Origin of the sequence: Acinetobacter sp. ACIN00229 (assembly GCF_016106645.1) — a bacterium.
In the GTDB taxonomy this organism is placed as follows: Bacteria; Pseudomonadota; Gammaproteobacteria; order Pseudomonadales; family Moraxellaceae; genus Acinetobacter; species Acinetobacter oleivorans.
In genome coordinates this window covers 1-57,671 of the sequence record NZ_JADWOM010000003.1, presented here as the reverse complement: position 1 = coordinate 57,671, position 57,671 = coordinate 1, and the positions used below count along the sequence as shown (strand labels likewise).

49 protein-coding genes and 1 pseudogene (1 of these 50 running past the window's edge) are annotated in these 57,671 nt (G+C 36.9%); 23 read left to right on the top strand and 27 right to left on the bottom strand.

What is annotated here, in order from left to right; translation table 11 throughout:
- On the top strand, positions 1-112 hold the final stretch of the coding sequence (locus I7H67_RS03150; protein WP_192455221.1) for a hypothetical protein. It extends 356 nt beyond the left edge of the window; the window shows 112 of its 468 coding nt (coding positions 357-468); the start codon falls outside the window, past its left edge; it ends in the stop codon at positions 110-112.
- 23 nt (positions 113-135) lie between these two features.
- Entirely contained in the window at positions 136-2,010 is a 1,875-nt protein-coding gene (gene mnmC, locus I7H67_RS03145) for an FAD-dependent 5-carboxymethylaminomethyl-2-thiouridine(34) oxidoreductase MnmC (protein WP_198307053.1), read from the top strand.
- Positions 2,011-2,047: 37 nt separating this feature from the next.
- Here the strand turns inward: mnmC and I7H67_RS03140 are convergent, their stop codons facing one another.
- Entirely contained in the window at positions 2,048-2,362 is a 315-nt protein-coding gene (locus I7H67_RS03140; protein WP_002116171.1) for a rhodanese-like domain-containing protein, read from the bottom strand.
- Positions 2,363-2,453: 91 nt separating this feature from the next.
- On the opposite strand from I7H67_RS03140, the gene I7H67_RS03135 reads away from it, so the two are divergent.
- The 3 genes from I7H67_RS03135 (at position 2,454) to I7H67_RS03125 (ending at position 4,948) form a co-directional block, all read left to right on the top strand.
- Entirely contained in the window at positions 2,454-2,942 is a 489-nt protein-coding gene (locus tag I7H67_RS03135) for a YajQ family cyclic di-GMP-binding protein (protein WP_004789065.1), read from the top strand.
- A 160-nt stretch (positions 2,943-3,102) separates the two neighbouring features.
- Complete coding sequence (locus I7H67_RS03130; RefSeq protein ID WP_198307052.1) at positions 3,103-4,380, top strand: tyrosine-type recombinase/integrase; 1,278 nt, start codon at positions 3,103-3,105, stop codon at positions 4,378-4,380.
- A gap of 88 nt (positions 4,381-4,468) precedes the next feature.
- Entirely contained in the window at positions 4,469-4,948 is a 480-nt protein-coding gene (locus I7H67_RS03125; RefSeq protein WP_198307051.1) for a GNAT family N-acetyltransferase, read from the top strand.
- A 248-nt stretch (positions 4,949-5,196) separates the two neighbouring features.
- On the opposite strand, the gene I7H67_RS03120 is transcribed toward I7H67_RS03125, so the two are convergent.
- Positions 5,197-5,526 carry a hypothetical protein gene (locus tag I7H67_RS03120; RefSeq protein ID WP_198307050.1) on the bottom strand — a complete coding sequence of 110 codons (330 nt, stop codon included), beginning with the start codon at positions 5,524-5,526 and terminating at the stop codon, positions 5,197-5,199.
- Between the two features lie 163 nt (positions 5,527-5,689).
- Here I7H67_RS03120 and I7H67_RS03115 point away from each other — a divergent pair, with 163 nt between their 5' ends.
- The gene (locus tag I7H67_RS03115; RefSeq protein ID WP_198307049.1) at positions 5,690-6,772 is read left to right on the top strand and encodes an SH3 domain-containing protein; all 1,083 of its coding nucleotides are present in this window, start codon (positions 5,690-5,692) and stop codon (positions 6,770-6,772) included.
- A 76-nt stretch (positions 6,773-6,848) separates the two neighbouring features.
- On the opposite strand, the gene I7H67_RS03110 is transcribed toward I7H67_RS03115, so the two are convergent.
- From I7H67_RS03110 to I7H67_RS03095, 4 genes and pseudogenes are all read right to left on the bottom strand, one after another.
- Positions 6,849-7,619 (bottom strand): retron system putative HNH endonuclease, encoded by a 771-nt coding sequence (locus tag I7H67_RS03110; protein WP_198307048.1) that lies wholly within the window; start codon positions 7,617-7,619, stop codon positions 6,849-6,851.
- The gene (locus I7H67_RS03105; protein WP_198307047.1) at positions 7,603-8,982 is read right to left on the bottom strand and encodes an AAA family ATPase; all 1,380 of its coding nucleotides are present in this window, start codon (positions 8,980-8,982) and stop codon (positions 7,603-7,605) included. Before I7H67_RS03105 ends, I7H67_RS03110 begins: the two co-directional genes overlap by 17 nt.
- 136 nt (positions 8,983-9,118) lie before the next feature.
- A complete protein-coding gene (locus I7H67_RS03100) occupies positions 9,119-10,099 on the bottom strand; it encodes a hypothetical protein (RefSeq protein WP_320158867.1) in 981 nt (326 codons plus the stop codon).
- A gap of 1 nt (position 10,100) precedes the next feature.
- Positions 10,101-10,571: pseudogene (locus I7H67_RS03095) on the bottom strand (exodeoxyribonuclease VII large subunit); the annotation flags it as partial.
- 419 nt (positions 10,572-10,990) lie between these two features.
- Between I7H67_RS03095 and I7H67_RS03090 the strand changes: the two are divergent.
- Positions 10,991-13,678 carry a restriction endonuclease gene (locus tag I7H67_RS03090; protein ID WP_198307046.1) on the top strand — a complete coding sequence of 896 codons (2,688 nt, stop codon included), beginning with the start codon at positions 10,991-10,993 and terminating at the stop codon, positions 13,676-13,678.
- Positions 13,679-14,475: 797 nt separating this feature from the next.
- On the opposite strand, the gene I7H67_RS03085 is transcribed toward I7H67_RS03090, so the two are convergent.
- The 3 genes from I7H67_RS03085 to I7H67_RS03075 form a co-directional block, all read right to left on the bottom strand.
- Positions 14,476-14,742, bottom strand: coding sequence for a hypothetical protein (locus I7H67_RS03085; RefSeq protein WP_198307045.1), 267 nt, complete (start codon positions 14,740-14,742; stop codon positions 14,476-14,478).
- A gap of 1 nt (position 14,743) precedes the next feature.
- Complete coding sequence (locus I7H67_RS03080) at positions 14,744-29,599, bottom strand: hemagglutinin repeat-containing protein (protein WP_413784432.1); 14,856 nt, start codon at positions 29,597-29,599, stop codon at positions 14,744-14,746.
- Positions 29,600-29,662: 63 nt separating this feature from the next.
- Positions 29,663-31,420: a ShlB/FhaC/HecB family hemolysin secretion/activation protein gene (locus tag I7H67_RS03075; protein WP_198307044.1), complete on the bottom strand. Its 1,758-nt coding sequence runs from the start codon at positions 31,418-31,420 to the stop codon at positions 29,663-29,665.
- A 503-nt stretch (positions 31,421-31,923) separates the two neighbouring features.
- Between I7H67_RS03075 and I7H67_RS19835 the strand changes: the two genes are divergently transcribed.
- The 3 genes from I7H67_RS19835 (at position 31,924) to I7H67_RS03060 (ending at position 33,381) form a co-directional block, all read left to right on the top strand.
- On the top strand, positions 31,924-32,100 hold the full coding sequence (locus I7H67_RS19835) for a TetR/AcrR family transcriptional regulator (protein WP_198307043.1): 177 nt from the start codon (positions 31,924-31,926) through the stop codon (positions 32,098-32,100).
- Between the two features lie 15 nt (positions 32,101-32,115).
- Complete coding sequence (locus tag I7H67_RS03065) at positions 32,116-32,496, top strand: hypothetical protein (RefSeq protein WP_198307042.1); 381 nt, start codon at positions 32,116-32,118, stop codon at positions 32,494-32,496.
- A gap of 183 nt (positions 32,497-32,679) precedes the next feature.
- Positions 32,680-33,381 carry a hypothetical protein gene (locus I7H67_RS03060; RefSeq protein WP_198307041.1) on the top strand — a complete coding sequence of 234 codons (702 nt, stop codon included), beginning with the start codon at positions 32,680-32,682 and terminating at the stop codon, positions 33,379-33,381.
- Between the two features lie 63 nt (positions 33,382-33,444).
- Here I7H67_RS03060 and I7H67_RS03055 read toward each other — a convergent pair whose 3' ends face one another.
- From I7H67_RS03055 to I7H67_RS03010, 10 genes are all read right to left on the bottom strand, one after another.
- Positions 33,445-33,792, bottom strand: coding sequence for a DUF2513 domain-containing protein (locus tag I7H67_RS03055; protein WP_174731916.1), 348 nt, complete (start codon positions 33,790-33,792; stop codon positions 33,445-33,447).
- A 436-nt stretch (positions 33,793-34,228) separates the two neighbouring features.
- Complete coding sequence (locus I7H67_RS03050) at positions 34,229-34,459, bottom strand: hypothetical protein (RefSeq protein WP_198307040.1); 231 nt, start codon at positions 34,457-34,459, stop codon at positions 34,229-34,231.
- A 214-nt stretch (positions 34,460-34,673) separates the two neighbouring features.
- Positions 34,674-35,711, bottom strand: a complete 1,038-nt coding sequence (locus tag I7H67_RS03045) for a DUF932 domain-containing protein (protein ID WP_198307039.1) — start codon at positions 35,709-35,711, stop codon at positions 34,674-34,676.
- A gap of 56 nt (positions 35,712-35,767) precedes the next feature.
- Positions 35,768-36,061, bottom strand: a complete 294-nt coding sequence (locus tag I7H67_RS03040) for a hypothetical protein (protein ID WP_198307038.1) — start codon at positions 36,059-36,061, stop codon at positions 35,768-35,770.
- 80 nt (positions 36,062-36,141) lie between these two features.
- Positions 36,142-36,555 carry a hypothetical protein gene (locus I7H67_RS03035; RefSeq protein ID WP_198307037.1) on the bottom strand — a complete coding sequence of 138 codons (414 nt, stop codon included), beginning with the start codon at positions 36,553-36,555 and terminating at the stop codon, positions 36,142-36,144.
- Between the two features lie 26 nt (positions 36,556-36,581).
- Positions 36,582-37,193, bottom strand: coding sequence for a hypothetical protein (locus I7H67_RS03030; RefSeq protein WP_198307155.1), 612 nt, complete (start codon positions 37,191-37,193; stop codon positions 36,582-36,584).
- 92 nt (positions 37,194-37,285) lie between these two features.
- Positions 37,286-37,534: a hypothetical protein gene (locus I7H67_RS03025; RefSeq protein WP_198307036.1), complete on the bottom strand. Its 249-nt coding sequence runs from the start codon at positions 37,532-37,534 to the stop codon at positions 37,286-37,288.
- Between the two features lie 3 nt (positions 37,535-37,537).
- Positions 37,538-38,608, bottom strand: a complete 1,071-nt coding sequence (locus I7H67_RS03020; protein WP_198307035.1) for a J domain-containing protein — start codon at positions 38,606-38,608, stop codon at positions 37,538-37,540.
- Between the two features lie 11 nt (positions 38,609-38,619).
- Positions 38,620-38,766 (bottom strand): hypothetical protein, encoded by a 147-nt coding sequence (locus I7H67_RS03015; protein ID WP_000682270.1) that lies wholly within the window; start codon positions 38,764-38,766, stop codon positions 38,620-38,622.
- A 104-nt stretch (positions 38,767-38,870) separates the two neighbouring features.
- Entirely contained in the window at positions 38,871-39,131 is a 261-nt protein-coding gene (locus I7H67_RS03010) for a hypothetical protein (RefSeq protein WP_133237955.1), read from the bottom strand.
- A 550-nt stretch (positions 39,132-39,681) separates the two neighbouring features.
- On the opposite strand from I7H67_RS03010, the gene I7H67_RS03005 reads away from it, so the two are divergent.
- The gene (locus I7H67_RS03005) at positions 39,682-39,891 is read left to right on the top strand and encodes a hypothetical protein (protein ID WP_198307034.1); all 210 of its coding nucleotides are present in this window, start codon (positions 39,682-39,684) and stop codon (positions 39,889-39,891) included.
- Positions 39,892-40,782: 891 nt separating this feature from the next.
- A complete protein-coding gene (locus tag I7H67_RS03000; protein ID WP_198307033.1) occupies positions 40,783-41,997 on the top strand; it encodes an inovirus-type Gp2 protein in 1,215 nt (404 codons plus the stop codon).
- 245 nt (positions 41,998-42,242) lie between these two features.
- On the opposite strand, the gene I7H67_RS02995 is transcribed toward I7H67_RS03000, so the two are convergent.
- From I7H67_RS02995 to I7H67_RS02980, 4 genes are all read right to left on the bottom strand, one after another.
- A complete protein-coding gene (locus I7H67_RS02995) occupies positions 42,243-42,629 on the bottom strand; it encodes a hypothetical protein (RefSeq protein WP_198307032.1) in 387 nt (128 codons plus the stop codon).
- A 53-nt stretch (positions 42,630-42,682) separates the two neighbouring features.
- A complete protein-coding gene (locus tag I7H67_RS02990; protein ID WP_198307031.1) occupies positions 42,683-43,078 on the bottom strand; it encodes a hypothetical protein in 396 nt (131 codons plus the stop codon).
- A 380-nt stretch (positions 43,079-43,458) separates the two neighbouring features.
- On the bottom strand, positions 43,459-44,031 hold the full coding sequence (locus I7H67_RS02985; protein WP_198307030.1) for a hypothetical protein: 573 nt from the start codon (positions 44,029-44,031) through the stop codon (positions 43,459-43,461).
- 117 nt (positions 44,032-44,148) lie between these two features.
- Positions 44,149-45,246, bottom strand: coding sequence for a PD-(D/E)XK nuclease family protein (locus tag I7H67_RS02980; RefSeq protein WP_198307029.1), 1,098 nt, complete (start codon positions 45,244-45,246; stop codon positions 44,149-44,151).
- 269 nt (positions 45,247-45,515) lie between these two features.
- On the opposite strand from I7H67_RS02980, the gene I7H67_RS02975 reads away from it, so the two are divergent.
- Positions 45,516-46,007, top strand: a complete 492-nt coding sequence (locus tag I7H67_RS02975) for a YfbU family protein (RefSeq protein WP_198307028.1) — start codon at positions 45,516-45,518, stop codon at positions 46,005-46,007.
- Positions 46,008-46,087: 80 nt separating this feature from the next.
- Here I7H67_RS02975 and I7H67_RS02970 read toward each other — a convergent pair whose 3' ends face one another.
- On the bottom strand, positions 46,088-46,534 hold the full coding sequence (locus I7H67_RS02970) for a hypothetical protein (RefSeq protein ID WP_198307027.1): 447 nt from the start codon (positions 46,532-46,534) through the stop codon (positions 46,088-46,090).
- 382 nt (positions 46,535-46,916) lie between these two features.
- Here I7H67_RS02970 and I7H67_RS02965 point away from each other — a divergent pair, with 382 nt between their 5' ends.
- The 6 genes from I7H67_RS02965 to I7H67_RS02940 all read left to right on the top strand — a co-directional run bounded on the left by I7H67_RS02965 (position 46,917) and on the right by I7H67_RS02940 (position 52,246).
- The gene (locus tag I7H67_RS02965) at positions 46,917-48,029 is read left to right on the top strand and encodes a hypothetical protein (RefSeq protein WP_227602517.1); all 1,113 of its coding nucleotides are present in this window, start codon (positions 46,917-46,919) and stop codon (positions 48,027-48,029) included.
- A 572-nt stretch (positions 48,030-48,601) separates the two neighbouring features.
- Positions 48,602-49,747 (top strand): hypothetical protein, encoded by a 1,146-nt coding sequence (locus tag I7H67_RS02960; RefSeq protein WP_198307026.1) that lies wholly within the window; start codon positions 48,602-48,604, stop codon positions 49,745-49,747.
- A 1-nt stretch (position 49,748) separates the two neighbouring features.
- Positions 49,749-50,735: a hypothetical protein gene (locus tag I7H67_RS02955; protein WP_198307025.1), complete on the top strand. Its 987-nt coding sequence runs from the start codon at positions 49,749-49,751 to the stop codon at positions 50,733-50,735.
- Between the two features lie 14 nt (positions 50,736-50,749).
- Positions 50,750-50,950, top strand: a complete 201-nt coding sequence (locus tag I7H67_RS02950) for a helix-turn-helix transcriptional regulator (RefSeq protein ID WP_000538650.1) — start codon at positions 50,750-50,752, stop codon at positions 50,948-50,950.
- A gap of 219 nt (positions 50,951-51,169) precedes the next feature.
- The gene (locus I7H67_RS02945; protein ID WP_004789063.1) at positions 51,170-51,664 is read left to right on the top strand and encodes a DUF4442 domain-containing protein; all 495 of its coding nucleotides are present in this window, start codon (positions 51,170-51,172) and stop codon (positions 51,662-51,664) included.
- A 75-nt stretch (positions 51,665-51,739) separates the two neighbouring features.
- On the top strand, positions 51,740-52,246 hold the full coding sequence (locus I7H67_RS02940) for an ester cyclase (protein WP_198307024.1): 507 nt from the start codon (positions 51,740-51,742) through the stop codon (positions 52,244-52,246).
- Between the two features lie 70 nt (positions 52,247-52,316).
- On the opposite strand, the gene I7H67_RS02935 is transcribed toward I7H67_RS02940, so the two are convergent.
- Genes I7H67_RS02935 through I7H67_RS02925 form a run of 3 tightly spaced genes read right to left on the bottom strand, consistent with a single transcriptional unit; the run spans position 52,317 to position 54,069 of the window.
- The gene (locus I7H67_RS02935) at positions 52,317-52,733 is read right to left on the bottom strand and encodes an acyl-CoA thioesterase (protein ID WP_004789061.1); all 417 of its coding nucleotides are present in this window, start codon (positions 52,731-52,733) and stop codon (positions 52,317-52,319) included.
- 1 nt (position 52,734) lies between these two features.
- On the bottom strand, positions 52,735-53,172 hold the full coding sequence (gene trxC / locus I7H67_RS02930) for a thioredoxin TrxC (RefSeq protein WP_003655112.1): 438 nt from the start codon (positions 53,170-53,172) through the stop codon (positions 52,735-52,737).
- Complete coding sequence (locus tag I7H67_RS02925; protein WP_174746548.1) at positions 53,173-54,069, bottom strand: alpha/beta hydrolase; 897 nt, start codon at positions 54,067-54,069, stop codon at positions 53,173-53,175.
- 189 nt (positions 54,070-54,258) lie between these two features.
- Here I7H67_RS02925 and I7H67_RS02920 point away from each other — a divergent pair, with 189 nt between their 5' ends.
- From I7H67_RS02920 to I7H67_RS02910, 4 genes are all read left to right on the top strand, one after another.
- The gene (locus I7H67_RS02920; protein ID WP_198307023.1) at positions 54,259-54,594 is read left to right on the top strand and encodes a TIGR01244 family sulfur transferase; all 336 of its coding nucleotides are present in this window, start codon (positions 54,259-54,261) and stop codon (positions 54,592-54,594) included.
- Positions 54,595-54,748: 154 nt separating this feature from the next.
- A complete protein-coding gene (locus I7H67_RS19830; protein WP_371864353.1) occupies positions 54,749-54,853 on the top strand; it encodes a lipoprotein in 105 nt (34 codons plus the stop codon).
- A 106-nt stretch (positions 54,854-54,959) separates the two neighbouring features.
- Positions 54,960-56,156 (top strand): hypothetical protein, encoded by a 1,197-nt coding sequence (locus I7H67_RS02915; protein ID WP_151988937.1) that lies wholly within the window; start codon positions 54,960-54,962, stop codon positions 56,154-56,156.
- Positions 56,157-56,238: 82 nt separating this feature from the next.
- Positions 56,239-57,612 (top strand): dihydrolipoyl dehydrogenase, encoded by a 1,374-nt coding sequence (locus I7H67_RS02910; protein WP_198307022.1) that lies wholly within the window; start codon positions 56,239-56,241, stop codon positions 57,610-57,612.
- The last annotated feature ends 59 nt before the right edge of the window (positions 57,613-57,671 follow it).

The following is a 57,671-nucleotide window of genomic DNA, read 5'->3' as shown; positions in this document are numbered from 1 at the left end:
CGAACGTAGTGCACAAATGTTTTTATATGGCGCGGTTACCTTAGCGGGTGGCGTATTGCTAGGATTCTTTATTGCTAGTTATATCCATACAAAACGTCGACGCCAGTGGTAAATCGAAACAATCTATTAAACCAAATGAACGTATCAAACCGTATCCAAACAGCAGAACTGGACTGGGAATTAATCGATGGTATCGAGGTTCCCATTTCCAAACAATTTGGTGATGTCTATTTCTCTAAAGATAATGGCTTACTTGAAACACGACATGTTTTTCTAAATGGTAATGACTTATCAGAACGCTTAGCCAATCTAAAAGATTTTGAATATTTCAGTGTAGGAGAAACTGGTTTTGGTACAGGTTTAAACATTCTTGCACTCTGGCAACTTTGGCAACAAGTTCGTCCAGACAATCAAAGTCATTTACATGCAATTAGTGTTGAAAAATTTCCCTTAAGTAAAGCTGACCTTATTCGGGCTTTAAATGTCTGGGATGAGCTTAAACCACTTGCAGAGCAGTTAATTGAACAATATCCGCTCCCTATTGCTGGATGTCATCGCTTAACTTTTCCAAACGAGCGTTTTAGCATCGACCTATGGCTAGGAGATGCACAAGACATTTTCCCAAGCATAGCGAAAACTAAAGCAGTAAATGCTTGGTTTTTAGATGGCTTTGCGCCCTCTTGCAATCCAGAGCTGTGGGAACAAAATGTTTTAAACCATATTGTTCGTCTTTCAGAATATGGCAGCACATTTTCCTCTTTTAGTGTCGCGGGTGTTTTAAAACGTGGGCTAAAGGCGCACGATATTACTATTTCTCGTCCACGTGGTTTTCGGCATAAACGGGAAATGCTCAAAGCAATCTGGAATCCACCTCAATCTGATGATGAATCCTCACAATTAGACCAAGTTCAGTCATTGGGTAAAGAACAGCAGCATATTGCGATAATTGGGGCCGGTGTAGCAGGTTTAACTACGGCGTGGGCATTTGCAGCACGCGGGCATCAAGTCACCTTATACGAGCAAACAGAAGCATTATCTGGTGCTTCTGGAAATCCTTTGGCATTGCTTAATCCTAAACTATGTCCGATTGAACAAAGCCATGAACATCTCATGACTTTAAGTTGGCAACATGCTTTAAATTTTTATAAAAATTTTCAAGCATTCCGCCCACTTCAAATACAACAAATCGCATTGAAAAATGCAGATGAACTTCTCGATCTTGTAAACCAATATCCAGCAGAAGTTGTTACCCATTCAACAAACTCACTTGAAACTGCATATTCTAGTGTTTCACTGACCGAAGCGGGTTCTGTTTCACCACATCAACTACGTGATGAAATTTTACAACACCCTTTAATTGCTCTAAAAATTGCCCATGTCACAGCACTGGTTCCTTTTGAAAATAAAGTTCAATTGCAGGCTGATAATGAAGTTATTGCTGAAGCAGACCATGCTGTTGTGTGCTGTGCTCGGGGAAGTGCTGCTTTATTTGAAAGCTATCCACAGTTAAAACCAATACGCGGACAAGTGAGCTGGGTTAATAATTCTTTTGCTCCCCTACCTTTAAATGAAGCTTATAGCTATGGTGGGTATTGTATGCAACTTGATGCTTCACAGATAATTTTAGGTGCATCTTTTTACCCAAATCGTGAAGATCAAGATGTGCTTCCCGAAGATCATGTGCATAACTTTGAATTAATCCACAGCGTATTCCCTGCATATGCAGAAAAGTTACCATCAACTTCGACGTGGCAAGGCCGTGCATCTATCCGTGCACAAAGCTTAGATTATTTTCCTCTGGTCGGAAAAATGCTTGAGAATAGTCGAATTGCTACTTTTGCGGGTCTTGGTTCTAAGGGCTTTCTATTTGCTCCTCTATGTAGCGAGATCTTGGTTGCCCAGATATTAGGAGAGGCTTGCCCAGTACCGGACAGTTTATTACAAAAACTGAATCCGCAAAGATTTCAAAAAAAAGTAAAACCTAAAAAGCCGTATTTCAAACCGCAATAGTTCTCTTCAATAAAAAAGCACCCTAAGGTGCTTTTTTTTATGCGCCCTGCTCTAGAGGCAAGCCAGCATCACGAGCTGCACGTGTCCCCCCCATCAGCACGACATATTCACGCGAGGCATCCAATCCTTCTAGTTTCTCAGCTGCACGAGGAGCTTTGCTACCACCACCACATAAAATATAAATCGGCTGACCCGCAGAGACCTGGTTCAAAATATCAGCATTCAAATCATTAATCGGGCGATTCACCGCACCTTTAACATGCCCTTCTGCATAAGCATTAGTATCACGGACATCCCAGATAACAGCATTTTCTGGGAATTCAAATGTTGTAATTTCTTGTTTACGGATCATTGTGCACTCCTTTGATGTAAACAACACTTGGCAAATGAAGAAAACCCTCTTAGCATCTCAAATATTCTTTCACTTTGTAAAGGTCTAAACTATGCCTTCTTTCGATATTGTCTCTGAATTAGAGTTATTTGAGGTTAATCATGCTGTACAAAACACACAAAAAGAGATTGCAACACGCTTTGACTTCCGTGGTCATGATGTTTCAGTCGAAATAAACGAAAAAAATAAAGAAATTAAAATCAGTACAGAAAGCGATTTTCAGTGTGAACAAGTTTACAACATGTTAGAAAATCACTTTTATAAACGTAAAATTGATGTACAAGCACTTGATCCACAAAAAGCTGCTGCTTCAGGCAAAAATTTTGTACAAGTGATTAAACTTAAAGACGGTCTTGACTCAGATACTGCAAAAAAAATTAATAAAGCCATTAAAGAAAGTGGCGTTAAAGTGCAATCTTCTATCCAAGGCGACAAAATTCGTGTAACAGATAAAAAGCGTGACACTTTACAACAAGTCATGAATTTTTTACGTGAACAGCAATTTGGTGTGCCATTACAGTTTAATAACTTTAAAGACTAAGTTACTTCGCTTGAGTTCATATAAATTCACAAGGTATTGATTTTTATACAAAACAAATATGAACTAATTGCTTATTACTTCTTATTACTTCGCTTGAAAACACTATAGAAACGGGTAAGATGACGGGTATATCCCAGTCCTCTTACCCGTTTTTTTCATCATGTTAAAAGATACTCAAGTCAAAAACTTAAAACCACAAGACAAACCCTATCGTAAACTTGATGCAGATAGACTTTATATAGAAGTCAGACCAAGTGGGAAAAAAGTTTGGATTCACAAATTCTCTTTAAATAAAAAAGAAGGTTCTATTACTTATGGAGAATACCCAGCAATATCTCTTGCTGAAGCACGTGAATATCATGCTAGAGATAGGGCCTTACTGGCTAAAGGAATAAACCCTGTCGCTCATCGTAATGAAACCGCTCGCCTTGCTTTAGAGACAGAACAAGAGACTTTTAAAAAATATGGAGATGAATGGAAAGAAAAACATAAAATTGATAAATCAGATGATTATAAAAAGCTTATTGAGTATGGATTAAAAACAGATATTTACCCAGTAATCGGGCATTTACATCCAAAAGATGTAACCAGCAAACATGTTTTACTCATTATCAATAACACCATGGAACGTATCAGAACATCAACTCGGTCACAAAAGCTGAAACCAAGTACTGGTGAAACAACGGCAATTGTAAATAAAACTTTTATTGGGATGATCATGCGGTCTTGTATTATGAAAGGATTAGCAGAGGTTGATCCTACATATGCAGTTAAAGGTATTATAAAACGCAAAAAAATTAATCATGCCAGACCGTTATCGATGAAGGAAATACGTGAACTGAAAGAAAGAATACCTTTATATAATGGAGCACAAACAACAAGAAATGCTCTTAATTTTCTATTTTATACAATGTTACGTACTATTGAAGTAAGAAGATTAGAATGGGCTTGGGTTGATTGGGAAAATAAAACCATTACATTTCCAGAGCGCACCTTTCAAGAAATCATTGAAGGTAAGCGTGCCATGAAAAATAATAAAATTCATCTACTGCCCTTATCTGATCAGGCTTTTAGCATACTGAAAGAGCAATACACAATCACTGCAAAATGTCAGTTTGTATTCTCTTCGCCAATGCAACTTGCCCTTGGCAAACCTGAAAAAATGTTAGGCCGCTCTACTCTAAATTTTGCTCTTGATGCTTTGAAAATGAATGATGTCTCCCCCCATGATGCTAGGGCTACTGCATCAACATATTTAAATGAATTAGGTAGTGATGATAGATGGATTGAAAAACAGTTATCACATACTGATAATGATAAAACAAGAGCAACTTATAACCATGCTAAATGGCTGAGAAACAGACGCTCTATGCTTCAATGGTATGCAGACTTTTTAGATGGAAAAGCTGAAATGCCTGTGCATGAGGAGGTCACTTAAATAGCACAATTTTAGGTCGAGGATAGCAAAAGTCTTTAATACTTTGACCTGCTTAGCTAATTATTGATATTATAGTTTTGGAGTAAAAATGAATACAAAATCATTCCAATCATCAGAAGAAGATGAGTTCATCGGACTAGATGAACAAAATGAAATCTCGGGTTTAGTTCGAAGGTTTGCTATAGAAAAATTAGGATATTCGCGTCCATGGGTTTCATCCATGCAACTAAGTCAAAAGAAACCTCAAACGAATGTGAATATTGCATTTAGTAAAAGTTTTGATGATCTCTATCTCAGATTCGGAAAATATGCATTCGCCGACCATAAAGATAAGAAATATATTGTAGTCGCTCGTATCGGGTTTAAAAAACAGAATAAAGGTTATGGAACTGCTTTATTGAAAGAACTCTGCAATTTCGGAGAAAAATTTGGATATGAATTTTTACAAATAGAATGCCCAAATAAGGATTGCCAAGCTTTTATGAAGAAATTGGGCTTTAAGGATGAGTTCTATCTTCCAATTGATCAGTTGAAAAAGTCTATTCAAACATATGAGCTTTCGAAATAAGCAAAATTCAGTCTCGTATAAGCTCGCACTGATTGCATTATAATCACTGTTATTTTTAACAACACTAAACATTAAACTATTGATTAATATTACAGGAGTCTTTCAACGATTTGCTACTACCAAAGATTACCTGATGCTTGTAAGCGACCTTTGGACCTAATGGCAAAAACAAAAATTTTAATAGTGTAGTTGTAGCAGATATATCAACACTGATTTAACGATTGTTGATATATCTTAAGTTACACAAACTACGCATTAAATTCCAAATATTCACCTAACCCATCAACCAACATAGCTATAGTAAAAGTAACATCACTATATACTTCTATTTCAAACATCATCTCTTCGAATACAGTTCTTACAATCTGCTTAGCTTCTTCCCTTTTTTCAGAAATACTACAAGTGTGAAGTACTAACTCACCTATAAAAGTATTTTCTACTTTATCTAGTTTAGTCCATTTTTCTATTTGCCTATTGCCAATCTTATTTTCTAATTTTTTTATTGATTCACATTTCTTGTCACTATGGTACCCACTCTGGGACATGGCATACGTAAAGATAAAATTATAAGCTTTCATATCTCACTCAAAATATATTTTCTTTTCTAAATAGTTAACGAATAAATTAATACTTTAAAACTAATACAATTCTTTTGATAAGGCATCAAACCAACCTTATTGACATGATAGTCTGAAGTTGTAGGATACAAGAATATTCTTAAATAAATATAGTTGTAACACTATGTCTAAAGACAATAAAATAGATAACTTCTGGTTTAATAACCCTCAAATACAAGCTTTTATAGAAGAAAATCAAAGAACACAAAAGCTCATTGATGCTGCAACAGGAGGATCTGCGTTAAGAAAATTCTATAATAATCGATCAGCAATTTTTAAAACTATGAATGATCTTAATCCAACTATAAAAATAATGAAGGATTTAGAAGAATCTCCTACCTTAAAATTAATTAGAGCATTTGAAAAATCCACTACTTCAAAACTTTTTCAGACACTTGAAGAACCTACAATAGTAAAGGTGAGTAAGGCATTCGAAAATTCTTTTTTTATGAAAAGTAATCAAATCGCTGAGCAGTTCCCCTTTATGTCAATGAACGGGAAGTACTATTTTAATGATAATTATTTTAAGTCTATTTCTTCTGCACTTGCCAATTCAGATATGATGTCAATTGCAAGAACAATGCAAGAAATCTATCCACCTAATTTTAATAATATTTCTAATGATACTGATCTAGATATTCACACTGATCTTGCCTTAGATATTTCACCAGAACTTCAAATAGAAGAAGAAGTAAGCCATTATTTTCATGATAGTGAGGAAGATTTATCTGTAGATGAGAGACAGAATCGTTTTTATAAATTATCAAATGAAGCAAAAGCCCGAGTTTATTATCTAATTTATATTTCGAGTTTATTTCTTGCCTGTGTAATGACTGCTGCATCTTCTGCCAGTACATTAAATTCGCTTGTTATCAATTTATTAAGTAGTATTTTTCACGACAGAATTCAAAGTATTTTAAAACCAAATCAAACAAAAGAAGAAATTAAAGCATTAATAAAAACAGAATTATCAACTTTTGATTCAGATATATTCAAAGGAAAACGAGTAGTTTTGCAAGAAACTTACTTATACACTATCCCATCCTCTTCGGCAGAAATAATTGAAGCTCTCAGTATTGGGCAAATCCTTACAATTCATGACGAACCTGAACTTGCTATAAGATGGTTAAAAGTTGAAATTATTCGCGAGAACAAACCAATTACTGGATATGTATTAAGAAAATTCTCCACCACCATTAAACAATAATGTCTTGAAGTAACCAATAAATTTATTCTACTGAATCCCCCTAGCGCTTTGCAACTTCATCATAATTTTGAAGAAATTAATCCAGACTAGAGTACCCATTTTCTGATAAATACTGTTCAGCTATTTCTCCTAATAAACACCGTCTCACAGTAAAAAAAGAAGGCCATTTTTTTTGAAACCAACGTTGAGCTACTTGTTCATGAATCTGAATATTATTCATTTCTCTTGCATGTTGTATAATACGATTATATTGAAACAAAATCTTCCTACGTTTTTGCGCTAGGCGATCACAATTCAGATTCAAGACTTTAATAGTCTCAACTACCAACTCTCTAAAATTACTATAATTATTTGGCTTATAGTCATCTAGTAATTTACATATTTCATCATTTGGAACCAAAAAACCAGTAGCTCTATCGAAGCTAAAAATAGCTAAATGCGGAATTTCCAAAGGATTAAGATATACGCCCTCAGTAATAGGAGAATTTAAGTAATGATTTTTATGTGCATCACAACTTAAATTTTGTGGCGTAGGAAACTTTGCTTTTTGATCCGACCCACCCTTACATACTCCAAAAACATTATTCCAATCTAATGCCCAGTTATTTATAGAATAATCTTTATCTGACTTATCATGGAAATGTTCGATTTGTCGTTTGGTTATATCTAAATCACTAATATCATCTTCACAGTAACCACAAAGTCCTCCCTGATCTAAAAAAATTAGCTCCTTAAGTCGATCATAGCTGTTTGAATGTTCTCTAAAATCATTCCAACTCCCCTTTTCATAAGAATCATAAAATTCTGTTAAAGGATTAGGGGGAGGTGACTTATTGATTTTTTTCAAGTTCTAATTCCCATTCCCTATTTTCGATATATAGATCAAGTTCATCTAATAATGGCTCCTCATCACCAAACGACTCATCCAATTGTATCCTTAATTCTAAAGCTTCCTTTTCGCCCCACTTATCCTTATATACCAACTGTTCATAGGCCCTTAATTTTTTCGTTATTTCTAAATCTTCAGGTCTAGTTTCTACACCAAAAATACGCTTCAATAATCGTGCCGACTCTGCCCCTTGACTTCCTTCTGGCGCATCATGCATTTGTCCATTTTCCAGTATACAAATACTTGTTGAATTAACTGTCGTTAAAACCTGAGGGCTATGAGTAGTAACAATAAACTGTATATTTTCAAATGCTTTTTCTAACGAAGAAATTACGTCTTGTTGCCATTGAGGATGAAGATGCATATCAATTTCATCAATCATTACTAGGCCAGTTGAAAGTCTGGCAGCGTCTTTTCCTAAATGCCCGTTAAGCAACACACAACGATAAGCTATATCAGCAATCATACCAATCATATTTTTAATCCCATCACTGAGCTGGGACATTTTCATGACTCCATAATCCTCATGCTCTAGAATTAAGGATTCATACTGTTGGCTGTACGTCAGATTTTTCCAGCCTACAGTTTCTAGAATTATATCTACCGCTCCTTTCACTGCTAATATTGTATCGTTAGCTGCTGGCAAAGTAGTGACTCCTTTTTCCAAAGCTATTATTTTTTTCGCAAAGTCATGTTTATATTCAGCAATAAACCAATCTTCAAATTGCTTAAAACTTGAAGCTGGGTCTAAACAATCTTGATAGGCAAAGGTTCTAATTTTGGCATTGACCTCATCACGAGTATTCTTTTTACTCTCAGTTAAACGCTTTTCTTTCCATAAACGTCCCGTACCGTAATAGCCAAAAACAGGTAAATCCAAAGTGCTTTGGTCTAAATTCCTAATTCTTTCTTGTATTTTTTTAGCATAATCTTTTAGCTTTTTAGTACCACTATCATCTTTCGTTCGTGACAATTTTGCTTCACTATCACGAATACGTGCCCAACAGAATACTCTATCATCAAAATTACATGTAGCAGATACTGAAGAAGGTAGCTGTCTAGCCATTTCTAATTGATCACCATCAACTTTTTTAATAATACGAATATCATCAATAGTAATCGTATTTGCAGGATCGGCAAAAGCTGTTTTTGCAAGATCAAACTGACTTACATAAGGCCACAATGCTATACGGATGCTATCTAAAATTGTAGTTTTACCTTGACCGTTGATAGCGACCAATACTGTTGTTCGTTCTTTAAAACTAATTTCTAATCTTTCATAACAACGAAAGTTTAAAAGAGTTACTTTTTGCAAAAGCATCTTAAAGCCTATATTTAAAAATTTTGCTTCACGACATTATTGTCGCATAGAAAAGAGAGAGTTTTAATTTTTTTAATTAATTCAAATAATAGTTACTAATTTATACAACAACTCTAATGGTACAGTAATATTTCTATTAAATATCATGCTTGTGAACTTCCTTATCATGTAAAAGAACTTTTTCAGGACTATGTGACTGTACCATTAGTTTGAGATATTCATTCGATTCAAGTGATATGTCATCAGCACTCAATTTAAATCTGGGATCAATACAATAAGTTTCATACAAGTAAAGTTCTGACATTAAGTCCAGAGTCAGAAAAAGTCTGACACAATTTTCTCTAATAGCAAACTGTGAATCACTAAGCAAATGAGCTGCTAGATGCCTATTAAAGTTTGAATATGCATCACCCTCTTGTGAGTCTTTAAATAAGTGTTCAGTTAGTAGCTTGTCACATGCTTTTGTGAAAACATCATAAAACAAAACATTACCCGGGCATGGTTGTCTCTGATAAGAATTACGAAAGAACATCTTTAGATCACCAAACTTAGGCTTTTTACCTTTTCCGAAATAATCAAGCCACCTTAAGAGAACCCCCTCAACAACAGGAATCAAGGTCAAATAAGAACCAATGAAATTACCTCGATAATAAGAAATCACAGCAGATTCAATTATGTTGACAAAGCTTTTAAAAGGAGCAAAGTGCTCAAATCGCCCTTTTTTCTGTCGCGCTCTCATTACTGGATTCATGATAATACTTGCAAAGGCATCTATAATTTTATGTTCATTTGCTGGCATATCAGAAATTAACTTTTGAACATTCGATACATCAGCCCCCGTTACAGTTGATGGCAAACTTAGGGCATATTGTACAAGATTGTTATTCAACTGAATGAGATCATCGATTTCTTCCAGCGGAGTAACAATTACATGCCGAATTTTTTCATCTACTTTGCGCCGTTGACGTGCTTCTTCAAAATACAAATCATAGGCTTCTTTACTGACACAATTCCAGTCATCATTGTCATCATTACAAATTTGCTTTTTGACTTCCTGCACCGATGACTTATCTTTCAAAGCATCTATCATCAACCTAGCTCTATCTACTGTACTCACATCATTTTCCCCAATACTGCTCAATAACAGCAGCAACGGTAATAATAAGCATCACAACGGAGCCTCTTTTGTTAGTTTCGTCGTCCTTCCGTCTACTGCTTACTTGTTGTCTGAGTTCATGATTAAGTTCAACCAATCTCTTATTTTCGTTCATTAATGTCTGTATATCAGTTCGATCGAATAGTTGTTTTAAATTAGCAGACAATGCAATCACATTATCACTTTTTGTTTTAAGGTCACTCTCTAGCTTAAAAATTTTAATTTTCTGTTGCTCTAAGGTGTCATTTCTAGAAAACAATTCATCAAACTGCACTTTAAAATGTATTCCTGCATCTGATGGAGTGATTGCAGAATGATCTGCCAAGTAGTCTAAAAGTATTACATCGGAATTATAACCCAAGCCTACAATTCGATGCCCTTTCAAATTAGAAAAGGCCTTTAATACTTTTTCATCATTATAGATATCAAATGCATCACTACTTCCCCTACCTCAAATATCTAACATCAATTTTAACGCTGTCAGCCTTTCCAGCTTTTAACTTATTTGCTATCTACCGTTACACTACCATTCAACATTTCTGTGGTTTGGTCGCGTGTAATCTCTTGGCTATTTGTTAACATCACGATTGGTATTCACTGTAACATTACTTAACGTACCTTGACCCATGGTGGCTTTGGCTAACTGCTCGGTTTCTTGTCCACTGCTTTGTACTACCATTCAGGTATTTAGACTAAAGAATTGCTTTTAGAAAGTATTAAAATATATTTTCTATTGAGGTAGCTGTTCAATATAACTACATAAGAAATTTATTAATTTTAAAGTATTTAAGAGTAGTAAAAGTTTTGATATGGTTATGGCAGTAGAAAATAATTAAATCTTGAGTATTTCGAATGAATATTGAAATTTGTACTCCTAACTCCGCTACAACAAAAGATAAGGGTGATTTATTAGAAAAACTGTGTAAAAAAATGCTTGAAGCACAAAATTATCAAGTGACAGAAGAAGTACGAAAGACTGGCAGTGAATTAGATTTATTGTGTGAACATAAGGTTTCTGGGAAGAAAATTTATGTTGAGTGTAAAGCATATAGAGATAAAAAAATTGATGCTCCAATCATAAGACAATTATTTGGTACAGTGGTATTTGAGAACTATAGTGAGGGTTGGTTAATAGGTACTTCAGAATTTAGTAAAGATGCAAAAGGATTCTGTGAGGAACTACCTAGTCGCCCTCTTGGTGACCGTATAGTAGTCTACTCATCAACAGATATTATTGAATCACTACAAGCATCTAAAATTATTAGCTCAATACCTCGTGAACATTTAGAACAACACATTGATATAAACAGCATTGGTGAATGGTTTTTATTAATTACAAGTTTTGGAAATTTTTGGGTAAGTACCATATTAAGTGCTGGTATTCCCACAAATGCTGTATGTTATTATGCAAAAACAGGAATATTAGTTGAAGATCAAGAACTACTAGATAACATTGCCTCTACAGATAGTAGTCTTTCTAAATTAGATTTTTCTAAAATTATAAATACAAAAAAAGAGATGAAGCCTCTATTTGACTCGCAAATTGAAGTTGTAGAAGTTCAAAGAGGCGAAGATTGGAATGACTATCGACCTGCACGTCCTCAGGATTTCGTGGGAAGGACTAAGGATATTCAAGAAATTTTTGACTTTTTTAAGAAGATTAGAGCAAATGAAATAAATACTAGAATTTTTGCTATTACTGGCAACTCTGGATTAGGAAAGAGTTCTTTGATTATTACTCTTTCTGAAAAAGCTAAAAATCGCCATCAAAAACAAAAGTTATTTCTTTACGCTATTGATGTTCGTGCAGCTAAATCACCTGAATATATTTACTCAGCCTTGTTAAAAACTTTACAAGAAGCCCAAACAAAAGGTTTTGGTGATCCAACTATTAAGTTACAAATAACTAATGTAAACCATCCTTTAGAGTCTGAATCAATATCTAAATACTTAAATAGTCTTGAAAGTTCAAAGCAATTAGTAGTATTAGTTTTTGACCAATTTGAAGAACTATTTAGTAAACCAGAGTTATTCGAACTATTTAATAATGCAACGAACATTCTATTAGATGCGGCTAGTTTAAAAACAAATTTATGCATAGGTTTCGCATGGAAAACTGATAGTACAACCCACTCAGAACATCCTGCTTATTTCTTCTGGCACCGTTTATCAGATTATCGAATCGTAAGAAAATTGAATCCATTTTCTGTTAGAGAATCTAATGCTGTTATAAATAAGTTTGAGGAGGCAATTGGAGAGAAAGTTCATAGTGATTTAAGACATAACTTAATTGTAAGTAGTCAGGGTTATCCATGGTTGTTAAAGAAACTATGCATTCATTTACATGAAAAAATATTGTCAGGCCAAAAGCAAGAGGAGCTTTTAGAAAATAAACTTGATATTTCAAGTCTTTTTGCTAGTGATTTAGAAGAGTTAAATCCTAATGAAGTTAGAGCTTTAAAATTTATTGCTCAAAGAGCGCCTGTCGATCTTGTTGATACGATTGATACTTGTGGAGAAGATGTAGTCACGAACCTACTTCATAAACGTTTAATCATTAAAAGTGGTATTAGATTAAATATTTATTGGGATATTTTTAGAGAATATATATTAACAGAGAGTATTCCTATTATTGCTCTTCGCTATTTACCATCAAATGACTTTCTTGCTATCTGGAATGTTGCACAACACTTAACAGGTACCCCAATTTCCATTCCAGAATTGGAAATTAAAACAAATTTATCTGATGGTACCATTCAAAATATTGGTACAGACTTACTAACATTTGGCATTGCAATAAGGGAAAATAGTCAATATTCATTGTCAGATGAAATACTAACTATGGAGAATTCCATGGAAAGTATTCTCTCATTAATGAGAGAAAAATTTAAAAAGCACATTATTACGTTAAGTTTAAAAGACTTACCTAATGGTACAAATATTACTTTGGCTTTCTTTATAGACTTAATGAAAAGTATTTACTCTAACAATGATTACGCAGATAAAACATGGAGATACTATGCAATCAGAATGTGCAAATGGCTAGAAATTACAGGTTTTTTGTCTCGAACAATTGAAACGTACACATGGTTTTATAAAGATATAGGGTTTGTAAAAACATCTGTAAGTAACGTTAGACGCCAGCAATCTTCTTTTTTCATACCAAGAAATAGTCCTCAATTAACTATAAATATTTATAATGAACTGAGAGGTAAGAAAATTTCCGATTACAAAAATGGTAGTAGTAATGCCAAAGCTGTGGAGATTTTTAAAAGATATAATTTAGTTGATGATGATAATAAAATTAAAAACGTTGAAAATATTGAATCTTATCTTTACGATGCCATTACAAATGAACTTAGTATTCAAGAAACCATATTAATAAAGAAATTGTATTCAGGAACTAAAAAATTAACTGCATCATTCGTTGGGCAGCTATTGAGAGATAAGCATGATATAAAATGGGCTGAAGGCACTGCAGAATATGCGGGTAAAAAACTAAACAGTTGGGCTAGCTGGTATGAAAATTTCGATCTATAGATTTTGGATTTCAGTTTCAAATTCTTCAGGTCAAACGCTCTGTGCCCCCCTTGTTCCGCAGTACTTTGCCCAAACAGATATAAAAAAGAGCTATTGCTAGGCAATAGCTCTTTTTTTATGTTTTTAATCATTTATCAAGTAAATTTAAAAAATCATCAGAAATATCTGCCACTTAAAAAAATCATATTTTTATGATTAAAATATCGAGTATGATATATATATGAATATTGATAGAGTCAATATTATGAATATGACTCTCATACTAATATCAAAATCATTAGAACCTATATTTACTGCAGGAAATCCAACCGGCGACCCATTATATATTGCAACAATGAATGCCAAATAAGATAAAACTAAAGCAAAAAACTTCTCACCAAATATAAAATTATCTAATATAATTAAGCGACTAATAATTAAAAGACCAATACATGTACAAATTATAAAAATTATCCTTCTATATTTCCCCATCACATAATCTAACAATATACTTTTTATCATTTCGCTCATCCTATTTGTGATGTAGTTTTTCTTATATATAAATCACATACCGCAGAACCAGCTGATGCACATGCTGAATTATATAGCTGGTTGGTATCAGCTTTGGCATCTCTGCGATCAGCCGGTGAGTCAATATATTCTCTACCGTATTCTGCCCAATCACACCTGCTAACTGTGCATTTAATGCCGAATCTCCAACTGTGCCAATCACATTTGCCACATAAGGTGCAAATATATTAGAGCAATTTAATATCTGTTTGACAGCCGAGCGCATTAGCAATATCTACTATAACTAATCACCCCCTGTCCTTTTTACTATTCCAACCTAATTTATCTCCAAAATAATTTAGATTATGTTTTATAAACCCAATAAATGCTCCAACCATTAAATACTTTATAAAATCAAAACCATATTCAATTAACAAATCAATAAAAATATAACCCTTTTGATATATTACTCCATATATATATATATATATAGAAACAAATAAAACTAACAACAAATAAAAAGCTAAAGAATAAACCAGTGTTAATAAAAGTCCATCTTTTAAATATCTAAACATATCATTTTTTCTCCTTCATTTTTTCATCTAACTTATCAGATGCAACCCCTACAGCAGTTGAACTGAAAGCTGGTGTTAGAACTTCTTTTACAACAGAATTATTCGTAGGGAATTTTTTATTAATCACCTTTTCCATTGCCGTACTTACTATAGTGGTTGCTGTCGCTTTGACCCCTGCACTCTCCATACTTTCATTATTCAAATATGCTTTAGCTCCTTCTGAATAAACATTAGCACCGATATTAAACCCTAGACCTTTACCTTGTGTTATAGCTCCAACACCAAAAGCAATAGCTGTATTTCTCCAATCATAAGGATTATTATTGGCAGATTGTACTATGACATCGGAACCAGCCCCAATTACCCCGCCTCCTAATGATGCAATTCCAATAGATTCAGGAGCAAATGCTACAGCAGGCATCCCCATTGAAAGGTAAATATAGTATTTTACAGGATCATATCCTGCAGGTACTTTCCCCTTTGTATATTCAGATAATAATTTCTGAGTTTCTTTCTGGCTTAAATTCTTATCTTTAGCGAATTTTGCGAGAGATTCTGCTCCACTAGCCCAATCGGAATTGACAATTGCTGGAAAACCCATTTCATTATTCTCAATCGCATTCTGCCCAATCACACCAGCCAACTGTGCATTCGATGCCGAATCTCCTACCGTACCACCAACAACAGCTCCAATCGCTGCGGTTAAGTCTCGAATACTTGATTTCACATTTTCAGGCAGTAAATTCGGTTCAAATTCTCCTTTTCCATTCTTATAAGCTGGGTCATCTTTATATTGATTCACCAAATAATCTGCTGCTGCTTCACTCGCAACCGCTGCACTACCGCCTGCTGCTGGATTGCCTCCATTTAAATAAGCTAAAGTTGCACCCAATATCGCATGAGAAGCCAATTGTGCAGCCTTATTCTTATCTTCTCCATGTCCAAACTTCTCACCAATTACATTAGCTGCATAAGGGGCAAGTGTATTAGCTACGACTTGAACGTCTGTTTGACCACCAAGTGCGCCTGTGACTGCCATCGTAACTGCATTCAAGGCTCGACTCTTGTCTCCGCCCATACCCCAAGCTTGATTCATATCACTCGCTTTTGCATAGTCAGGTGAATATTGACGTAGATATTCCTCTTGCTTCGCTGAATCAAGGCTTTGGTAATACTTCAGCGCATCACTATCTAGCCCTAGTTGATTAAGTACATTTTGCTTTTCAGTATCTTTTGCTTTTTCCGCTTGTTGTTGCTGATTCTGACTATACGTTCTTGTCGCTGCCGCAATTGTTGACGTTGCATCTGCTACCGTTTTTTGCTTATCTAAAATAGTTTGTAAGTTTGGTAAAGTCTCAACCGCTCTGTTGGCTGTCGAGGCATCACTATGAATACCGAGTTGCTCAACCGTAGTCGACTTGCCACCAACTTTAATATTCCCTTCACTTAAAGTAGCATAAGTCGTACTGCTGTCTTTGTCAGACTCATGTTGCGGTAAGCTTGGACTAAAGCTGGTTGCATTACGCCAGTTGTCATTATTGGTTGGTGTAGGTGCTTTGCTATCTCCAGTTTTACCTTTGCCTAAACTTGTACCACCAGATAGGCTAACTGTAGTCGCATCGTATTGGCTTTGGTTCTCGATATTGCTAAAAGTTAAACGGTTCGTAGTCAGGTCATTTTTATCTTTAGTTGCAGTCGAAACAATTGCACCACCTTTTAGGTCAACACTATCTGCTTTCACATGGTAACCACTGTCTCCAGCAAATAAGCCAGATTGCTGATTAACGCTATTGGAATCACCCGAAGCTTTGCTACTACTAAAGTTACCAGATGCCTGCCAAGCTGTACCAAACGAAGCTTGCAAGCGACCACCCGCTCCAGTTTGTTTGGTATTTTGCTCAACAGTGTCTTGTAAACTTTCAACTTTGAGCTGACCGCCTACATTTGCATCAATACGATCTGCTTTTGCCTGTGCTCCACGTAGTGTGGTGTCACCTTTACTGGTTAAGCTAATATTTTTTGCATCCAAAGTCGTTTGGCTATGTGTATTACTGTCTAAATGATTGCTGCCTTTACCAAAACCAGCCTCACCATAAATGTAAGCACCTGTTTGCGCACCGACAGAAACACCAACACCAACACTTAAGCCTGCATTACTGTTTTTACCATCGGCTTTATCTTGGCTTTGACCAGATTCCAGAATAATATTTTTTGAAGAATCTAGATTAATTTTATCTTCTGCTTTGACCTGCGTATTTTGAAGATGAATATCACCATTAGTACTGGTTAAGTTGACATTGCCGCCAGCTTTTAAGTTGTTTTGTTGCGAAGTGGCATAGCTGCTATTTTGCTGATTTTTGCTGGTGCTAAAGCCAATACCAGATTCAGCTTTAAATAGTGCACCACCTTTTATATCACTATAGGTTTGGTAACCCTGAGCACCTGCTGCAACAGCTTGTAATGCTTGGGTACGGTCATCTGCTTTACTGTTTTTCGCTTTATCTGCTGCATTTAATAAATCAATCAGTGGTGAACTCACACGACTGAATTGTCCAATTTTTAGGTCTTTGCTATTTTCAGATGAGCTACCTGTGTCATGGCCTTCTAAAACCTGAATGTCTTGCGCCTTAATATTTAAATCTTTCGCAGCAACAACATCAGCGACTTGTTGAGTATATTGACGGCCTGCCTGAATATTGACATTGCCTTCTAAACTGCCCACTTGACTGCGTTGCTGTTCAATGCCATGACTATTGCTTTGGCTCTGACCATTCATATAGCCATAGAACTGCTCAGTATCCGAAATCTGCGCACTACCAATACCTTTGTTTGAACTCTGCTCACTTTGGCTTTGGCTGTTCTGGCTTGATTTGATATTGATATCACGAGCAGCATTAAGGTTCACATCACCTTTTGAGGCAACTGAACTACCGATAATATTAATATCGCCTTGCCCAGTTTGTAGCGTTGTTTTTCCACCCACCGAGAGCTGAGTTCCTGTAGTTTGTGTACTACGACCATCACCTTGGTTTTTGTTTTTGAATGTTCCAGCAGGTGCAGCCCAATCACGGTTATCAATACTAAAACCACTTTGTTTAAGGTCAGCAGTTTGCTCTGAATGACTCTCGGCAATACCCAGATTAATATTTTCCTTAGCATGCAATAATGCATCGCCTTCGGCAGAAAGCTCTGCACCTTGGCTATTAATACTTCCTTCTGTTGCAATAATATTTAAATTGCCTTTAGCGGTAGCTTGAGTGACTACAGCTTGAGTGCTGGATGTATTACTGACCTGATTTGTTTTATTGCTACCTGCTTGAATGGTTACTGGTGTCATCGCGGCCATAGAAGCCTTGCGAGCTGCTTCACCTTGCGCCATCACCTGACCAACAGCACTATCAGAGAATTGACCATTGTTCATACTGTTTTTGTAAGCAGATGCGGCAGCCATCGCTGGAGAATAGGTCACACCAAACGAAACGCCAGATTGTTTGCTATGAACTTCTGAATGTTGCTCATCGGTTGCATATGCTGCATTTAAATTAACATTTGCACCTTTTAGATTGAGGTCTTTTCCTGCATCTAAAATAGCTGCTTCAGTGGTCAGATCTTTACCAGCAATAATGGTTATATCACCCGAATGACTTCGAATCACACTTTGGGTGAGCGTTGTAGATTTTCCGTCCTCTTTTGTATTTAAGCTCGATTTTCCATAACCTACACTTGCCACGCCATCAGAAAGACTCGCTTTAAATCCAGATTTCTTAACCGTCTGCTCTTGTTGATTGGAATACTGATTTTGTGCAGCAGTAATGTTGATATTTTCTTTGGCTTGAATCTGGGTTAACTCATTCGACACCACCTGGCTACCACGGATATTGATATTATTCGCATCGAGTAGAACTTTTTTACCACTAATCGTACTTGCTATTGCTTCACTAGCTTGATCATGAGTAAGACCAGTATCGGTCTTACTGCCTAAAGTTCCTTTATGCTTCTCATACCACTGTCGATCAAACTGGCTGGTCTTACGACCTTCTTCAATATCTAACTGATTAACTGCAGAAAGTTGAGTGGTACCCTGTACGCTATTTAAACCCGAACCTTGTACTTTAATATTTTGCCCATTTAACAATAATGAGCCATTGCTATTCAGCTGACTACCAACATCTTGGGCTTTCTGACTGGTCGTTTGATTCTGCACATCACGGTAAGTACTCAGTTTATACCCCGTTTGTACTGTGCCAATGTCAACATTACCTACCGTATTGATCACCGTGGCGCCATTGCTATTATTCAGCTCAGCAGCTTTAAGAACCGTATTTCCGGCAACATCAACCAGTAAGCTTGCTTTTGTTGGTTGAACTGTATTGCCCTGACCAACATAAAGCCCTGCAATTCGGTCTACAGCGGTTGTGCTTGCACTAAAATCACCTACCTGACTGGTTGATGTTCTGGTTGTCGTCTCAATCTTGAGGTTGCCACCAACTTTAACAGCCATTGCATCTTTGGCACTGATTTGACCACCAATATTATTAAGGTCTTTTTGAGCAGTGATATCAACCGTATTCCCCTGAATGCGCCCCTTCAGGTTATTAATATTATCTGCGGTAATTTGAACAGCTTCTCGTCCAGCAATGGTTGAACCATTGAGTAAATCACCATTTAACTTGAAGTTAACGCTATTACCTGTCAGTAAAGTACCATCACCCTTTAAATCACCCACACGAGCTTTAACATAGACTTGCGGAACCAGTGCTTTAGTTTTCGTTCCATCCTGTAATGTCACATCTTTTTCAACCAACCAGACAATATCACTGGTCAATTGCGCAATTTGTGCAGCAGTTAAAGCAATGCCTGGGCGTAAATCATATTGCTTGGCAAAAGTCACCCCATTATTCATCAAGGCTTTATATTGTTCATCATCGGAAGCATAGCCTTCCAAGAAACGATAACCCGTTAAATGAGCAATCTGGTCTTGCACCATACGCTGCTCATAAAAACCATCGCCTAGACGTTTTTGTTGTAGTGCAGGGTCAAGTCCTAAAGCACTGAGCATATAGTCTGAAGACAACCATTGGTTGTAATTGGTAAAGCTCGGATCAGTTTCAACTAAATAACCGGCCTTGCTATCTACTCCTGTTCGATATAACGCATTGTTGGCAACTTTAACGTTATTCGTATTTACCGTGCGGATTTCAAATTGCTCGCCTGTACCTGCCTGATCTGGTACAGTCGTTTGATCAGTCGTTGTTACACCTGATACTTGAGATGCTGTTTGACCTTGTAGCTGATCCAGAACAGAGACCTGTGTCGTGTTGTCTTTGCCACCAATAATATTTGTATTTTGGTTTACATCACCAACCTGAACATCGGACTGAATCGTATCCGGCTGAATAGAAGCTAAGTTTTGTCCACTGGCTTGCCCTGCTTGTGATACATCTAATCCGGATCCATCAACATCAACATTGAGCTCTTTCATCTCTTGTGTTGATAGGTTTTGTTGACCATGCTCAATACTGATTTGCTGAGAGGTAGTACCCGTATCAGCAACATTAAGCTGCTGTCCTTGCGCATTTTGTACCGGTCCAACCTGTGTCGAAGCATCGCTGACTTTTAAATCATTGAGATGACCTGCCTGAGTTTGACCTGCCTGAACTTGCTCCCCACTCTGGTTATTGGCAACTGCTGTAATTGAAATAGGATTCTGGCTAAAGTTTTGATTACCCAAGGCCTGACTAATTTGTAAGTCAAAGGTGCTTTCTGTAGATACTTCAAAAGGCCCTTCCCAGTCACCCTCATATTCCCAATGTTTATACACTGTCCCTTGATCTACAACCTTTCTGATCCCATCCAGGCTATTTCCTGAATCAATGGTACCACCCACATTTTTAAGCTCACCGCCAGCCAGAATTTGACTCTTGTCATTCAATACCTGTGCACCACTTAAATCCAGATTGCCACCTGCCTTGATTTGCCCCGGTGCAGACTCAACTGTTCTGGTTTCATAAGTAATTTCACTATAGGTGTATCGCATCCAGTCTTCATACCAGTTACCACCGTCATACTGACCATCAAAGGTGCACCATGCATTACAGAATTTTTCCAGACCATCTACACGCGATACTTCTACGTTATCATCCGTTATAAAATGCTTATTGATGTTATTGATCTGTTTGGCAGATAAACGCATATCCCCCAGTGACTCAATGGTTGCACTTTCATTATTGATCACAGTCGCTTGACCTGTCGCTTTACGGTTCGTATCTAAAGCGCCACCTAAATATAAATTCCCGGCACTAAAGATTAATGCCTGACTCGCATAATCTGTTGTGTTAGCCAGATTATTTAGCGTTTGTACGCCAAGGTTCATGTCCCCTCGTGAGGCAATCACAGGAGCTGCTCCATTGACATCCGGTAAATTATTTAAGGTGTTCGCGCTAATGGCGAGGTCCGTTCCATAAATACGACCAGTACCCTGGTTATTTAAGGTATCCGCAGTTAAAGTGGTCAAATCACCATTGATCAAACCCGTATTGTTGATCTGGTTTTGTGCAGTTACTTGAGTATCATGACTTTCTATTTTGGCGTTACTGCTATTATTAACATTTGAAGCATTTAGTTTTAAAGTATTCCCAGCATTGATCGTACCGTCATTTTGAATAGCACCCACCGTACTTAAACTAAGGTTGTTATTCGCTTGCAATTGTCCCGGTTGCGTCTGCTTAAAGTTATCTTTTAGGATGATATTCGCATCGCCTAAACTTAAAACTCGGCCATCACCACTCAAAGATTTTACATTTATATTGAGGTTTTCACCCGCCAGCAATTGCCCATTCAGGTTATTGATTACAAGTTGATCACCTTGAATACCAATTTGCTTTACTGTACTGATTTCACCCGCTTGGTTATTCAATTGTTGACTAATATTCAACTGGCTGTTTTCACTGCTTCGAATCGTACCCGACTGGTTATTTACAATCGAAGCCTCTAGATTTAGATTTCCAGCATCAATGCCCTGAACCGAGGTATCGGTATCTGTGAGCGCTTTAGTATTCTGGTTATCCAACTGCTGGGTTTGAATATCGAGCTGACCGGCTGCCATGATATGGCTATCAGCATCGGTAGGCGTCAGTTTACCCTGGTTATTAATATGTTCTATTGAGAGTTGCATATCTCCCATGGAAAGGATCTGGCCCGACTGATTGTTCAGTAACTGATTTTGACCAGTTCCCTGTAATTTTAAGTTTTGAGCAGCCAGTAAAGTACCACCACCGTTTTCTACCTGATGAGCACTTAAACTTAAGTTTTGGCCACTGGCCACATACCCTTTGGTGTTATCCAGTGTTCCGAGATTCTTTAAAGTGAGATTACCTTGGCTGAGTAAACCACCTTGTGTACCACTATTGGTATTTACTAGATTCTGCCCATTGGTATCAAGTACCAGTGAAGTTTTAGCCTGAACCAGACCCTGATCGTTATTAAATGCGCCAGAAGTAACATTAACTGTATCTGAACTCATTAAACCGTTTTGGTTGTTGATCGCTTGCAACTCGGCATCAATATCCAGAATTTGCTGGGCAACAATCTGGCCTTGACTATTATTTAGACCTGTCGCATGGATACTGATTTGATTGTTTGAAAGCAATGAGCCCGACTGGTTATTGAGAATCTGATCACCACTATCTAGATTCAAGCTACCTGCCACACTGCCAATTTGACCTTGGGTATTATTTAAGCCCTGAGCCGTTAACGTCACATCCTGATTGGCTGCAATAATTCCCGTTGTATTATTGATAAGCCCTGTACTTTGTAAGGCTACACTGCCTTGTGCATTGATCTTACCAGATAATGAGTTATCAATTGCTGCTGCACTGATGTTAAGGTTCTGTCCAGCTTGCAGTAAACCTGTCTGATTCTGCAAGACCTGAGTACCAGCCTGAACTGTTAAATCCCCTTGTGTACCAATCTGACCTTGGTTGTTATTCAAACCTTGACTGTTGATATTGATACTTTGATCACCAACAATTGAACCTTGTGTATTATTGATATTTTGTTGACTGATTAAATCAATACCACCTTGAGCATTGATTTGTCCCGCGCTGTTATCTACTGATAATGCTTTAACCGCGATATCAGTTTTTGCCTGCAATGTACCTGCCTGGTTGCTGAAGTCTTGATTTCCAGTATCAATAGCGAGTCCGCCCTCAACACTGCCAATCTGCCCTTGATTATTATTTAAACCTTGGCTATTTAAAGTGACAATTTGATTGGCAACTATAGTACCTGCTTGGTTATTAATCAGTCCAGCACTCATGATATTGAGTGCATCCTGTGCACTAATTTGCCCTTGCTGACTGTTATTGATTGAGCTGGCATCAATTTGGGTGTTTGCTCCGCCGTGAATTTGTCCGGCTTGATTATTCAAAATACCATTGATATCTAAAATCAGATTCGATTGTTCACCACTTTGAATAATCCCTGTCTGATTACTCAAATTCTGGCCAGTCAACTGAAGCTGTTTGTTTGATAAAATTTGCCCTTGATTGTTATTAACATCACCTTGACTATTTACAGTCAACTGCTCTAAAGCACTGATCACTCCACTATTGGTGAGCCCCTTAACATCAAGGCTGAGTGTTTTCCCAGACTGGATCGCACCTGTACCATTATTTAAAGCCAAATCACCCGTCTCAATTAGTAGATCGCCTTGCTCTGTTCCAATTTGACCACCATCATTGTTAAGACCTTGACTCTTTAACTGCATTTGCTGAGATGAGACGATAATCCCACCAGCATTATTAATCCCTTGAGCTGTTGTAAGATTTAAGTCGCCTTGAGTACTTATTTGACCTTGCGAACTATTGTCTACAGAAGCGGCTTGAACCGTGGTAGAGCCACCACTATACAGCTGTCCACCTAGGCTGTTATCCAACACACCACTTAAATTAAGATTGAGATCACTATTCGTTTGTAATAAACCGCCTTGATTATTCAAGTCTTGTCCAACGAATGTTAAGGCTGTACCTGAGATAATCTGGCCTTTCAGGTTGTTTAAACCTTGAGTATTTAATACCAGTTGTTGGGCGGAAATTAGTCCTGACTGATTATCTACATGTTGAGCACTTAACGTTAAATCTTGTGTGGAAATGATTTTGCCGGATTGATTACTCAGATCACCAGAACCAGCCTCTATCGTAACAGGGCCCGTAACACTGCCAATTTGACCGGAATTATTATTTAAACCCTGACTATTTAGCTGTACAGCCTGATTGGCAACAATCTGACCCGCATTGTTATCAATATCCTGATTGATCTGTGCCGATAGATTGCCTTGTGTATTGATCAATCCAGATTGATTCAATAAGCGATCAGCCCCTAATTGAATATCTCCCTGTGCCTGTAACAAACCTGCCTGATTTTCGAGTGTTCCTGAACCACTATTAATGCTCAGTACATCATTCACACTAGCGATTTGACCTTGGTTATTATTAAGTCCTAGACTTTGTATCTGTACTGCATTATTGGCAATAATCTGTCCAGCGCTATTATCTACAAGCTGATGAGCTTGTAGATCAATTCTATCTTCTGAACTGATTAAACCGGATTGGCTATTGACCTGTTCAGCATCAATCTGGATATTGCTTTTCGCTTGTAAAACACCAGACTGATTATCTAAGGCACCCGCGCTACTATTCACAGTCAATGCATCATTAAGGCTGACAATTTGACCTTTATTGTTATTGAGCCCTTGGCTATTCAAACTAACTTTCTGGTTTGCAGCAATAATACCACTTTGATTATTAATATCTTTTATTGCTTGAATATCTAAAGTGGTTTGACTATTTAGTTGCCCTTGCTGGCTATTATCAACTTGATTTGCGTTGAGTTGCAAAGCACGTCCGGCAATCACCTTCCCGGTTTGATTATTCAACAGGCCTTGGCCTGCATTCAGAGTAATATTACCTTGTGCACTGCTGATCTGACCTAAATTATTATTAAGGCCTTGGGCTTTAACCTGAACGCCTTGATCAGCAGAGATTGTCCCTTGCTGGTTATTGATTTCTTTCTGGCTCTGCAAATCAATTTCCGCTTGAGAAATGATTTGTCCTTCAGTGCTATCAATCGATAATGCTTTTGCTGTTAAATCAGTTTTTGCCTGTAATGTACCCGCTTTGTTGCTTAAGGCCTGATTTCCGGTATCAACAGTTAAACCACCTTGAATGCTACCAATCTGTCCTTGATTATTATTTAATCCCTGACTGTTTAAAGTGACATCTTGATTGGCAACTATAGTGCCTGTTTGGTTATTAATCAGTCCAGCACTCATGATATTGAGTGCATCCTGTGCACTGATTTTCCCATGCTGACTGTTATCTAAAGCATTCACTTGTAGGTTCAAACCAGCGCCACTCAGCAACTGACCTGCTTGACTATTATCTAGGGTACCATTGAGCACCAGATCCAATGCTGAACCATTGCCCGACTGAATGATTCCAGCCTGATTGATTAAGTTTTGTCCACTGACTTGCAAAGTCGCATTCGTCGCAATCTGTCCAGCGTTGTTACGAATATCCCCTGAACTTAAAATATGGCTATTGCCTAAAGAACCGATAATACCAGAATCATTATTAATTCCTGCTGCTTGTAGACGAAGTTCAGTTCCAGCCTGCAAAGAACCCGCTTGGTTAGAGAGCTGACCTTGACCTGCATCAATCGTCAATGAACCATTTTTACTTCCAATTTGACCTTGGCTATTATTTAAACCTTGGCTTTTTAGCGTAATATCTTGATTGGCAACCATAGCTCCCGATTGGTTGTCAATCGCTTGCACAGCATCAATATTCAATACGCCTTGAGCACTAATTTTACCTTGCCCACTATTCTTGACCGAACCTGCTTGAATGACCGTGTTACCACCGCTTGCCAATTGTCCTGACTGACTATTATCGAGTAGGCCACTGAGCTTGAAGTTAAGATCAGCACCACTTTGCAGTAAGCCGCCCTGATTATTAAAGTCCTCTCCAACAAAGCTTAAGGTTGTTCCAGAAATAATTTGGCCTTTGGTATTATTCAGCCATTGCTGCTGCATATCCAATTTTGCTTGAGTAGCAATGACACCTTGCTGATTATCAATCCCTTGCGCTTTTAATGTTAAATCTTTGACAGATTGAATATGACCTTGCTGGTTACTCAACACACCAGAACCCGCATCAATGTTGACAATATCTTCAACACTGCCTATCAGACCTGCATTGTTATTTAAACCTTGGCTGCTGAGTAAAACTGCCTTGTTAGCAACGATCTGACCTGCACTATTATCAATATCCTGAGTGATTTGTGCTTGAATCGCGCCTTGTGTATTGATCAACCCCGACTGGTTACTTAACTGATTTGCCTTGATCTGGATATCTTGAGCTGACTGTAAAGAACCCGACTGATTGATGAGTTTCCCTGTACCCGCATCTAGCGTTAACCCACCTTGTACCGAACCAATTTGCCCACCGGTATTATCCAGTCCTTCTGACTGAATCCCAACATCACTATTGGCAATGATCTTGCCAGATTGATTGTTGATCACGCCTAAACTGGTCACGGTTAATGCATTTTGTGCAGAAATAAGTCCATCTAAGCGATTATCAACAGCACCCGCCTGAATAATACTATCTTGACCTGCATAGATTTTGCCTGATTGGCTGTTATCCAATAATCCTTGTATTTGTAAATTTAGATTCTGGCCTTGTGCTGAGCTCAACTGACCGCCCTGATTGTTCAGACTGCCCGAAGTAATATAAAGTGCCGTTGGACTCTGAATAAGTCCGGATTGATTATTGATCTGTTCTTTCACAGCGAGTGTAAGCGGTTTTAATGTTCCGCGTTGAATCATTTGACCTTTTTGATGGCTCAAACTATTCGCAGTCAAGTTGATCTGATTCGCCGAAGTGGTTGCACCATCTAATACAACTTGCCCACCCTTCAATAATAGCTGTCCATTACTGAGAATCTGGCCTTGTGTTCCTTGCAATTGATCGGCAGTGATATTCAGTTGCTGATTCCCTGCATGGATAATCTTTCCAGCTTCATTATTTAGAGCAGAAGTGTTCAAGTTAATTGAGGATGCATTACTGCTAATTTCACCAGCTTTATTATTTATACCGTTTACAAAGTTTAGAGCAAATTCATTATTGCCCGTATGCTGGATTTTACCTTGACTATTATCTAGCTGTTTTGCCGTAAGGATGAGGTCCTGACTACTCAATAGGCCTTGCTGATTATTAATCAAATTCTGGCTAGTCAGTTTAATTTGATCCTGAGCAACTACGGTTGCAGCCTGAGTTGAAATATCAATACCGGCGTTCAGTGCAATCGACTTCGATTGTAATTGTCCCTGTGCTGCATCAATCTTCCCAGTTGCATCCACCTGTATATTGCCACCTGCGAATGTTTGACCATGTAATCCTGCTTGATCAACACTGATCGTAAGATCCCCAGCATCACCAACTTTGCCTTCACGATCTAGGCCCGCGGCAATTAAACCATCCTGTACATGTTCTAATGCTGAACTGGTAATCTGGACATTTTTTCCAGCCGCCAAAGAACCAGAGTTTTGGATCGTTTTTCCGGAAATCGTTAAATCTTGATCTGCATAAACACTCCCCGTGTTTTTAAGTTGATCATGCTGTAACTTTATTGATTTCGCTTGAATCTGACCTTGAGTATTATCAAACTGCTGAGCAATACTGTTTAAATTTTGCTGAGCTGCGATAGATCCTTGATTGTTATTAACCGTCACATGTTTCTGATTAATTTGATTTGCAACAATTTGTCCAGCAGTATTATTAAGTGATTGGCTATCTAAATTTAAATTGGTTTTAGCCTGAATGAGCCCCTCAGTATTATCAATCGCTTTATTCGCTTTAATATTTACAGCTTGGTTTTCTGAATACACAACACCTGACTGGTTCTTCAAATCACTTGCATTAACGTTGACAGTTGCTCCACTAGCAATTTGTCCATCAACATTATTCAACTCACCAGTTACAGCTAAATCAAGCTGTCCAATTGACTGGATTTTTCCGCCTTTATTGTTGGCAGACTGAGTTTGAATATTGAGCGTGCTATTAGACGCAAGCTGGCCTTGTTGGTTAGTAAAACTTGAGGTTTGAATACTGGCACTTTTAACGGTAAGCTGACCTTGGTTATTATTAAAGCTATTTCCTTTAATATTGATAGCACCTAAATTAAGCTGACCACCTTGGTTATCTAAACCATTTTGGCTGTCTAAATCTACACCACCATTGGCAACAATTGCACCTTGATCATTATTCAGCACACCTGACACATGGATAAAACCAGTATCGTAAGTTTTTGGAGTTGTATCTACTGGAGTTACAACACCTAAACTTCCACCATCAAGTGCCTGATCATCAGGAACGGTTGGTACTGTCGTGCTACCTCCGGTGTTACCCGTACCGCCACCAGTATTACTCTTAGCAATTCCAATTTTACCGCCAAGGTTTGTCATTGAACCCGACTTTAAATCAAGCCCTTGTATGCCTGTTTGTTCGATAGAGCCACTATTTTTTAGATTTTTAGAATTAATCGCTATTCGAGCAGCGTTTAACGTACCGCTGTTGGTAATCGTATTCTGGTTTTGGAGATGTAACTCATCGGCACTACTGATTAGACCAGAGTTATTTAAATTTTGGCTCTCAACTGAAATTTGTGAAGTTGCGCTACTGATATTACCTGTATTCTGAATGTTTTGAGCTTTAAGTTGCACCTGATCTTTATTTGCAATCAAATTTCCACTATTGACCAGATCACCTTTTGCATTCAGGGTAAGGGTGCTTTGAGTACTGTTAATCGAGCCAGCATTACGGACACCTAATCCTTGCTCTGTTCCTACTAGAAAGATTTTACCAGCATACATTCCACCCAGTTGGCCTACATCTAAGGCAAAGTTCGGCTGAGGTGTAGAAGTAGGCCCTGTAGTTGCTGTAATTTGAGGAGTAACTTGGTCTTTGACTTGAATATCATTTTGTCCAAGTACCGTGTTAAGTTCATTGGCATATAGCCCCGCATTGACCTTTAAGGCACGTGTATAAATATCGGTATAGGGTGTTAAGCTTCCATTTAAGCCTTTACCTTCAATCGTAACTTGCCCTTCACGGACACGGAATGATTCAAGATAACCTTGATTCATTACCGCTTGTCCAGTTGTTAAAGTAAAACGGTCTGCGTTAATCACACCACAGCCATCACAAATTAGACCTGAAGGGTTTGCGATCACGACTTGAGCTTGTTTTCCGGCAACTTCGATATAACCTTTAAGCTGACTTGGGTTACTGCTATTAACCTCGTTCAAAATAACTTTGGCTTCACCTGTGGCAAGCCAAGGGTTGCCTTGTACCCATCCACCAATCTGGGTTTGAGTATTATTACGCGAGTTATTTAAAATCGCGCCTTCTTGCCCAACATCAAACTGCGTATAGGTATTCCGCGAAACCCCACCCGCACTAGGTGTCTGAATATTGACTTGAGTTGTTCCATTGGCACTATTTAAAATAGTTGGCTGCTGTGATGTCGGAGCACCTTTGTCTGCAACGATTTGAGTTCCTGCAACACTACTCATTGGCAAGCTGATCACCAATGCCCCTAAACAACCAATAACTGCAAAGTTAAGTGGATTTAATTTTTTATAATGAATAGGTGGAACAGAAGACTCCACCGCACCTGTTTCCATTGTTCCCTGACTTTGCCCTGCTTGCTTAGTTTTACTTTTTACAATCTCGGCAACAGCAATAAACATACCGCGAGCATGACTAAAAATAATACGGTAACGGTTCTTATTCATTTTAAAATCTCACTAAATCTTTTTTTAATACAATTGATTGCGTTCAGGACCTTTGAACTTAAATTAATAGGTCCAGTTCACGCTAAATCCAGTCGTGTAATCATCCGTTTCAAAGTGATCTGGCTTTTTCAAAGGTGCTCCGACAAAAGCGTCATAATTCAAATGCAGAGGAGCAATTTGTCCACGCAATCCAACAACTGCACCTAATAAACTGGTACCCGGTAAAGGGTTTGGATAATGCGCGGTTTTTCCACCCACCTCTCCATAATCAATACCGGCATACCATGAATGTGGTTTATTCATGATTGAGCCACTCAGCTCATTGCGAACTAAAAAGCCATTATCTGCCAACAACGTTTGCTCACCGTCAAAACCTCTTACGGTATAACGGTTTCCAATCGAGAAGCGGTCTTGTGGTGTGAGAGGTTTATTACTGTGCTGGGTACGCCATTCTGCAAGATATTGCAGGTTCTGTTGCCCTACTTTAAAAGGAACTTGTAAACTGGCATTGGCTTGTAAAATTCCGACATGTGTATAAGCTTCACCAAAGCTTTCTTCTGGTGCTCTCATTGCATTCAGCCAGCCTGTACCACGCTTATAAGTCACATTACCGCTTAAAGTGGCATTAGAAAAATATTCGGTATGATCGAGACTGGCTTTCCAGCCCGCCGTTTTTCGGCGTTGTACTTCTACTTCAACATCATTGATATAGTTTTGTGATTCACGGTACCAACCACCAAAACCTACGGCAGTTTTACGATGCGCATCACGATAAATAATTCGGGATAAATCTGCATTAATGAGTTCGCTTTTACCGCTGTATTGATAGGTCTCACTGCTTCCAGCGACTGTTTGTAAATAGTTAGAGCGGCTATAACTGGTTGAAAATAACCAATAATCAAATGGAATGGTATAACTTGCATAAAAGCCATCTGTACCATGCTTACCAGAGCCGCTACCACCTAAATCATGGTTATAACTAACGTAAAACAAATCATTTAAAGTCAACACATGATCAAGTGACAAAGTCGCTGTACCTTGATATTTTCCAGTAGCATCAGAACCTGAATCATCAATTCCCACATGTAAGCGATAAGGTTTAGCCTGTTGCCATGCAAGAATCACATCACTATAGCCTGGCTCACTTTTTTGTTCTGCTGGTTGGATTTTAAAATCAGCCTCAACCGTAGGTACTCTTTTAAAGTTTTCTAAGCCTTGCTCCATATCACGAATATTTAAAAGCTCACCCGACTTCATCGGTAAGGCGTTCCATAAATGAGCACGTTTTGAAGTACCTTCGGCAAACTTAATCTGATCAACTCGGCCCGGAATAACACGAACGCGAACCGTGCCAGATGCGATATTTTGCTGAGGAAGCAAAACTCGTGTTGTGACATAACCATCTGCAATAATTTTGTTTTGAACAAGATCAAGTGCCTGATTGAGACCATTTACACCCAAGCAACGTCCAATAATATTGTTCTTACCAGTCGTAATCACATTAAAATCTGATATGAATTGATGAGCTAAATCACCTTCTAAAAGTATTTTTTTAATTTCAAAACAAGGTGTTTCACTATTAGAGCGTAAATATTGTAATTGCTGAGCTGAAATTTTATTTTGTTCTTGCCCCAGATTGACATTCACATTGGGCTGAATTTGTTTTTCTAGCGCTGTATCACGTTGTTGTTGACGAGTAGACTGATCAGCCTGAATTCGCTGTCGAATCGGGTCATCAGGATCGGCAGCAGAAGTTAACCCAGCAAGAGCTGATAAGGAGATAAATAATACTGTTTTATTAAATTTGTTATAGTTCAACATATTTAAATAATCTGTGACTTATATCAAACTAATTTTAACAAAAACTAAATAAAGTGGAAGTGTTTTTTATACAGAACCGTCTGCTCAGTAAAAATTCCGATGAAAAGAACAGAATAGTAAATTCACCCATAGCCTAATGGGAATAAGCTATGGGTGAACCAACCCCTTGCCTCAATTCAAAGAGGTTTGGCCATAGATTATGGATTAGGCAACACAATCTATAAGTTGTAAAATATAACGTTGAATTCTATCAAGAGACAATATGGCGATAATTTATAAAATAAAATGCATATGTTAGAAATGATGAGATGTGTTTTAAAAATTAGAACTCCTTTAGAACTTAAAAAATTCATTCAAAACAAAAAATGTATGAGTTATATAGCTTAATTTATGGGTTACATGGGGAGTTGGTGAAGCTAGATAATCACTTTTTATAAGGCTAACTTGCCTCATCAAATTTACTTGATTAGGATAATCAACCAAAATGCTGGGATCATACATATTTGAAAAAGTCGAACCCCAAGGAACAAGCGATACGCTCCACCGCAATCAGACTATTTAATCAAGAAAGCTTCACCGCTGTAGGCATGGATAGGATTATTGCCGAGTCGGGCGTGTCAAAAATGACTGTTTATAAATATTTTAGCTCTAAAGAGAATTTAATAGTCGAATGCCTTTAGTTTTTACATGATGAAATGAAACGGACTCTTTTAGATCAAATCAAATATAGAAAATCTCCTCAGAGTCGATTAGAAACGACCTATTTTTGGTATATGGATTTAATTCTTAATATAAACTTCAAGGGTGATCTATTCCAAAAAGCAAGAACAGAACTCCTTCCACACTATCCATCAATACAGCCAATCTTAAATTTGCATCGGGATTGGTTCTGCCAACACACTCTTGCATTGTTTGAGCAACTTAATTTGGAAGAACCAGAAAGCTTTACACACTTATTCATTTCTATTTTAGAAGGGATGATGAGTGACGCAACCTCAGATAAAGAGATGATTAATCCACAAAAAACATGGGACTTTATCCAGACCTTGATTGATTTAGAAGGAGCAAAGAAATAAGTAGATATCATTTCAAATTTCACTAAAGAACACTCTTGGCTAAAATTTGCTTTTCGCCCTTTTAAAATTTTACAGTTAGAAACATTTTAAACTGAATAAAAAACAGACAAAAACTTTACATTTATAGTAATTCTTAATGTATTCCCATAACAGTTTACCTACAACTGACCAGGAGAAATACATATGTTTAATAACCTTCTAGGATCGACAGATACCGCGGCTTTACTTGGTTTCATTGCATTTCTTATTTTAATTCTCATGGGTTCCAACGCTAAAAACGCTGGAGTTCTTTATAGTATTTTCAATGTTTATCAGTATTTTAAAAGTAGAAAAATAGAATATTTAAAGAAACAACTAACCTCTCCTCTTGTTGAAGAAGAGGACAAAAAAGATTACCTATATCGGTTAAGTGCTGTAACGCTTCAAAAAGAACTCAATCTCAATGAAAAGGATTTACGAAAACTACGATACCTCAAGCGCAAGATAGACTGTGAGTTTGCGGCAAGACTTTATAAAAACTGTGGGAAATTATTCGAGTTTGATTCCGAAAAAAATCAACTTAAACCTATTAAGCCCATTGATCCCAAAAAGGCCAAACGATTAGAAACAATTGGAGCAGGTCTTTTCTTTGCTTCAGGTCTATTTGCATACGGGTTTATGCTTTACATGCTCTATATGGTTAAGGTACCACTTCACAACTTAACAGATATTTTGACTTGGGCTGGTATCAATTATTTTTTGATGTTTGCTATCATTTTTGTAGGTATGAAAATACTAAAGTTCTTTATGAAACAATCAAATGCTTTAAAGCTCCTTGAACTGTCTGAAAGAAATTTAGATGTACCGCTTAATCAAAATCAAATGAGAAAAACAGAAGAAAAATAGTGACCTAACGAAATGCAAGCAACCATTAGGTTGCTTGCATTTTTGAACCATCATTTTAATTCTCTATTCACCCAATACAAATGATATTGCTTTGCTTCCCAATGCTTTAACCACATCAAAAGTAAGTTCAAGTCCTTTTTCTAAGGCTGTCGTTTTTATTTTTTCCCAGACAGGTTTGCTTCTAATTACATCTAATAATTCATGCCCCTGCCAAGTCAAATCATTCACAAAAACATCATCTATTCCATCAAGACTTTGTAGAACTTTTCCAGTGATGAAACCAGCTTCAATTAAAAGAGTTGTGTTACCTAAAATAAGAGTCTCGTCTTCAGCTTTTTCTAGATATTCATCAAATCTATCTTCTTCAGTTGCGATTAAAATTGCTCGAATAACATCCCAATCTCTTTTCATATTCATCTCTAAATTACACAATAAATTTAGCTTATCATCTGTTAATCACTTTATCTCTGTTTAAAAAGAACACAACGACAAAGCATGTCGTTGTATAAATTTATACTCATCTTTTAAATGACAAATTATAAAAAACTTCTACCTTCCTTATTTTTTAAGAATCAATCCACTACCTAGGCACTTTACGCCTATCCCTTTTTGCACTGATATAGTATTTGAATGTAATATCACAGCCTACGTCATTGTTCCTATTCATCACTACTATAAAACTCTTTAATAACATCTAATAAGTTTTGATCCAACTGGTGGACCAATAAATGGTTGTTGTTGGGTAAGCAGGGTTTATCCTATTGTTTGTTCCAATATTTTTTAGATGACATAAAAAAACCACATCCGTAGATATGGTTCTAATATAAGTAATACCTTACTTTAAAACTTAAGGAAAAGTGACCATTGCCAAATGACTCAGTAAGTTTTCCTTTGTAACACCAGAAAACTCAATTAAATATTGCCCATTTTCTGTTGTAGGTTTATGTAATCTAAGCCCCTGAGTAAATGAATATCCAAAATCATCTTTCACTCTACTAACCAGATGGTCAAAAGCTATCTGATTATTCATTTTTAACAGAAAATGTTCTGCGCCTAGTTTTTCAATTTCATATGGCATATCGCCTTCCTTAACCGTTATTTATTCAAACTTATAAATGAAGACAAATAAATGTTTTTCAATCCTCCAATTAAAATTTTAATAATATATAAACCTTATTACTAAAATTTATCTCTATATTTTTTTAAGGGAATAAAAAAGCCACCTCAGAGGGAACAGGGCAAAGGTAAACATCCAATAGTCTCAGCATATTCATACTGCTTAAGCTAATAACTTAAGCTATTATTCTTAATGCCTGTTCCAGTCCTCTCTGCTTAATCGTAGCCCCCATCCCAAACCAAGCTGAATTAAATCGATGATCTCGGCTCATTGCACGGCGCTCATGATCTACAAATTCGGTTATACTACAAAGCAAACCATAAGCCGTATTTTTAGCTGAACTTAACTCTGCTCCTCGTCCATGCCCATTGAACATTTCCATAGCTTTAGACATTGCTCGTCCATTCGGTTCAGATTTGGAGTTTGATTTTTTGTCCATTGATGCTGCTTTAAGATAATACTGAATAATACTTTCCTCCTGATCTGTAGCACTCATCATCGTATTATTAAACACCGCATCAAAATAAGTAGCTGCTTCCTGCTGAGTTATTTTTCGTTGAGTTAGCTTTTTCATTTCATACATATGTTCATCCCAAGTTTTAATAGAAATACCTAATTGCTGCTTGATTTTCTCTGCATCAAACTTGGTACTGTGAGGAACTTTCACAACACCCTCTCCACTGTTTTGTCCTCGTATCGCAATACTCAAAGTGTTATTACATACCACTCGAACACTGGTGAATTGCGCCGTGGTGGCTAACGTGCCATCACAAGCAGTTGCCAATAAAATGTAGCCGTTACTGACATCCTTACTTTTCAGTGCTGCCGATTGTCCTGTACGTGCCAATGCCCAGAACTTACGTCCACCTTTCAGTACCCCCGCTGTTTCCAGCTCAAAGCCCGATTGCTCTGTTAGGTCTCGGTAAAATTCTAATATCTCTTTGGGCTGGACTTCCTGATAACGCTGACTCACTACTGATAACGGTGCATGAGTATCTGAACGATAAAGTACTCGCTGTTCTTCATAAGGCATCAAGATATTTTGTCCTCGTTCATTCTTAGCCATATAACTAACATTGGATGAGTCAATCCTCCAATCCATACCCGCCTGCTGTGCCCATATTTCAATTGGTTGGTTCTGAGGGAGTTGATTACCTAAGCCATGCCACGGGGTTTGACCAACGAATGCCATAGTTTCTATTTGATGTGCCATGAGTGATTTCCTTTATTAAGTGATTTAAATAATTTGAATGTTGTAAACGATGAGAATTACGAGAAGCCTGATTGCTGGATTTCAAAATGTTCCAGACATTGCTCACACTGATAATGCAACGTCACCATGTTGTCTTGATGCTGGACATAGAGTAGAAACATGCCACCGATAACCAAGCCCACAAAGCCGCCCACTAAAGGGTGAAGAGGACTGCGTTTTGACAACTGCATACAAGCCGCCGCAAGGGACATCGGTGAAAAAGATGAGAGTTTCGTAAATATTCCTTGTTGAGCCTGTTCAGTTCTCCGTAATGTGATGTGTAATGAGTGACAGTAAGGACACTGGTGCATGTACTTCTTCCTTAAATACTAGACATAAAAAAGAGCCTGCGGATTCGCAGGCTCTTTTTGTCTTGGTTAAATTTTATTGTTTACTGGCTACGCTGTTTGTTTTTACAGTCAGCAACAGCTTGGGGTATGTAACTTAAACTCGGGTGACAAGGATCACTTCGCCCCGGAATATAAATACCTCCAAATTTTCGAGGTTTTACACCAATGAAAGTGACAAAAGTGCTATTGGTCGTATAAGGAATCCGTGCCACAGTGTTATAAGCACTTGGACCAACACTACCCAGTGCTAAAACCTGTTCACATTCATTAAACATTGATGCTTTAAATGTTCTTCGGGTTCCATTAACTAAAACAGTCTTATAAGTACAAGTCACTGGCCCGGAATATCCTGCCTGTTCTACTAAATATGCTGGTATTTCATGGGGTTTAAGATCCACTGCATACGCTGAAATACTGATTACTGCTACCCCAAACCCTAGAAATAGTTTTTTCATTTGATCACGCTCTATTTCTTAATGGATTACAAAGTACAGGTAAGTTCAACACTGTCGATGGTCTGTTTCGTTTTAATATCGAACATGTTTTGCATGAGTAGACATTCACCAGTATTCGTGTTCGCACTGTAGAATATTGCTAAAACATATTTCTGTTCTGGGCCATATTTCATCACTTGCCAGCCTGTCCAATTTGATGGAAGTGAGGTTACCTTATTGCCATCAGTAATAGAGAACCAATAGTCAGTGTTACTTTCCCATGTCTCCTCAAGGGTATCTTCCCATTCTTTAGGAAGCTGATTCACTTCAAATAAGCCACAAGATACTTTATCTGAAGTGATGCATTTACCACTATCCATATTGGTTGTATATAACCCATGACCAAGGGCTTTACCTTTAGTACCGTCCTCTGATTTTTGGGTAGAATCTGCTTCTTTTTCCTGCACTCCTAATACAGGTTCACTGCTTGCCTGAATCACAGCTTCAGAGGTAGCAGGTACAGAAACAGAGGCTGTAACTGTTGTTTCTGATTTAGGCTTTAAAAACTTGTCATAGCCGACCCATCCTGCAAGTACCACTACCAGTGTAGATAAAACGCCAGTAATAAAAGTCTGAATATTTTTAGGTTGTGATGTCATCATGCTTCCCCCTTTCGGTTTCATGAATTTGCTTCATTAATGAGAGCAATTCGGCAGCTCTCTCATTTGGGTAATATGTATTTAAAATTTCTTTATTTATGGTTTTCCGGATTGAGGTCAGCTTGATCAAAAGCAGGGACTTCATCTTTGTCAGTAATGCTTGTCACTGCTGTATTATCAGGACTAATTGAATGACTGCGAGCCGCTTCAAGCATCTGTTCGGTTTGTTCATCCTGAACACGGTCATAGGCATAAAACAATGCAAATGACAGCATAAAAATCACTGCATAAGCCGTGTACCATTTCCAGCGCCGTTTCAACCGTTGGGTATTGATCTTCATCAACTACACTCCCAAATAGGCTTTTAATACAGTTCTGGCCTGATTGATCTGCTGTGCCTGTTGTTCAATGAGCTGTTGTACTGACTCAGGTAAGGTCTGATATTTATCTGGATGGAACTCAGCCATCTTTTTTCGGTAAGCAATTTGAAGGGTTTGTTCAGTAAGTGAATGAGGTGGGATTTCAAGAAGTTCGCATGCTTGTAGTTGTTCGTTATTCAGATCAGGAACTATTGTCTGTTTTGTTTCCTCCGCTAAACATTGATAGATAACTTTAACAAGGTCTGGAAAGGCAGCTCTAGAGACGTTGGATACACGGCACAGATGGGTCATGAAAAGGTCAGCTTGATCCTTTTCAACTTGACCAAGACCCATGGCATAGACCAGTTGTTCAATCATCTCCCTACGGAAGTTATAAGCCAGCTTATCCTTCAGGTCTGCCAGACGATGTAACAAATCTTCATAATCAAAGCGCATCTGTTCATTCAGTAGTTTCTCTACATATTGATGTACTGCCTCATCATTCAATTTAGTAAAGTGATCGGATACGACTTCTTTCGATCGAGCATTCCATTGGTTCGTACTGAACGTAATAAAATAGGCAAACAGATCAATCATAATCTGCATACCTTTATCAATGTTTACAGTCGTCTGATGAGTTCCTTGTCTGCTCTGACAACATTCATTTAGGAATGCGACTAGGGTTCTTACAACACCTTTATCCAATTGAGTAAAGTTCAGCTCATCCTGACCATTGATCAAAATAGAACTGGTGATCATTCCAATATCTGCATCCACCCGCTGAATGTGTTCAAATAAATAAACCTGCTCATCTTCAAAATTAGCTTTATAAAACAATCCCTTTCCGGTGAGACACATCCCGACCTTGGCACTACCAAATACCGTGTCATCAATCAGTATCAAGACTTCATTGGGATTTACACCATGAGGTAGGTAGGTCATGGCACCTTGCAGCTTCTTATTAGGAATAATTGGGGCAAAATAAATGTTATCGCTACTTCTTAATAAAGGCACCCACTGGCTCTTCTGGATCAGGTCATTTATACGTGTCGACATGATACTTTCCCCTAGAAGAACCAGCGTATAAGAGCAGCGGGCCACACTAAAGCACCACCAAGTAAATAAGCACCAGACTGTCCCGGATACTCCCAAATGCAATACAGCCAGTAACCAATTACGATAGTGAAATAGAATGTAAAAAATGGATGTTTCATGATCAAAATTCCTAAATTGAGTTGCATAAACCCTTCCCGTTGCCCGAACAGGCAACAGGAAATGAGTGCTTCAATGATTTGTTTAAGGTTTTAAATAATTAGTGTTAAAGCTTATCTACGCATTGTTGACCTGACTGATACATCACACGGTCTAGATCATTTGGAAGATAGGTCATCCGTTCGATCTGGCGCATAACCTTGCGACCATAGTGTTCTTCAACCTTGTCATAGACACAGGAACAATAGCTGCGGCTGCCACCCATGTTGTAACAGCCCTGCTTCACGCCCTTTTCAAACTGGGAAGAACAACCATTTAGGATCAGAACACCGATACCTAGTACACCCATCAAAATTTTATTTATCATCGTTATATCCAGTGACTTGGTCATGGAGCTTAGGCTTTTTTTCGGCAAATTGAGGCCCTGCCACGGTGTATCTCACATGACATTTTTTAAAGTTAAATTTTTAGACGAAAAAAACTAAAGCTTGAGGAACTAGACGTTCATCAAACCCTATTAAAAACTAATCGGGGTGTATAAAAAGAATATGCATAGCCAACTCCTTTATATTTGGAGTTCTGCCAAAGCATTAGAGAATTATGGTGGCAGAACGAGAAAGGGTTAGCAGACCGGATTGGATTGACACCGGCACACTCGAAAGTGTCCCTCTCCCGTCCTACCGCAACGGGAGGAGACGAGATGTACCCTCAGAATTATTCCTCAGAAGGAATAACTCTGATGCAACCCAATAAAACGGTCTGCTAAAACCGACTGGCAATGTAGGCCAGCAGGCAAAGGATAATGTGCAATATTTAAGGTGTCAATGATCTATCGACTAAGTCGTAAAGTGATTGTTATTGTTTTTCATTAGATTAAGTTATTAAACTAACCAATAGGTAAATTTAAGGATGGTTCAGTGTTTCGGTTAAAGTGTCTTGGTGGTCCGCTGTATGGGCAGGAATATTCTCATGCACAGGATGATTTTATTTTTAAAGACAAACAGACAGGAAAGCAGACGCGTTATCGAAAGCAGGCTTTAGACTTCACCCCACCCCAAGAGTTCTTTGTAGCAGAGTCAATTTCTAAAACTGTGGCCTACAATCTCGCATTGCAATTGATGAAATAACCTCATAAAACGCATTCAAAGATGTTTAATTTAGAGTTCAAGAGAGGACTTTACCACACCAAATTCATCGTTTTTACTGCGCACATGCATATCAACAATTGTATTAAAAAACATTGCTTTACACCTAAGTCCGTACAATTTTCAAGGTCTGTTTTCAGATTTACAAATGACTTAAAACAACTGCTGACATGCATTTGGTTTGCAAAGAGATGGGTATACCTTCTAGATATAAAATACCGATTTAATTCTTCTTTGCTTTAGCTTCATAAGAAGACTAATTCAGTTATTTTTTACGGTACTGACACATCATACGAGATAAAAATTACCGAGTCCAGTTCGTTAGAAAAAGAACATTTTTATCTGCTTAAGTCCGTATATCGGACTCATCCAAATATGCTCGTATTTCCGAGAAGGTTAAAACAGTCGTATAGAAGTAGGCAAAACATGAACCGAGTTTAGGTTTTAAATTATTTATATATTTAATATACAAATATCTATAGAGACTAAATCTAAACGTTCTCATCTCTCTCAAGTAAGCCACCTAACCTATGTAACCAACAACTCAGTTATCTAGTCAATACATACAATCTAGTATTCCAGATGAAATATCCCTTGGATATATTTCATCCATAATATACATAACCAGAGTTTAGTTCTCCCCTATCTCTCTGCTCCCCAACATTCGAACAACAGGTAATCCGATCTATCCCATGGCTGGTGGGACAGATGCCCTATTCAGTCGATGCAGCTTACCCATGCATGAAAGCGACTAGCGACACCTCCTATTAATTCTTAAATGCTCATTGAGGGCACTGCTCAAACAGTGTCCCAAGATGAGCTTTGTCTAATTGATCCAAATACATCATGCCACTTTCCATTAGGTATATATCTATGAACCACTGCATTACTAAACCTAACTTAGCTTCCACTGCTGGGCAATGGTCTTTAGACGACCTAGAAGCACTTCAGTTACTTGACCAAATTCAGGAAGATTATTCTTGTTATGAGGTGAATAACGATGAAGGTGACCCAGTTGAATTTCGATTGCCTTCTCATCCTGAAACTCAGTGTTTTATTGACCGCTTACAGTTGGGGATTCATTGTCGCAAACAGCATCCTTTAGCTTCATTGCGAACGACTAAAGGTATTCAGGGCAATAAGAAACTATCCGTGCAATATGCCAAAGACCTTCCAGTTCAATTGATTGCAGCATTGCCTTCAATCTTCTCCATGCCTGTGTCTGACACCTATACTGTGAGCGTAGAGTTAGAAACCATCCATTCAGCCATTCAAGACTTATCGGATACAGAGAGATTCGTTCTAGGTACATTCTCTTCAACTAGTGTTTATACCAACGAACAGGCTCAAGCTTACGTAGATGCCTTGAATCGATTCCAGAGCCTATTGAATGAGAGCATGAGCAGCGCTAAAGTCCGTAAACGATTGCATAACCGGAAAGACAGTCGTTTAAAGACCAAAGAGAAAATGATAGAGCTTGTTCATGCCCTACTCCATGTACATTCAAAAATACTCGTTGTCCGAGTAGACCTCGGTATTATGCGAACTCCAGAGAGTCTGATAAATCACCATATTTCATCTGATCAATGGAAGTCTGAACAAGATAGCCAATTTATTCTAAAAGCGCTTGAGCGACTTAATGAGAATGCTAGGATGAATCGGATGAAGCATGCGTTGGGTTATATCCATCGCATTGAATACGGCCCTCAGAAGGGCTTCCACGTACACGCTTATTACTTCTTTGATGGGCAAGACCATTGGGCAGATATCACTTGGGGACAATACATTGCCAAACAATGGCGACACGTGACCAATAACCAAGGCTCGGTATTTATCTGTAATATGAAGAAAGAAGATTACCGTTACTGTGCTTTAGGGATGTTGGATTATTCTGACGTAGAGATGTTAAAAAACCTCGAACAGAGTTTTGATTATCTCTGCAAGAATGATCAGTACTTCCAATTTACGACACAGAAACGCATCCGTGGATTCCGTATCAGTCAGCCTCCTAAAATCCCAGAGGTTAAAATGGGATGTCCCCGAAAGCATGACCAATCACATCTCAAGCTCTCTTATGCCCTCTCTTAGTTACATGTTGAAGTGCATCAGCGGTCTATCGTGATCTGAGCCTTAGTCCGCCTAGAGAGGCCTAAGGCTGTTCAATAGAGCTGCCATACCCTGTCTCCTCAATTTAAACAATATTAGATTAGGTCGATAAAAGACACGTTAAATAACCCCCTAGTCAAACTCCACTCTCAGGTTAACAACGAGCAATAAAGCCTTATCTCAAGGCATAAAAAACAGCCCTAAGGCTGCTCACTTATTTAAAAAAATTAGTAATTTACTTGAGTACCATCACATCCGTTAAAACTTAATTTTTGTTTCACCTCTCTTAACTCACCATCAATTTTCGATAGAGTGGAATGAGCATTTAGTCCTTGCCCCTTCATATAAGTTACATACTCTTTTGGATATTTAGCTACTAACTCATAAAATCGCAGCTCATTCCTCAAAGAAATGCACTTTAGACGTTTCGATTCAATTTCTTCGGCTTGATTTAAATCCTGATCTTTATGTATTTCTTTAAATCTTAACTCTGCATGTTGAGCTATACTGCTCTCTTCCATAATCTTTAAATACTCATTTTCAAAGCTATCATTTTGGCCTGCAAAAATATTGCTCGATAAAGTTAGACTACCTATTAATAAAATTCGTTTCATTCTTATCCCAGCTTTTAAATATAGAAAACTCTTACCCCCTAACCTGTAAAAATTTAGTCACACGGATAACTTGTGTCTTTCAATTGATCTTTTATACGTAAATATAATGCTTTCTGGCTATTACGGAATTTCTTTATATCCTCTAATTTTGCGTCAGCCTGAATATTATTTCTCTTCATTAACTCTTTATAATCTGAGAAATTATTGATCACAAAATCAAGCTGATTCGTCCTAGTCTTAGCTAACTTACACCAACTACTCATTGATTGAATCTTTTCAGATTCTGGTATTTTGTCATCATTATAATCTCTAGAATCAGCAGCATTATTGTTGATAGCTTTCACAAGATCATTAGTTAATTGTTGATACTTTTTTTCAAATTCTTCACTACTTAAAGCAAAACAATTGCTCGCAAAAGTAAGACTTAATATAAAGCTTAATAATTTCATTATAATTCTCCTGAATCAATTCTAACCCCAGCATTATATCTATTAAAAAAATTAACTAATAACCTCTTAGTAATAAAAAGCACCCTAATGTACTAATGAATTAGAAAATTTAGTTAATCAGAAATTGAGGTTTTTACTGTCACACCTATTAAGAAGTATTTTTCTGAACCTTCCAAACAAGTAGCACTAGAAAAATTCGTATATACATCTTGTACACTGACGCCAGTAGTTGAGCTTTACTCTACGACTTAGGCTATCTCACTTACTAAGTATTGTTCTTTAAATAGAGTCATATAGATTTTGCATTTTAAAGGCTACTCGTATCTCGATATATGCAAATCTTGAGTAGCGTACGAATAAGCAGCAATAATAATTTCACATCACTTTTCATGATTCATTTCTTTTTTAATAAACATACAAACTAAGACTAGAATTAACCAAAGAAGGGATAAGTACCCCCATTGCTTTGCTTCTTTAGGAGCCTTCTCTTGCAGTTGAATAAACTTATCATTGAATTCTTTTGACGATAAAGCTGCATACTCTTCATGCTTTAAGCTCGTCATTTTAGTCGGGTATAAAGACTGGTCGAGAATTCTTCCAAACAGAATAATTGTCTCTTTATTCTGTTTATTAGCGAACTCATAAAGGCTTGAGGGAGCAGAAATCACTTTCAGCTGTACCGAAGTTCCATTATCAAGCAGAGAAACCGTCTTACCATAGATATAAAGCCCTCCACCACCATACTTGGTACTATCATATTCAACTAAAGAACCTTCTACTTCAACTAACTTAGCGTTAGCTATACGCCGTGTAATATTGTCGGAATATTCAAAGCGGCCAAACGTAATTATCAAAATGATAGGGAAAGTCCAGTATATACATGGTATCCATAATATCTCTATTCCCTTTCTAGAGAAAAAAAACATAACGATCGACAATATACTTTTAAACACTGTATTTCCTTAGCCTAAACTGCTATATCTCAATAAGTACTTAGCAGAAAAGCCTTAGCTAACATTTCTAGATATTTACTGAGGCTTAGACTTTCACACTTATCTTCTGATTTAAAATTATTTTAAAGTTCTTTCAATTATATCTAACAACCTAACTTTCTCGAAAAGTAAATCAGAAATTGCATCCAGTTTACTTTCTGGTGAACACCAATAAATACACAACCAGCGTTCAGTACCTCTACGATAATTTTCAACTTTCTGATCTAGATATCGTGAATCAGTTTGAGTACCTAAAATAGAAAAAGCTTCTTCTTCCAGCTCAAGCGATAGGTTAAGGATGTAAGTAATAACTTTAATGACCGTTTGTCCATCCTCTTGTTTTATCAATAACGTAGTATTAGATTTGTTTCCCCAAGCCTTATTATAAAAACGAATACCACCCCACGACTCGTACTTATTTTCAGATTCATAACCATCAATCATTTCATTAAGCTGCTGACTTAAGCTATCCACAACCTCACTAATAGTACTAGTCCGAAGCCGTTGAAGTTCCTCTATTTCCTTATAATGATCTAATATAAATTGTACACGATTCATATCTAAATTCTTTATCCGATAATAACTGTCTAAATGAAGTAAAAACTCACGAGCAAAGAGATTCCATTTATTCATTGGATTAGCCAGCATTTGCTCTGCCAAATATGGACGAATACTATTTACAATTTGTTGATACGATAAACCAAGCCAGCCTTTCTTCTCACTTTTCCCTGCAATACTAAGAATAACCCCTACAATTTGCTTATTCTTAGACTGATTTTTAGATTGAGCAAATTGGATGTAATCCTGAAAAGGATTATTTTGGTGATGATAAATTTTAGCTTCTAGCAAAATAAAACAGGTATCTGTTTCTATCCATAAATCAATACGGTTGCCCTGATGAGTAGCATACTCCCTTTCCAGCTTCACAATATTGCCTAGATCTAATTTACTCAGACTTTCCTCTTGCTGTAAAACATCACAGAAACCCTTCCAAAATAAATCACCAAGATCATGCGATTCAGTTGGGTTCAGAAAGAACTCTAATAGTTCCGTAGTCGGATTTTCGTAATGGTTACGAATTGCTGTATCAAAGAATGTTTTTTCCCGAGGTGGTATTTTATATTTCTTCGCATTTTTGAGCAGTTGCTTATAGTGTTCAAAGATAGATAACTGCATATTTAATCCATTAATCCCAAAGCATCAGTTGATCCCATCAATCAGAACCACGATAAACTGAATCAATGAAAAATCAAGTGCTTGAAATATTTTATCACGATGCAGTAAAGTTTCTTAGCATGCTACCGCCTTAATCAACTAAAGTAACAATATTTATCACTAAGCCCCTTACCGACTTCTCATCAAATTAAGCAATATTATATTTCAGCCCTTGAAATAGTTAAAAATAAAACAATCTATTTATTTTTCATACTTTAAAAGAGCAACACATGAAACTTGATCTAACAGATAAAGAACGTTTGTTTTTATCCAACCAATATGAAATCTTGGGTACCCTGAAGAAGGATGACCATTATTTACTTCTAGCTGAACAATTGAGAGAAGGACATAAATGGTTATATCAACACAGTTTTGATGCCCTTTATGAAAACCTTCCAGATGAAGATGCTGAGTTAGTACTCAATATCCTACAAGTTTATGAAGCATTAAAAGATAGTTATGATGCTCTGACTGATAAATCAAGTATTTCTATCCAAGAAGTAAGCTTTGCTGGTTTTGATGGAAATCGTGAGCCAGAACTTATGGGGTTTGTAGATGCTTTGAACAAAGCTCACCGCTTTTCTTCTACAATTGACGCTGGCGTACTTAACTCTCACTCTCCTAAAGCAGATAGATACCAGAATATGATTCAGAAATGGAAAGAACTTGATAAATCAAATACTTTATCAAAGGAACAAATTTTATATATTTTAAGCCGATAAAATACTCACTAAGTAAAGCCCTAACTGGGCTTTACTTAAAGGTTTAGGCTATCTAACTTGTGAGAATTTCTTTAACCATTTCAGATAGATTTTGCATTTTTGAATGCTAATCGCATTTCGATATATGCAAATCTCGAAGCCCAACCATAAAGCAAGATTATTATAGAAACAAAGAGCATTTTATCAAATGTAATAGCATTTTTTCTGAGTATAAACATCAACAAATAAATTATTAGTAGTGTAAAAAAAACTATACACATATATGCCATAGAGCAGCATAACGTATATGAAAGTAACTTTTTGATTTTTCTATTATTGAAGCTCCACGGCTGTAAGTTTGGGGGAAGTTGTAAACTATTACGTACTTCTACTAACACAACTTTTACAATTTTTTCCAATGAAAGTTTATTCTTTGTTAACTTTTCAAGAAGCCGATCAATCAACACTAAACCAACTAGCCATTTAAGAATGAAAAGAAGAGTTGGAGGAAGACTAACCAAATCTAAAACTAACTCTATTACGTTCATCAATATGTCCTCTTAAAATGTGAAAAAAGTAATTTATCAAAAAAATAAAAAATGCGTTGAAATACATGAGAAAGTTAAAAAATTCTATTAATTATTTCATTCAGCAGATCAAATAAGAAAAAATTCATGGAATGGACGAACTAAAGTTCTTTTTTTTTATGCATTCCACTTGAATTTTAAGTAGCCCAATTCCACTAATAACTTACACATCAAAAATCCCATTAAACAACTAAAATCACGACATACTGACTATGTATATAAGATGGTTTGCAAACATTAAAACTTCTTTTTCATCATTAACTTAGGGTTACACTATCCATTATTATCGCTTATATTACTTAATCTACTTTTTATTAAATTATGATACCAGAGTATAACGGTAATGAATAACAATGATATAGACAAAGCTATCGAGCATGCCAGAAATGAACTCTTTTCTATGGGATTTCCTTCTGACTATCAAGAAAATAACACCAGTAATGAGCTAATTCCTTATATCATTGAACAACTGGGCATCTATGAAAGATATATTCTTGACCGCTATAGCCATCAAAAGCGTGACTATATAGACCCAATCTCTATAGATCCTAATCACATCGCCAGCAATGTAAATAATGAAGCACTCAAATATGAATATTTATACGATAAGGGAGAACAAACTCGTGTCTTTACTCCCTATGATGACTATTTATATCTTAGGGATGAACTAGTAAAAAATCCTTTTGAAATTGGCAAAATGCCAGAAGAACTTCTTTTATCTTATTTATTTTGTTTATGTAAAGATACCCGTGAGATTTTATGGAATGGCGACATCCAAGCCTGCTTATCTCAAATAGAAAAAATTGAAAAAGCAAATAAATTACTTCAAGGACTTCTCAAAAATTCATCATACCTTTTATTCTCACCGGATGATTGCGGTATAACTAATCGTGAGATGATGTATTTCTATCCGTTAGGTCAACAAGCTAGATACGTAGCAGATCCTGACTTTGGCGAAGATATGATTGAGTTATTCAATAAAAATAAATCTAGCCAACTCAACGATTGGCATCGTATTTTATTTATTAACGTCATTAGAGAAATAAGCTGCAAAAAGAATAAAAAATGGAAATCAATCAATGCAATTGTTACTGATCCAATGGTAAAAAAACAATTTCATGTAATCATGAAAGAACAGCCCAAGCAGAATTTAGATTATGCTTTAGCCGGGCGTCGTGACTATAAACAACTATATTTACAAGCCAAAGACAGACTTGAAAAAGAACTAAAAAAGAATGCTTGGCTAAATTCTTATGCTTCCAATACGGAACGCCGTTCCTATGCTCAAGAAAGACTAAAACACTTAGATAAGTTAATCGCTGAGCAAGAAGCACTAGAAAAAAACTTTAAGCTTGGGAAATATACTTTTATAAAAAGAAAATCATATTCAAACGAAGTGATAAGAGAATGGATTGAAAATGATGAAGTCTTCATCAAAGAATTTATTCAAGCATAAGTAATATATTTTCCTACCTCACTCTCAGACTCCTCCATTCAAAATGAAACGATATCGAGCAGTATTCTAACTAAAGACTACTGCTCGATACTCTTGCGCAGTTCGTAAACTTCATTCTCTAAAATACTCACCAATTCACTATCTCCTGCTTAAGAGATTATTTTTTGCACAAGACTTTTTAAACTATAAAAAATAAACTAAAAATTAATATGGAAAATCATAATACTTTGATTTTTAAAAGAGTTTATTTGGATAATCATAGTCGACCACAAAAAGAACAAAACAGTAAATAACCATATATTTCAGTTACTTAAAAAACAAAAATATTTTTCCTCTCCATAATGAGAATCTAAAAGAATTATCGCTAAATCATTTGTAGGATTACTCACATCATCCCCCTACACAGGAACTAAGAAAGATTTTAAAGGAGAAGGATTTGCCAGCTCCTTCTCTCTTATCTAACAGAATGATGATGAGTTTCAGGCAGAGGCCCCTTAACTCATGTCAGACACGGATATGACAGAAATAATACAGCTAAGCAGGTAATCGCTTAGTCCAACAGCAGTAGAGAGATGATGGAGTTTAAAGCTAAGAAATTGAGGACATTGATCTGTGAAAATCAGGTCACCCTTGCACCATCTAATGTTTATCAGTCACGGTTTTTATACAGTGACTTTCGGTTAGATCGGATGCTGGATATACCCCGCTTTGTTCTGGAGTGTAATAAGACTCAGTTGCCAGCCGCAACGGTCAAACAGACAGATCAAGGGAGGGAATATTTTGAATGTGAGGACTGGTTCAGGCCATTTATCAAGACGCTTGATGACCTGATAAATACCAATCCTGATTTCTTAAAGCCTTTCGATCTGTGCGAAGAGACTCAATGTTTCTTCAGAACATTAAATGCAATGGGAAGTCCTCCAAGCCTATATGGCTTGTTTGAAAGAAAGTTGAGAGGAAGAAACCCAAGTAATTTGAAACAACGGGTCGAGTTACTTAATGAATTTATTGAATTGTTACGTGAAGAGCTTAACAAACCAGCCGTCAAGGAGGCTATCCAGAACAGAGAGAAGCAACACAAAGAGAACTTTACGTCGTGTAAGTTGCTAGTGAGCAAGTTATTCCTGAAGTACGGTCAGTTAGGGATTGCACATGTAGATTTTGCCTATACGCCAGATCAGCAAGATTTACAACACAATCATCCAACTGACCTGAAACAGCGGTTTCATGGACCTTATCAGTTTGAGCGTCTTAAACAACAGATAGATCAACTCCTTGAGAACCGACGACGTAATAAAACCCTAAAACAGATTAAAGGGTATCTCTTTTACTTTGGTCATAGCCTTAAAAAGGGCTGCTTTGTCAAAGTGATCTTCTTTCTGGATGGAAATACTTGTCAGGCTGAGGATTACGTCAAGTACCTATCTAAATACTGGAGCAGGCTGACGAATCAACAAGGCTGTACATATTTCTGCGACGGCGACTCAAGCCAATCCCCTACTGGGATTAGCCTGATCAAAGAAACTGATAAAGAACAACGGGAGAATCTCATGTTGAGTATTCAATATTACTGTCAGTTAGAACAGTTTTTTAGGCTGAAATATCTAGGAGAGAACTCCTATAAACGATTACAGATGAGTCAGCTTCCTGTAATCAGTAAAGGCAAAGTTAAAGCAAGTGGTTTAAATCAGAATTTGAATGTGAAGAAGGGCAAATAGAATGTTAACTCAAAATCAACTTATGGAAAGTCAGGCAATTGCTGCTATGGCACAACTGCCTTATGGCCCGACCACATGCATTCATAGTCTTCAACAAACTTGCCAGCAAGTATTGAAAATCAAATCTATTTACTCATTACAAACTGATGAGGATGGTCAGAAACGTGTGGATTTAAATCAAGCTGGACACCAGTTTGCTTCAAACATCTCAATCATAAAAGATAGTCCTTTCACGAATGGGCGGATGGGGCATGCCAAGATGAGTCCGTTCCTAGAAGCCAACTCTTGTTTCTTCAATCAGAGTGGACTCCTATACCCCTCACCCAATCAAGAACTTAATCAGGATTTTATTCTGAATAGTATTCAATACTTTAATAATTCATTATTAACACGCGAATATGATCAACAGCTTAACCACTGGAATGAGCAGTTTAATGAAGGTGAACAACAGTATGATCAGTTCATGAAAGAATTAAAAAAAGGCGTTAAAGGTTGCGATATGAGTGAGGTGGTTTGTATCTATCCTTTAAATCAACATTTGTTTTCCAATGTTGCATTTTCAAGCCAATCAACTTTCTCGGAGTCTATCGATGGAGAAATCACAAGACTCATCTGCCAAAGTAAAGAAAATGCAGTATGTGGTGTATTGGTTAAACGGGAAATAACGGTTAATTACCAACTCATCTGCCGTTATTTAGTCTTCACTGAATGCCAGTTTATTAATGATCCATGCAGTTTTACCAATCTAAAGTTCATGGAAGAGGTTAAACGTTTGGTAGAACCTAATAGCCCTAATCAAGTGGTGTTGGCATCCAACCCCTTAAATGGATTTCTATTAAGTAACCGATTCATCAAGAAATCATCTGATTACAAGGAACAGATGAAACGTTTGAAAGCGTATGTGGTGGGTACAGATAAGTTCATCAGAGTGGGAGGAACTCATCCTACTTTTAAAGTTTTGTTTTCTAAATTTGAAGTTAAACAGTAATAGAGGTAAGTAAAATGGGAGTTATGCATAAATTTGATATTGACCCTCGAATTAGTCCAAAACAATTCATGGAATTACTAGGCTGCAAGACAACCTGCTTTTACGGGAAAATTAAAAGAGGTGAAATAAAAAAGCCTTATTACGATGGGAAAAAGATTACTTATTGGCATGCCTCTTATGTCAAAGAGATTGTTGAAAAGAATAAACTTCTGTAATGAGCTTATTTCCTAACCTGCTTCGATTTGCTAATATGCCCCTCTACGAGGGGTATATTTTTTGTAGTTTGTATAAGTTTTGAAAACGGGTATAACAACGGGTATACGAAGTAAAAAAATACAAATAATCATTAAATATCAAAACCTTAAAACCAACTAAAAATTCAATAACTTTAAAGATTAATCTCTTTTCGTGACATTCAAAGCTAAGGTAATTCCATGTCTCAATCCAATCGTCTATCAAAACTGGTAAAAGCGACTTCAAAATTCCCTAAAGGTATTCGGAGCACGCTTTGGAGCAAGGCGTTTGGTCGTATCGTGCCAATGGTGGGTACAGCAAATATCCGCTATCTGGAAGTAGACTCAAACCACGTTACTGTCCGTTTAGAAAACCAGAAAAACATGCAAAATCATATTAAAGGAGTCCATGCTGCGGCAATGGCTCTTTTAGCAGAAACTGCAACAGGTTTTCTAACCGGTTTACATATTCCTGATAACCGCATTTTATTAATCAAATCATTGCATGTAGATTATTTAAAAGTGGTTGAGGGCGGTTTGACTGCTACAGCAACATTGTCTGCTGAACAGCAAAAGTTTATTGCAGCTAATGAGAAAGGTGAACTTGTGATCCCGGTTACAGTCATTGATGATGCAGGCAATGAACCAATCCAGTGCCAAATGCTGTGGGCATGGTTACCTAAACGTAAGAAATAATAACTAATCTAAAGTACTTTTAGATTTTTATTTGCCTCAAGATATAAAAATTATTTTTTGTATCTTGAGGTTAAAATGAAAAAAATACTGATTCTTTCCTCTTTATTTACCAGTTTAATATTTGCAACAATAACGACTCATGCGACTGAACCTAATCTTAAAACCAGTAAATTAACTTCGACTAAATCAGAAGCGATAGATAAAGTAAGTGCTCAAAACAAAAAAATAGTCATCGACTTTTATGAAGGCGTCTTTTTAAAACATAAAGTCAAAGAATATGCAGACCGTTATATTGGTCAACAATATATTCAGCACAATCCTAATGTGCCAGATGGGAAAGCACCTTTCGTTAATTTCTTCACTGAAAAATTCCAAAAAAATCCTCAAGCTAAAAATGAGATTAAACGTGCGATTGCTGAAGGTAATCTTGTCGTTTTACATGTCCATTCGACTGAAAATGAAAAAGATCGTGGAAGAGCGATTATTGATATATTTCGTGTCGAAAATGGAAAAATCGTAGAGCATTGGGATGTGATACAAAATATTCCAGAGCAAAGCAAAAATACCAATACGATGTTTTAATTCTAAAAATGATTTCTTTATCTAAATTAAAAATTAAAGCCTGAATACTGATATTCAGGCTTTATACGTTTTATTGAGTATCTAAAAACTTTTGTCTTGCTTCTTCAGGTATTTGACGCTTATTACCCTTTACATCTACTGCTACAAAGGTAAACACTCCTTCAGTAATACGTATTGGCTCACGAGAGTCATCATGACTATCCCAAACTTCAATTTGCATCTGAATAGAAGTATTTCCAACTTTTAAGATTTTGGTATAGCAGCTAATGACAAAGCCAACCTTTACCGGAACCAAAAAGGTCATTTGATTAATGGAAATCGTAGCACAGCGGCCGCGACTGAAACGTTCTGCGTGAATTGCTCCAGCCAAGTCCATTTGTGACACAATCCATCCACCAAACACATCACCACTCCAGTTTGTATCTGCTGGCATGGCAATCGTTTGTAAGGATAAAATTCCTTCTGGTTTGGTATAAGCTTCTGACACCTTAGCTCCCGAAATTTGTTTGAAGTTGTTGATCGAGCCACTGCTGCAATTCAGGCGCACGTAATGCACCGCTAATACGCGCGACCTCTGTCGTTTTATTCATTAAGACAAGTGTCGGAATACTTCTCACATGAAAAGCTTGGCTCAAGCGAGGAGATTCTTCGGTATCAATCTTGGCAAAAATAACGCCTGGATTCTGTTTTGCGACCTGCGCAAAATGTGGAGCCATCATTTTACAGGGTCCGCACCATTCTGCCCATAAGTCTATGAGAATAGGTAAATCACTATTCGTGATGTAGTTACTAAAATTTTGCTCATTTAGTTCAATAGGTGCAAGCGGTAGTAATGGCTGATGACATTGCCCACAGCTTGGTTGCTCAGGAAGTTTTTCTTCCGGAACTCGGTTTTTTGCACCACACGATGCACATACAATAATCATTTACATCACTCCTATATGCTGATGTAAAAATTCTAATTGGGTTATCACTGCTTTTTCAAACCATGAACCGTGATAGATATCAAAATGTTTCATATCCCACTCATGATAACTCACAAAAGGTGCAATATTTGTCGCGGCTTCGCGACTGGACTCAATAGGAATAAGTGAATCTTTTTGGGCTGCAATAAATAAAACCGGAATATTAATCTGACGTACAACCTGAATTGGACGGTATCGCATCAAGTTAAAAAAGACACGAGCTGGGACTTCCCCGCTCCAATAATAGTCAGGATTTACAATCGATAGATAGCCATAATAACTATCTGCTGTAGGCATAAAGCATAAATTATGTTGATCAACCACAGGCAACCTCTTTGGATTAAGCCCCATTTTTGATCCCATATAATCCTGACTCGATAACTTCAATGCTTGAGGATAACGTTGCAAAGGATAGAGCTTTGCAGTTTCAGCGCCATCTACATAAGGAATTTGTACTAAGATTGCCTGAATATTCTTTAATTCAGAAGCTAGGCTTAGCGCATATCCGCCACTTAGAGAAGTTCCCCACAGCACAATCCTTCGGTTATCTACAAACTTACAGGTCGAAGCATATTGAATAACGGTCTTCCAATCTTCTAATTGGGAATTGATTGAGACCATTTCTCTAGGCTTGCCAGTACTCCCACCCCAATATCGATAATCAAACAAAATAACAGCATAACCTGCTTGAGCGAACCGCTGAGCGTATTGAATGAGTTTAAATTGACGCAACGCAGCAAAACCATGGGCCATAATAATTACGGCAGATTTCTTATTTGTTTTAGGAATATAAAAATCAGCTGCGATCGTTTCCTGACCACATGGAACATATAAAGGCTCAACCGTATAAGCGTGCATATGTGCTCCGTTGAAATAGAATATGAATAACCAATTTTAAAATAGCGCGATGATCGTTTTTAAAATTTATAACTTAGCTATAAGACATAACTTTCTCAGTCAGAACAACACAAGAGTGTCTTGTATCTCAGGTTAAGCTTAATGCTATGATACAGCATAAGAGGTTTTGTTAAATTTTGGAGTGACGAAATGTCAGATAATGTTGGTTTCGCAGGTCAAATTGGCCCAGAGCATGTTGGCCAAGTTGTAGAAAAAGGATTTAAATCGATTATTAATAATCGACCAGATATGGAAGGCGGCCCAGAACAGCCTACAAGTGCTCAAATTGAAGAAGCAGCACGCCAAGTAGGTCTAGACTATGTTTATCAACCTGTTGTAGCTGGACAAATTGCAGAACTCGATGTACGTACTTTTGCTAATCATTACAACGAGTTGCCAAAACCTGTACTTATGTTTTGCCGCACAGGAAACCGTTCAAATAATCTATATCAATTAGCAAAACAAATGGATTTATTAGACGACTAATTTTAAGAAATTAATATTCCATAAAACCCTATTTCTTCCTTAAAGTAGGGTTTTTTGATAACTTATTTTGCATATCTCTGCACGAATTCAACAGAACTAAAAATAATATTGATCTAAAGTATTTAAATCTTTTTTGAATCATTTATTAATTTTTATGAATAAATTTATATTCGCTCTTTTAAGCTGTTTAATTCTTACAGCATGCTCCTCAATGCAAGTAAAACCTACGGTTGGAGTAACTATGGGTACAAGAATTTAATTAGCTAATTGCTCATAAATATAATGAGCAACCTCATGAAATATATGTTATTTTATAAATCTAAAAAATTATTTTAAATAACTTATCATTTTAATTGGGGATAATGATGAAACTTACTCATGGGGTATGTGGGATTACTTTGGCTGCTTTTTTGACAGCTTGTGGTGGCGGTGGCGGTGATGGCTACTATAACCAAAATTCAAGTTCAGGCTCTACAACAACACCAACCACACCATCAACAGATCAAGAGTTGGCTACTTCTGTTTTAAATAGTGTAAAGCAAGAAGGAAAATATTTGTTTGGCGCCTATGATCTCAACGATGAAAAGTTATCAAAAGGTTACATTGATCATGCACTAGACACCTTCGCTCAAGGTCCACTCAAGTTAACCTTAGATATTCGCAAAGTAGATCTTACCAAGTACTCTGACCACTATCGTGATAAATGCTTTATTAAAAGTACTACAGACTACCGCGCCTGCTATGTATTCAAAGGTGAAGAAATTAAAAGTTTACTCACTGGATATAGTGATTGGGACTTTGATATTACGGCAGATGATTTAAAAAATATTAAACTAGCGAATGACAATACCTCTCCGAATTTAGAGGATTATCAATCAAATACCAGAATTTATATTTTTCAAAATGAAAATAATGATAAGAACTTCCAAGATGTAACAATTACTGGAGCCTTTGCGTATCCATTCCAACAGTCATGGGGACTTGAACAAACTAAGCAAAAAAGATTCGTATTAATTAATTCAACAACAAGTGATTATAAAATCACTACATCGACTATTGTTCAAGATCCAGATACAGCTCAACCGACTGAAAAAGAAGTTACTACTGGTGCAATGAGTGTATATAAAGATAATACATCAACTGATGGTGACCTTTACGTAGTTCAGAGTGGTTCTGGTTTCAACGTACTTATTAATGATAACCCAAATGTTCCTTTTGCAGAGCCAATTTCATTTATTGTGAACTCTACTCCAGGCAATACGAACAATGCGACATATCAAGTGAAACTCAGTGGTAGTCAAGTATTGAGTTTACCAAGTATTACTGGCATTGAAGGAAGTCGCGTTGAGAATCAATCTCCAACAACGAATGCACAAAAATTTAATGGCAGTATTTATTTAGAAGGACCAAATATTTTCACTTTTAAACAGTCTCCGAATGGAACTACATTAAACTTTAAGCATGTCATTAATGGTATAAGTATTGAAGGTCAGTCTATTAATCAAAATGGGACTGTTTCAACCACTTTAAAAACACCTTTTATGCAAAAATTTACATTTTAAAGCTAAATAATTAGAACCAAACCCTCTGTTCAAGAGGGTTTTTCTATATATTCTAAATATCTATTAAAATAGCTTAATGACAATGTTCGATATTATTATCATTGGCGCAGGTACTGCTGGTATTAGCGCATATAAAGAAGCCATTAAACACACCAAAAATATTTTAATTATAAATGACGGACCATGGGATACCACTTGTGCTCGTGTAGGCTGCATGCCAAGTAAAGTCCTCATCTCTACAGCAAACCGTATGTTTGACATTCAAAATGCTCAAGAGGTTGCTTTGGGTGTATCTGCAAAAATTAATACAGATCAAGTGATGCAGCACGTACAAACTTTACGTGATCGTTTTACACAAGCAACATTAAAAGATGTAGAACAATGGTCTGCAGAACATAAAATTTCTGGTAAAGCACATTTTATTGATTCACAAACTGTAGAAGTTAATGGGCAACAGTACCAATCAAAAAGTTTTATTCTCGCTGTCGGTTCAACTCCTAATTATGATCAAACCTGGAAAAAAGAACTTGGTAATCGGCTTATAACAACAAATCAAATATTTGAGTTAAAAACACTGCCTAAATCTATTGCTGTCATTGGAAGTGGTGTGATTGCTCTTGAGATTGCTCAAGCAATGCATCGTTTAGGTGTAGAAACTACAATCTTTGCTCGTAGTAAACGAATTGGAGTACTTACTAGTTCTAGGCTTCAACAACTTGCACAAAAAGAGCTAGGCAAAGAGTTAAAAATTCTATTCGAAACACTACCAAATGAAGTTAAATGCAGTGAAGAAAACGTTGTATTAACTTACCAACTTAATGAAATAGAGAAAACTCTCAAAGTTGAATATGTTTTAGCAGCAACAGGCCGTACAAGTTTAATTGATACTTTAAAACTAGAAAATATTGATAACTCTTTTAAAGATATTAAGTTATTACCTATAAATGCAAAAACCAAGCAGTTAGACACATATCCAATTTTTGTTGTTGGTGATGCTTATACCTCAACACCACTGCAACATGAGGCGGCACATGAAGGGAAAAAAGTTGTTTATAACTGTTTGAATTATCCACAGGTTAATTCAGTTAAGACGCTTACTCCATTAGGAATTGTATTCAGTCATCCTGAAATGGCGGTCGTCGGGCAAAGTTATAAACAACTAAAAGACAATGGTATAGACTTTATTACAGGTGAAGCCTCTTATGAACGGCAAGGAAGAGCTATAGTTCTTGGGAAAAACAGAGGTGCAATTGAGGTTTATATAGAAAAAGGAAGCCAAAAACTTCTTGGTGCTGAATTATTTACAGAAGCAACAGAACATATGGCTCATTTATTAAGCTGGATAATAGGTGAAGAATTGACTTTAAATGATATTCTGGAGAAGCCTTTCTATCACCCTACTCTAGAAGAAGGTCTTCGCACTGCTTTAAAACATGCTCGTAGACAGTTGAAATAATCAATTTAGAAGAGTTCCCTTAATAAAAATCTGGCTCTTCTATACATTAAATTGTTTTC

Coding starts and splice junctions, on each gene's coding strand:
- mnmC (WP_198307053.1), top strand. CDS start 136: ATGAACGTATCAAACCGTATCCAAACAGCAGAACTGGACTGGGAATTA.
- I7H67_RS03140 (WP_002116171.1), bottom strand. CDS start 2,362: ATGATCCGTAAACAAGAAATTACAACATTTGAATTCCCAGAAAATGCT.
- I7H67_RS03135 (WP_004789065.1), top strand. CDS start 2,454: ATGCCTTCTTTCGATATTGTCTCTGAATTAGAGTTATTTGAGGTTAAT.
- I7H67_RS03130 (WP_198307052.1), top strand. CDS start 3,103: ATGTTAAAAGATACTCAAGTCAAAAACTTAAAACCACAAGACAAACCC.
- I7H67_RS03125 (WP_198307051.1), top strand. CDS start 4,469: ATGAATACAAAATCATTCCAATCATCAGAAGAAGATGAGTTCATCGGA.
- I7H67_RS03120 (WP_198307050.1), bottom strand. CDS start 5,526: ATGAAAGCTTATAATTTTATCTTTACGTATGCCATGTCCCAGAGTGGG.
- I7H67_RS03115 (WP_198307049.1), top strand. CDS start 5,690: ATGTCTAAAGACAATAAAATAGATAACTTCTGGTTTAATAACCCTCAA.
- I7H67_RS03105 (WP_198307047.1), bottom strand. CDS start 8,982: ATGCTTTTGCAAAAAGTAACTCTTTTAAACTTTCGTTGTTATGAAAGA.
- I7H67_RS03090 (WP_198307046.1), top strand. CDS start 10,991: ATGAATATTGAAATTTGTACTCCTAACTCCGCTACAACAAAAGATAAG.
- I7H67_RS03085 (WP_198307045.1), bottom strand. CDS start 14,742: ATGTTTAGATATTTAAAAGATGGACTTTTATTAACACTGGTTTATTCT.
- I7H67_RS03080 (WP_413784432.1), bottom strand. CDS start 29,599: ATGAATAAGAACCGTTACCGTATTATTTTTAGTCATGCTCGCGGTATG.
- I7H67_RS03075 (WP_198307044.1), bottom strand. CDS start 31,420: ATGTTGAACTATAACAAATTTAATAAAACAGTATTATTTATCTCCTTA.
- I7H67_RS03065 (WP_198307042.1), top strand. CDS start 32,116: ATGAAACGGACTCTTTTAGATCAAATCAAATATAGAAAATCTCCTCAG.
- I7H67_RS03060 (WP_198307041.1), top strand. CDS start 32,680: ATGTTTAATAACCTTCTAGGATCGACAGATACCGCGGCTTTACTTGGT.
- I7H67_RS03055 (WP_174731916.1), bottom strand. CDS start 33,792: ATGAAAAGAGATTGGGATGTTATTCGAGCAATTTTAATCGCAACTGAA.
- I7H67_RS03050 (WP_198307040.1), bottom strand. CDS start 34,459: ATGCCATATGAAATTGAAAAACTAGGCGCAGAACATTTTCTGTTAAAA.
- I7H67_RS03045 (WP_198307039.1), bottom strand. CDS start 35,711: ATGGCACATCAAATAGAAACTATGGCATTCGTTGGTCAAACCCCGTGG.
- I7H67_RS03040 (WP_198307038.1), bottom strand. CDS start 36,061: ATGCACCAGTGTCCTTACTGTCACTCATTACACATCACATTACGGAGA.
- I7H67_RS03035 (WP_198307037.1), bottom strand. CDS start 36,555: ATGAAAAAACTATTTCTAGGGTTTGGGGTAGCAGTAATCAGTATTTCA.
- I7H67_RS03030 (WP_198307155.1), bottom strand. CDS start 37,193: ATGACATCACAACCTAAAAATATTCAGACTTTTATTACTGGCGTTTTA.
- I7H67_RS03025 (WP_198307036.1), bottom strand. CDS start 37,534: ATGAAGATCAATACCCAACGGTTGAAACGGCGCTGGAAATGGTACACG.
- I7H67_RS03020 (WP_198307035.1), bottom strand. CDS start 38,608: ATGTCGACACGTATAAATGACCTGATCCAGAAGAGCCAGTGGGTGCCT.
- I7H67_RS03015 (WP_000682270.1), bottom strand. CDS start 38,766: ATGAAACATCCATTTTTTACATTCTATTTCACTATCGTAATTGGTTAC.
- I7H67_RS03010 (WP_133237955.1), bottom strand. CDS start 39,131: ATGATAAATAAAATTTTGATGGGTGTACTAGGTATCGGTGTTCTGATC.
- I7H67_RS03000 (WP_198307033.1), top strand. CDS start 40,783: ATGAACCACTGCATTACTAAACCTAACTTAGCTTCCACTGCTGGGCAA.
- I7H67_RS02995 (WP_198307032.1), bottom strand. CDS start 42,629: ATGAAACGAATTTTATTAATAGGTAGTCTAACTTTATCGAGCAATATT.
- I7H67_RS02990 (WP_198307031.1), bottom strand. CDS start 43,078: ATGAAATTATTAAGCTTTATATTAAGTCTTACTTTTGCGAGCAATTGT.
- I7H67_RS02980 (WP_198307029.1), bottom strand. CDS start 45,246: ATGCAGTTATCTATCTTTGAACACTATAAGCAACTGCTCAAAAATGCG.
- I7H67_RS02975 (WP_198307028.1), top strand. CDS start 45,516: ATGAAACTTGATCTAACAGATAAAGAACGTTTGTTTTTATCCAACCAA.
- I7H67_RS02970 (WP_198307027.1), bottom strand. CDS start 46,534: ATGAACGTAATAGAGTTAGTTTTAGATTTGGTTAGTCTTCCTCCAACT.
- I7H67_RS02965 (WP_227602517.1), top strand. CDS start 46,917: ATGAATAACAATGATATAGACAAAGCTATCGAGCATGCCAGAAATGAA.
- I7H67_RS02960 (WP_198307026.1), top strand. CDS start 48,602: ATGATGGAGTTTAAAGCTAAGAAATTGAGGACATTGATCTGTGAAAAT.
- I7H67_RS02955 (WP_198307025.1), top strand. CDS start 49,749: ATGTTAACTCAAAATCAACTTATGGAAAGTCAGGCAATTGCTGCTATG.
- I7H67_RS02950 (WP_000538650.1), top strand. CDS start 50,750: ATGGGAGTTATGCATAAATTTGATATTGACCCTCGAATTAGTCCAAAA.
- I7H67_RS02945 (WP_004789063.1), top strand. CDS start 51,170: ATGTCTCAATCCAATCGTCTATCAAAACTGGTAAAAGCGACTTCAAAA.
- I7H67_RS02940 (WP_198307024.1), top strand. CDS start 51,740: ATGAAAAAAATACTGATTCTTTCCTCTTTATTTACCAGTTTAATATTT.
- trxC (WP_003655112.1), bottom strand. CDS start 53,172: ATGATTATTGTATGTGCATCGTGTGGTGCAAAAAACCGAGTTCCGGAA.
- I7H67_RS02925 (WP_174746548.1), bottom strand. CDS start 54,069: ATGCACGCTTATACGGTTGAGCCTTTATATGTTCCATGTGGTCAGGAA.
- I7H67_RS02920 (WP_198307023.1), top strand. CDS start 54,259: ATGTCAGATAATGTTGGTTTCGCAGGTCAAATTGGCCCAGAGCATGTT.
- I7H67_RS19830 (WP_371864353.1), top strand. CDS start 54,749: ATGAATAAATTTATATTCGCTCTTTTAAGCTGTTTAATTCTTACAGCA.
- I7H67_RS02915 (WP_151988937.1), top strand. CDS start 54,960: ATGAAACTTACTCATGGGGTATGTGGGATTACTTTGGCTGCTTTTTTG.
- I7H67_RS02910 (WP_198307022.1), top strand. CDS start 56,239: ATGTTCGATATTATTATCATTGGCGCAGGTACTGCTGGTATTAGCGCA.